Below are 57671 nucleotides of genomic sequence, written 5' to 3' on the forward strand. Positions count from 1 at the left end.
ATCTGGGTGAGGAAGCCGATGCCGCGGGGGCGGGCCCAGGCGTCGACGGCGGCCTGCAACTCTCGTGCCCGTTCCACGTCGCCGCGCATCGCCGCCAGCAGCCCCAGATACGCCCGCGTGTGATGGGCGAGCAGCGCGTAGCCGTGGGACGACGTCAGCTCCAGGTCGCGCCGGCCGGTGCGCTCGGCCTCGTCCCACTCGCCGACCGCCATCTGGTCGAGCATCACCAGGTGCAGCATGGTCATGCTGTTGCGGACGAAGCCCGTCTCGGCCTCGCGGTCGACGATGCGCTGGAGGTGCGGCCGGTACCGGCTGAGGGTGTCCACGTGGTACGCGGCGACCGACAGCCGGGTGATGTCCCAGGGCTCCATGACCGGCAGGTCGGCGAAGGCGCGTTCCACCCGCTCCGCCACACCGGCACCGTGCCGGACCACGTCCCCCCACGCGTCCCGGTAGATCAGGGAACGCGGGTGAACCGCGTCGCCCAGGGAGCCGAGCAGGGCGCGGGTCTCCGCCCACTGGGCGGGGTCGCCCGCGTACTGGTCGACCGCGAGCAGCAGGTTGACCAGCCGGGTGAGCACCTCGGACGCCTCGCCCGGCGCACGCACGCGCAGCTCCGTGATCGCCGCCACCACCTGACGGTGCGAGTGCCGTACGTTCCCGTCCTCGAAGAACGCCAGATAGGCCGAGGTGACCACGGAAGCGGGGGACTCGTCCGCGCCCACCACGTGATCGGAGCGGATGAGGCGCTGCGCCTGTTCGAAGAGACCCGCGTGCCCGGCGGCGAAGGCCGCGTCACCGAGTCTGCGGGACCGGTCCTCGCGGTTCTCGCTCAGCTCCGCGGCCCGGGTCAGCCAGGCCACGGCGGCGACGGCGCTGCCGCGCCGGGTCGCGGAGTCGGCCGCCGCCTCCAGCGCGGCCGCCACCTCCTCGTCCGGGTCGACGGCCGAGGCGGCCAGGTGCGTGGCGCTCCTCTCGACGTCGTCGCGGTGCACACGCGCGAGGACGGCGTGTGCGGCCCGGCGCTCATTGGGCGTCGCCGTCTGGACCACGGTGGTGCGCACCAGCGGGTGCCGGAACACGAAGTCGCCGCTGACCGGGTCGATGCTCAGCAGGCCCGCTGCCAGCGCCTCCTCGGCGTCGCGCATGCGGTAGCGCCTCGCTCCGGGCGCGGGCACGGTCCCCGGTGTCGCTCCGACACCGTCGAGAGCGCCGCGCAGCAGCTCCTGGCGCACGTCGTCGCGCAGGCCCTTGATCCGGGTGCCGTACACGTGCTGCAGACGCCGGGGCACCGGCAGCGGCACCGAGGCATCGGCTGGGCCGGGGAGCCGCGCGGCCCCGCCTCCGGTGCGGTCGCCTCCGGTGCGGTCGCCGTAGATGGGGGCGGAGAGTTCGAGCAGCGCCAGGGGGTTGCCCCGGGCCTGGTCCAGCACCAGCCGGCGGACGTGCGGGTCCAGACCGGGGCGGTGCTCGTCGAGCAGTCGCCGCGCGGCCTCGTCGGGGAGGGACCTGACCGGCAGCTCGGGCAGGGCGGCGGTGTCGACACCAGAGGCCACGTCCGAGCGCAGCCCGACGACGAACTTCACCGGGCTTCCGGTGAGCCGGCGCCCCACGAACCCGATCACCGCCGCACTGGAGGCGTCCAGCCACTGGCCGTCGTCCAGGAGCAGCAGCAGCGGCCTCGCCGAGGAGGCCAGGGACAGCAGGTCGAGGACGGCGATGCCGAGCGACATCACCGACGGCGGCTTTCCGTCACTGCGCCCGAAGACGGTGGCGAACACGTCACGGTGCACCTGGTCGAGGCGGTCGACGGCGGGAAGCAGGGGGTGGACCAGCTGGTGCAGGCCCGCGAACGGCAGCCCGGACTCCGCCTCGGCCCCCGCGGCCCGGACCACCTGGTGTCCCGCGCCCGAGGCCAGCCGGGCGACGTGGTCGAGCAGGGCGCTCTTGCCCACCCCGGTCTCCCCTCGCAGAACGAGGGCCTGCCTCTCCGCGGTCGTCACGAAAGCGGACAGCTGCCGCAGCTCGTCGTCCCGGCCGATCATCGTTACGAGCGACTCCACGGCGCCCCACTCCCTTTCCCACCGGACCCGCCTCGTGCGTTCACCTTCCGAGCCTATGTGTGCGGGGTCGTGCTCTCGCGGTGGGAGCACGCAAATACGTGGCCGGACGTCGTGTGAACGAGTGTGACGGGATTCTGTGAGCGACTGTGCGGGGGTGACGGCGGAGCGGTGGAGCGACGCGGGGCGCCGTAGTGCTTCTCCTCACTTCTCCGCCTCAGGACGCTCCGACGCCGTGCAGAAACGTGTCGACCACCACGTCGGCGGCCTTCCCCGGCGCCAGGTGCCGCTGCCGGTGCGCCACCAGGTTCACCAGCTCGGGCAGCAGCGGCCCCGCCCAGCCCTCCGGCTGGTCGCGGCGCAGGAGCCCTTCCTCGGTGGCCCGGCGCAGAAAGGCGTCGACCTCGGCGATACAGGCGTCCCGGCGCCGGCGGATGGCGTCGTCGGTGAGCATGCGGGCGAGGTCGACGGGCCAGGTGCGGTTGACGGCGATGATGTTCTCGACGTAGCGGTGCAGGGCGACGGCGACGGGTGCCTCGCGGAGCCGGGCGTCCTCGATGGCCCGCTCGATGGCGGTGACGCGCGATTCGTAGATGGCGGCGAGGAGTTCCTCGCGGCAGGTGAAGCGCCGGTAGACGGTGCGCCGGTCCACGCCCGCCTCGGCGGCGATGCTCGCGATGCTCGCGCCCGGGTCGGCGGCGAGCATCCGGGCTCCGGTGGTCAGAACGGTTTCCAGGTTGCGTGCAGCGTCAGCTCTCATCCCCTAAGAGTATCTCTGCTGAGGCGGATCTCGACTATCTCGCCATTCTTATGTGCAGATAACTCAGGGAAGTGCTACATTGAAGTGGCAGTTGGGGACGAGAGGTCCGCACCAACCGGAGCACGGAAGAGAGAGAGCGCATGATCACCTACGACCGGCTTTTCATCGGAGGATCCTGGGTCGAGCCGAGCGACCCGGAGCTGCTCGACGTCCTCTCGCCGCACGACCGGTCGGTGGTCGCCCGCGCCGCCCAGGCGCGGCCGGCGGACATCGACCGCGCGGTCGCCGCGGCACGGAAGTCCTTCGACGAGGGCGGGTGGCGGCTGACCCCGCCGGCGGAGCGGATCGCGGTCCTGCGGCGCTTCAACGCGCTGCGCGAGGAGAACGCGGAGAAGATCGCACACCTGATCTCGCTGGAGAACGGATCGGCCGGGTGGTTCACCCGCGCCGGACAGCCCGGCCTGACCCGGCAGGCGAACGCCTACCTGAAGGCCGCGGAGGAGTTCGGCTGGGAGGAGACGCTCGTCCCCTCCGACCCGGCGTCCCCGGTGCGCAGCGTGGTGCGCCGCGAGGCGGTCGGCGTCGTGGCCGCGGTGATCCCCTGGAACTCACCGTTCTCCTCGGCCACCTCCAAGATCATCCCGGCTCTGGTCGCGGGCAACTCGGTGATCCTCAAGGTCTCCCCGGAGAACTCGCTGAGCATGGGGTTCCTGGCCGAACTGCTGGAGCGGGTGGGTCTGCCCGAGGGCGTGATCAGCGTCCTGCCCGCGGACCGGGAGACCAGCGAGTACCTGGTCTCGCACCAGGACGTCGACAAGATCGCCTTCACCGGCTCGACGCGGGCCGGCCGTCGCATCGCCTCGATCGCGGGTGAGCAGCTCAAGCGGGTCAGCCTGGAGCTGGGCGGCAAGTCCGCAGCCATCATCCTGCCGGACGCCGACATCGAGAAGGCGGTCGCGGGCCTGAAGTTCGGCTCCCTGCTCAACAACGGCGAGTCGTGCATCGCCCAGACCCGCATCCTGGCCCCTCGCAGCCGGTACGAGGAGGTCGTGACCGCGCTGAAGGAGCTGGTGGAGTCGCTGAAGGTCGGCGACCCCAACGACCCCGACACCTTCATCGGCCCGATGATCCGGCCCGACCAGCAGCAGCGGGTGCGCGACTACATCCAGCTCGGCATCGAGGAGGGCGCCCGCCTGGTCACCGGCGGCCCGCAGATCCCCGAGGGCCTGGAGAAGGGCAACTACGTCACGCCCACCGTCTTCGCCGACGTCGACAACTCCATGCGGATCGCGCAGGAGGAGATCTTCGGCCCGGTCCTGGTGGTCATCGCCTACGACGACGAGGACGACGCCGTCCGCATCGCCAACGACTCCGAGTACGGCCTCTCCGGCGGCGTCTGGTCCTCCGACGAGGGGCACGCCCTGGCGGTCGCCCGCCGTGTCCGCACCGGCACCATCACGGTCAACGGCGCCTCCGTCGCCTTCGACGGCCCCTTCGGCGGCTTCAAGGCCAGCGGCATCGGCCGCGAGTACGGCGCGGTCGGCCTCGGCACCTACACCGAGTACAAGACCATCACCGTCTGACCCCGGTCGTACGACCCCGTCGCCGGCGAGCACCGCCGACGGACGAACCCGGAACCACGGAAAACGACGCACAGCACCGCCGACGGCGGCAGGTGGCCCCGACCACCTGCCGCCGGCGCGGCGTTCCCGGGCTGTGCGGACAGGGCCCGGAGGCAATCGGCCGCCGCGCGGGTCCGCTGGGAACCGAGTCCTCCTCGTCGGTGGGCACGTGTTCCGACGGGCCCGGCCGGACCGGACCCGTCGCTCACGCGCGCGACGCGGGTCAGGCCGGCGGCAGCACCTGGCGGCCCCGGTACGTTCCGCAGTGCCGGCAGGCGGCGTGCGGCGGCGTCGGCAGACCGCACGCCGGGTTGGCGCACTTCACGAGCAGCGGCCGAGCCGCCTTCCAGTGTGCTCGGCGGTGACGTGTCCGGGCGCGGGACTTCTTGTGCATCATGGGCGGTGATCCGATTCCGTGTGTCATCGCTCCGACCGGCAGGGCACACAGGAGTCCGACGGGGCGCGCACACGTTCCCCAGGTGTCCTGATCGGACAGGTTGTCCCGGGGCAGCGCGAGGGTTCGTCGGAGCAGGGGCCGGTGAAGGTCAGAGCCGCTGGGCGCGGGCGCAGCGGGCCCGCTGGACGTGGGCAACGTGAGCACGTGTCCGCCACGCCGGGTCCTGAAGGGGGTTTCCGGCCGTCCGGCACCCGTGAGGGGATCCCGCGAAGCGGGCGAGGTGTGCGGGGCGGCTGGGCCTGGGCCGGCGCCGAAGGGCGGTGGGCTCAGGCTAGGCTCTGTCGACTTCGATCAGCACGCCCAGGAGGCTAGCAACTGCCGGGCCGGGCCGCAAAACACCCCGGGCCTCTGTTCAGCGGAAACACACCCTCCGCCCCGGCAGCGCGCAGAGCGGACCCGGCCGTCTCGGACGCCGGAAGCCCATCACCGGAAACCGGCACATCCATACATGTCCGGCAGGCGTGCTATGTCAGGCGACAGTTTGTCCATACACGCTGTATGGTTTTCCGTAGGATGTCTTGGCGAAGCGACACGTGTGCGACGTCCCGCCAAGCGCTACCACTCCTCCGAAGGCAGGGCACTGCTATGACACTGACCACCACTCCGTTCGGAATGCGCGCCACCGCCGCGGAGGTGCTCGACGGAGTCGATCTGACCGGGCGCCGGATGATCGTCACCGGAGGGGCCTCCGGTCTCGGTGCCGAGACGGTGCGCGCGCTCGCCGGGGCGGGAGCGCAGGTGACCGTCGCCACCCGGAACCCCGCTGCCGCCGAGCCGCTGGTCAAGGAGTTCCCCGGCACGCGGGCCGTCGCACTCGACCTCGCCGACCCGGCCTCCGTCCGTGCCTTCTGCGACGACTGGAGCGGTCCGGTCGACGCCCTCATCGCCAACGCCGGCGTGATGATGCTCCCGGCCCGGCAGGTCAACGCGCAGGGCTGGGAGATGCAGCTCGCCATCAACTACCTCGGCCACTTCGCCCTGGCCGTCGGCCTGCGCCCGGCCCTCGCGGCGGCCGGGAAGCCGCGCGTGGTCGTGGTCAGCTCCGGCGCCCAGCTGCGCGCGGGCTTCGACTTCGAGGACCCGCAGTTCGAACGGCGCCCCTACGACCCGTTCGTCGCCTACGCGCAGTCGAAGACCGCCGACGTGCTGCTCGCCGTCGGCATCAGCCGTCGGTGGGCCGAACACGGCATCGCCGCCAACGCCTGCGCCCCGGGGTTCATCCACACCAAGCTGCAGCGCCACCTCGACCAGGCGACCATGCAGGCCTTCGGTGCCATGGACGCGGAGGGCGGCCTCGTCACCCCCGACTACTACAAGACCCCGGCCCAGGGCGCCGCCACCACGGTGCTGCTGGCCGCGTCACCGCTGCTCGAAGGTGTGAGCGGGAGCTACTTCGAGGACAACCAGGAGTCGGAGGTCGTCGACGGGGGCCCCGAGGTGATGGCGGGCGTCGCCAAGTGGTCGGTCGACCCGGCCGCCGCGGACCGGCTGTGGGAGTACGCCCTTCCCGCGGTGCGCTGACCCGCCGCCCCCCGTCCCACGTGCGGGGCCGAACCGCACGGCCACACGTCGATACGACGGCCACACGTCGATACGAAGGAACGAGATGAACGACCGTACGCGAAGCCCCCAGTTCCTCCTGGTGCACGGGGCGTGGCACGGAGCCTGGTGCTGGCGCGGGCTCCAGGACGTCCTCGCCGACCGGGGCTGGACCAGCCACACGGTCGACCTGCCGAGCGTCGTCCCCGAGGGGTCCGCCGGGAAGCTCCCCGGTCTGCTGGACGACGCCCGCGTGATCCGCGAGAAGATCGACGCCGTCCAGGCCCCCCTGGTGGTCGTCGGGCACTCCTACGGGGGTGCTCCGATCACCCAGGCGACCCCGGGAGCCGCCAACGTGTGCCACATCGTGTACGTGTCCGCCTTCGCGCTGGACCAAGGGGAGAGCCTGATGACGTGCTTCGGCGGTGAGCAGCCGGACCCCGCCACGGTGCAGGGGGTCGTCCCCGTCCGGGAGGACCCGGCGGAGACGCTCTACCACGACGTGCCCGAGCAGGAGAGGGAGGCCGCTCTGGCGCGGCTGCGGCCCCAGACCGCGCTCTCCTTCGCCGAGCCGGTGGACCGCGCCGGATGGAAGACGCTTCCCTCCAGCTACGTCCTGTGCGAGGACGACCGCAGCCTCCCCCCGTCCTACCAGGAGCCGTTCGCCGAGCGGACGGGTGCCACGTACCGCCTCCCCAGCGGCCACACGCCGCTGCTCTCCATGCCCGGCAAGCTGGCCGATCTCCTCGAACGGATCGCGCACGGCGTTCCGGCATAGGGTGCTGGAGCGGCCTGCGAGCCGCGGAACCGCAGCATGACCGGAAGGTGCCCGATGAGACCCGTGACCCGACGCCAGACCGACCACCATGCCGCGCGGTCGGCCGCGACCCGGGCGCAGGTGGTGTCGGCCCTGGAGCGGCTGCTCGACTCCGGTGAGGCGTTCTCCGAGATCAGCGTCCAGCGGATCCTGGAGGAGGCGGGCGTGTCCCGGGCCACGTTCTACGCGCACTTCCACGGCAAGTCGGACGTCCTGGTGCGGCTCACCGACGAGCTGCGGGAGTCGCTGCTGGCCCTGGCACGGCAGTGGGACCCGGGCGCCGGGGACGGGGCCGACCGGTTCGCCCGGTTCTTCGAGGAGGTCATCTCGATCCACCGCGCCCACCAGGGTGTGCTCACCGCGGTCCGCGAGGCGGCGGCCTACGACTCCGCGATCGGCGATTTCTACACCGCCGACCTCGAAGGTTTCGACGAGACGGTGCTGAGGACGCTGCTGTCCGAACAGGCCGCCGGGTCGGCGCCGGCCGACCTCGACGCCGTCGCCGCGAGCCGGATCATCGTCTGGGGAGGTGCCCAGGCGATCGCGCACCACATCCGTGTCGACGACGGCAGTGGTGACACCGCCTTCGCCCGCGAGCTGGCCCAGATCTGGTGGCACGGCGCCTACCGGCGCCCCGCCGGCCAGTAGACCGTGCCGCGGACACCTCGGTCACACGTGTTCCCGGCAACTCCACGGCACCACCGTGCCGTTGGGCTCCTTGACAGCGAGGTCCGACGCGCAGATGCTCGTTACCAGTTCAGGCGGTGACGCACGTGTGTGTGTCTCGCGCGCTCGGGACCGGACACGAGGAAGCGACATGATCAGCAGGCGGAGACTGACCCAGGCCATGACGGCGGCGGCGACGGCGGGGGCCGCCGGTCTCGGCGGGGCCGGCCGGGCGTCGGCGGACACGGGCACGGCGGCCGCCGAGGCGTCGGCCGGACCGGCCGCACACGCTCTCGGGCCGGTGCGCACCGCCCGCACCGACGTCCTGGACATCGCCTACCACGCGGTGGGCCCGGCCCTGGGTAAGCCGGTGATCCTCCTGCACGGCTGGCCCTTCAGTCCCGTCGGCTCCTACGCCGAGGTGGCCCCCGCGCTCGCCCGGCGCGGATACCGCTGCTACATCCCCTACCTGCGCGGCCACGGAGAGACCCGGTTCCTGCGCGAGGACACCTTCCGCTCCGGTGAGCAGGCCGCCCTCGGCGCGGACCTCGTCGCCTTCATGGACGCGCTGCGCATCCCGCGGGCCCTGTACGCCGGGTACGACTGGGGCGGACGGGCCGCCGACGTGGCCGCCGCGCTGTGGCCGCGGCGCTGCACCGGCCTGGTCTCCGTGAACGGCTACCTCATCCAGAACCTCGCCGTCGCCGAGGAGCCGCTGACGCCCTCGGTCGAGTCGGGTTACTGGTACTTCTTCTACTTCCTCACCGAGCGGGGGCGTAAGGGACTCCTGCGCAACCGGGAGGATCTCGCCCGCGTCGTCTGGCACCGCAACTCGCCGGCATGGCAGTTCACCGAGGCGGAGTTCGCGCAGGCGGCCGAGCTGTGGAGCAACCCCGACTACGTCGACGTGGTGATCCACAGCTACCGGCACCGCCTGGCCGCCGCGCCGGGCGACCCCCGGTACGCCGGACTGGAGCGCAGGCTGCTGGACCAGCCGACGATCACCGTCCCCACGGTCACCCTGGACGGGCAGGCCGACGGCGTCGTCCCGGCGACCGACGGAAGCGGGTACGCCGCCCACTTCACGGGCCCCTGGGCGCACCACGTGGTCCCCGGCGCCGGACACAACCTGCCCCAGGAGCGGCCCGAGGCGTTCATCGCCGCGGTCCTGGAGGCCGACGCCATGAGGTGACCGGTGACACATGCGTCACCGGCTTGACGGGTGACGCACAGTGGGGCACGCTGGTGAGTGTCCTCGGCGGAAGTGAGGACACCATCCACGGTCGACGAAGTGGAGCACGGTCATGAACAAGGAATCCACCAGCGACGCCGCCGCAGCGGCACTGCGGCACGCCCGCTTCGGGCACCTTCCCGAGCGCATCCGCCTCGAGGACATGACCCAGGGGGTGAAGGCCGAGGAAGGCGGCGGGGCGAACGCCTCGTACAACCCCGAGGGCTCGTGGCAGTACTTCTCGTGCCTCGCGCTGGACCTGGGACTGTAGATCCGGGCCCAGTCGGCGCCCCCGCGACGGTCGGCGCGTCACCGCGTCGCCCGCCGCGTCGGCACGTCCGGGAGCCACCGCGGCCACCGCGACGCCCCGGCGCCGCACACCCGCTCACCGCGCCCCGCCGGGCGCCACACACCCGTCCACCGCGACACCCCCCGGTCCGCACACCCAGCCCGTGTGACAGGTGACATACCGAGACGTCCAGGTCGCCAAGCGGACACACGGTACCGGACGATCCGATACGCTGTCGGGTCGTGTGTTGACACGGCGCGGACCGATGTACAGCACGGGGCAGGTCCCCTTTCATCGCAGCACTTGGAGACAGCAGCCCGATGAGCGCCCTGGACCACCAGGCCGGTTCCGCCGCAGGACCGCTGATCGGGCGGGACCGGGACCTGGAGTTCATACGGTCCCACCTCAACGGCTCCCCGGTCCACGGCGCGTCCCTGCTGCTGACGGGCGAGCCCGGCATGGGCAAGACCGCGGTCCTCGACACGGTGGCGGCCGAAGCCAGGCGCCAGGGCACCCGCGTGCTGCGGGCGAGCGGCGCGCAGTTCGAGGCGGACATCGGCTACGCCGGTCTCAACCAGCTGCTCGTGCCGCTCTTCGACTCCTTCGACCGGCTGGACAGCGGCCACCGCGACGCCCTCCGGGTCGCGGTCGGCATCGGCAGCGGCCCGCCCCCCAACCGTCTGCTGACGTCCACCGCGGCCCTGCTGCTGCTGCGCCTGACCGCCGAGGACACGCCGTTGCTGGTCGTCGTCGACGACCTGCCGTGGCTGGACCGGGCCACCTCCTCGGTACTGGGCTTCGTGGCACGGCGGCTCATCGGCAGCCGCATCAGCTTCCTGGCGGCCTCCCGCGTCACCTCCGACAGCTTCTTCGAGTCGAGCGGCCTCACCGAACACCGGCTCCGGCCGCTGGACGAAGCGGCGTCGGCCGAGTTGCTCACCCGCACACACCCCGGGATGTCCCTCGCGGTGCGGCGCCGGGTCGTGGCGGCGGCACACGGCAACCCCCTCGCGCTGCTGGAGCTGTCCGCGGCCCTGGAGGCCGAGCAGCGCACAGCACCGACGGCGGTGCCCTCCGTGCTGCCGCTGAGCGAGCGCCTGCAGACGCTGTTCGCCGCGCGCGTGGCCCATCTGCCGCAGCCCACCCGGGAGCTGCTGCTGACAGCGGCGCTGGAAGGCACGGGCCACCTGGCCGTGATCGAGGCCGCCGGAGCCGGCCGTGCCGTGATCGACGACCTGGAACCCGCGGAACGCGACGGGCTGATCGTGATCTCCGCCCCCTCCCGGCGGCTGTCCTTCCGGCACCCGCTGATCGGATCCGCGGTGGTGGCGCAGGCGACGGCAGCGGACCGCCGCCGGGCGCACCGGGCACTCGCCGCCGTCCTCACCGACCAGCCGGAACGCCGCGCCTGCCACCTCGGAGAAGCGGCCACCGGCCCGGACGAGACCGTCGCCGGCCTCCTGGAACAGGCCGCCCTGCTCCGCCTGGCACGCGGGGACGCGCTGGGCGCGGTCGCGGCGCTCACCCGCGCCGCGGGGCTCAGCCCGGCACCGGCCGACGAAGGCCGCCGGCTGGCCCAGGCCGCCTACATCGGCGCCGACGCCTGCGGCGAGCTGGCGGACGCCTCACGCCTGCTGGCCGGAGCCCGGCGGGCCGATCCCGGCGCCGGGGAGTCGTTGTACGCGGCGGCGACCTCCGCCCTCCTCCTGATCAACAAGGAGGGCGACATCGACACCGCGCACCGGCTGCTGGTCGGCGCGATCGAGTCGGGGGGACACGGCTGGGACGCGTCCGACGACGCCCTCGTCGAGGCCCTGTTCACCCTGACCACCCTGTGCTGGTACAGCGGCGACCCGCAGAAGTGGCGGCCCCTGTTCCGGGCGCTCGACCGGCTCGCACCCGCACCCCCCGAGTTGCTGCGGGTGTGCGCCCAGACCTTCGCAGACCCTGCTCGCACCGGGCACCGGGCACTGGAGGCGCTCGACGCACTGCTGGCGGACGTCGGCCAGGACCCGACCCGCGTCATCCGCGTCGGCACCTGCGCCGTCTACCCCGAGCGGCTGGCGGACGTGCGGGAGGCGTCCCAGCGCCTGGTCGACCAGGGCCGGGCCGGCACCGCACCCGTGCGCCGGCACCTGGCCGCACTGCTGCACCTGTGCCTGGACCACTACCAGACGGGCCGCTGGGACGAGGCCGTACGCCTGGCCGGTGAGGGCCTCGTCCTGTGCGAGCAGCACGGCTACCGCTCCTTCGCCTGCAAACTCCAGTACGTGCAGGCGCTGGTGGCCGCGGCACGGGGCGACGCGGAGACGAGCACGGCCCTGTCCGAGGAGATCGCCGGCTGGGCCGTCCCGCGCGGGGCCCACGGTGTGCACGCCCTCGCCTTCCACGCCAGGACGCTGACCGCCCTCGGATCCGGCGACTTCGAGGCCGCCTACCGGCAGGCCACCGCCCTCGGCCCGCCCGGAACCCTCGCCCCCTACCTGCCGCAGGCCCTGGCCGTCACCATGGACCTGGTGGAGGCGGCCGTCAGGACCGGGCGCCCCGCCGAGGCGGCCGCCCACGCGGCGGCCATGCGGGAGTCCGCGATGGCCGACCTGGCGCCGCGCCTCGGCGTGCTCGTGCTCGCCTGCGAGGCCCTGACCACGCCCGGCGACGACGCCTTCGCCCTGTTCGACGAGGCGCTCGGCCGGGCCGAACCCGGCGCCTGGCCGTTCGACGTCGCACGGATACGCCTGTTCCACGGCGAACGCCTTCGCCGCCGGCGCTTCACCAAGGAAGCCCGCGAGCAGCTGGCCCTGGCGTTGCGGACGTTCGAGGAGCTGGGCGCGGCCCCCTGGGTGTCCCGCGCCACGGCCGAACTGCGCCCCGGCGGCCAGGGCGCGTCGGCCGCCGCCCAGCCGGGGAAGGGCGCCCTGACGGCTCAGGAGTGGGAGATCGCCACACTGGCGGCGACGGGACTGACCAACAAGCAGATCGCCGAGAGGCTGTTCCTGTCGCATCGCACCATAGGCACGCACCTGTACCAGATCTACCCCAAGCTCGGCATCAGCTCCCGGGCCGCGCTGCGCGACGCCCTGGCCGCCCTCGACCTGAACGACGTCGGCTGACGTGCGCCGCACCGGGACGGCAGGGCTCACGCCGGGACGGTGAGGCGCACTGACCAAGACGGCGACCTGGTACCACGACGCCGCCCAGGCCTACGGCGACTGCGCGCTCCGGCTGCGCGAGGCGCAGGACACCTTCGACCGGGCCCGCGCCGCCGCGCCCCAGGCCGATCAGGCGCCGCAGCAGCTCGGTGAGAACCCGACGGACGAGCAGAAGGCCGAGGCCCGCAGGACCCAGGATGCCGTCGACGCGGGCAAAACCGAGCTGAACGCGGCCAGGTGATGTCAGCCTCGGCGACTTCCTCACCGGCCTGCTCGATTTCGTCGCGGGCGGGGCGCTGCTGAAGGCGGGCGGCGCCGCCTTCGGACGTCAACATACCCGGCAGCGAACTGCAGGAGGCCCAGGACATGCTGGGCTTCGTGCACGACTACACCGACATCGGGCACCACACCCTCGACTTCGACGCGGCGTTCGGCCCCGAGCTGTCGCACGGCTCCGCCCGGAACTTCGCTCAGCGGCGAGGAACTCGCCCGGACCCGGGCGAGGGCCCTCGCGACGACCGACGACCCGCGCCGGCGGGCCCGGATCAACGACATGTTCCGCCAGGGCCGCGCGGTGACCCGGGCGGCCCGCAGGCACGGAGCCCTGCTGGCCGCGGGCACCGCCACGCTCTACACCGACGGCCTCTTCATGGCCTACGGCATGGTGTTCGCCGTCACCACCCCGGCGGGCCAGGAGCTGACGCTGCCGGTGCTCTCCGCGCAGCTCGGCGTGCCCACGGCGACGGGTGCCGCCCCCAGGGACCGGGTCATCACCTCGGTCGACCTCCCCCCCGTGGGGAAGGCGGCCCGGGTCACCGGCACCGAGACCACCCGGCTGACCGGTGACATCGACGTCAGACTGCTGACGATGCACACCACGGTGCCCGTGCCCGGCAGCGCGGACGGGTTCCTCGTGGTCACCCTCGCCAGCCCCAACCTGCCGCTGAGGGAGGAGGTGTACGACCTCTTCGACGCCATCACGAGCACCTTCCGCTTCGTCACGGCCGACGGCCGGCAGGCCGGGGGGCGGGGGACACCGCGCTGACGTCCGGAACACCTACGCCGCCAGGTCACACTTGACGTGCATATGTTCCACCATAGGATGTGTGTCGGTGCAAACCGCAGGGCGGCTCGCGCGGGCACGTTCCGCCTGGTTGCCACGCGTTGAACACACGTGAGCGACCACTCAGCGAGGAGCGAGCTTTGCCCGAGAACAACCAGAGGCCGTTGACCACGGCCGCCGGGGCACCGGTTCCCGACAACCAGAACTCCCTGACGTCCGGTCCGCGTGGCCCGATGCTCCTCCAGGACGTGTGGTTCCTGGAGAAGCTCGCCCACTTCGACCGCGAGGTGATTCCCGAGCGCCGGATGCATGCCAAGGGCTCGGGCGCGTTCGGGACCTTCACGGTGACCCACGACATCACCCGCTACACGAGCGCGAAGATCTTCTCGGAAGTCGGCAGGACGACCGAGCTGTTCGCCCGCTTCTCCACCGTCGCGGGCGAGCGTGGCGCGGCCGACGCCGAGCGCGACATCCGCGGCTTCGCCCTCAAGTTCTACACGGACGAGGGCAACTGGGACCTGGTCGGGAACAACACCCCGGTGTTCTTCTTCCGCGACCCGCTGAAGTTCCCCGACCTCAACCACGCGGTGAAGCGCGACCCGCGCACCAACCTCCGGGACCCCGAGAACAACTGGGACTTCTGGACGCACCTCCCCGAAGCCCTGCACCAGGTCACCATCGTGATGTCCGACCGGGGCATCCCCGCCTCCTACCGGCACATGCACGGTTTCGGATCGCACACCTACAGCCTGGTCAACGCCGACGGCGAGCGGTTCTGGGTCAAGTTCCACCACCGCACCCAGCAGGGGATCAGGAACCTCACCGACGCCGAGGCCGAGGCCCTCATCGGCAAGGACCGCGAGTCCCACCAGCGTGACCTCTTCGACGCGATCGAGCGGGGCGACTTCCCCAAGTGGAAGCTGTTCATCCAGGTCATGCCGGAGGCCGACGCGGAGAGCTACCGCTTCCACCCCTTCGACCTCACCAAGGTCTGGTCGAAGAAGGACTACCCGTTGATCGAGGTCGGTGAGTGGGAGCTCAACCGCAACCCCGACAACTACTTCGCGGACGTCGAGCAGGCCGCCTTCAGCCCCGCGAACGTGGTTCCCGGCATCGGTTTCTCCCCCGACCGGATGCTGCAGGGCCGTCTCTTCTCCTACGGCGACGCCCAGCGCTACCGCCTCGGCGTGAACCACCACCAGATCCCGGTCAACGCCCCGAAGAACCCGGCGAACAGCTACCACCGCGACGGCGGCATGCGCGTCGACGGCAACCAGGGGGCGACGCCGGGCATCGAGCCCAACTCCTACGGGCGCTGGCAGGAACAGCCCGCCTACCGTGAGCCGAGCCAGGCCGTGGGCGCCGTCGCCGACCGGTTCGACTTCCGCGCGGACGACGACAACTACTTCGAGCAGCCCGGCGACCTGTTCCGCCTGATGAGCCCCGAACGGCGGCAGGCCCTCTTCGAGAACACGGCCCGTGCCATCAACGGCGCGTCCCAGCGGACCGTCGAACGGCACATCGCCCACTGCACCCAGGCCGACCCGGCCTACGGCGAGGGTGTCCGCAAGGCCATCGAGGCCCTGGCCGCCGGCGACCTCTGACACCCCGCCCCGCACGGCACCCGCCCGGCCCGGCGCGAGCACGGAACACGCTCGCGCCGGGCCGGCCCGTGAACGGAACCGCTGTGACCGCACGACCCGGAGAAGAGGCACATGACCAGCGGCGGACTGACCGCTGAGCAGACGCGACGCGTCATGGCCATCGCCATGGACCTGGCCCGGCAGGGCAGCACCGGACCACTGGTGGAGTTCGTGGAGCACGGGCTCCCGGTGGACACCGCCGACGCGGCCGGCAACACCCTCCTGATGCTCGCCGCCTATCACGGCCACGCCGACACCGTACGGGCCCTGATCGCGCTCGGCGCCGACCCCGACCTGCGCAACGCCCGCGACCAGTCACCCGTCGCCGGTGCCCTGTTCAAGGGCGCGGACGACGTCGTGGCGGTGCTGCGGCAGGCCGGCGCGGACCTGGACTCCGGCACGCCGACCGCACGGGCGGCCGCCGCCCTGTTCGGCCGCGCCCACCTGCTGGCGGACTGACGACCCCCGCCCCGGTGGGTCGCACCACCGGGGCGGGGGGCCGTGACACAGCGACCACCGGACAGGGTGTTACGCGCTGACCACCCGGTAGCTCAGCATCGCCCAGGGCAGGTTCTGCTGAGCCAGCGAGCCGGTGCCCCAGGGGTACCGGGCGGTGCAGTCGGGCCCGGAGTAGAGCAGGACGGCCGCGGAGCCGGAGACGACCTGCGTCGAAAGGGCCGGCTTCGACAACGTGTGACACGTGCCGATGTCGTTCAGGTCGACCGTGGTCACCGTCCCCGTGCCGTCGGGACCCGAGTAGAGGTACGCGCCTTCCTGCAGAGGGGGCCAGCCGGCCGCGTGCGCCGCTCCGGTGTTGAAGCCGATCAGAGCCGCGGTCACGGCCGCGGCGACCGCAGCGCTGCGGACTCTCGCCTTGGGGCTGAACATGCCACCAACCTTTCCGTGTCGTGGCGACGTCGTCGGAACGTGTCACCAGACTGTCTGGTTCACATGCAGGGACACGAGAATCTTGCAGCTTCAACCATGCGAGCGAAAGAGCGGAACTGGCCACACCGCCATATGACGTGTGTCGAAGAACCGACACATCATTTCGGCCGTCGATACGAGTCGTTCAGAAACCCGGCCGGGTCAGGCCGGTGCGTTTGACGGTGGCCAGGACCGGTGTGGTGTCGACGGAGGTGATCTGCCTCATGGCCCCTATGGTGTCGGTCAGGAAGCGGTAGAGCGCGTCCAGGTCGGTGGTGGTGACCATGACCAGGAGGTTGGCGGGTCCGGTGGTCGCGGCGGTGAAGCGCACGGCGGGTTCGCGGCTGAGCCGTTCGCCGGCGGCCTGGAGCGCGCTGGGCTCGACGGACAGCCACAGTTGGGCCTTGGTGCGCAGTCCGAGCAGGGCCAGGTCGGTCTCGGTGACCAGCCGTACCGTGCCGTCGTGCAGCAGTGCCTCCAGGCGGCGCCGGGCGGTGCGCGGTGTGGTGCCGGTCCGCTCGGCGAGCGTGGCGTAGTCGGCGCGGGCGTTCTCGGTCAGGGCCTGGATCAGGGCCAGGTCCGCGGCGGGCAGCGGGGCCGCCGGCGGGGAGCTCAGCGGGAACGGCCGTACTCCGAGGCGCGCGGCCTCTTCCTCGTCCAGCAGCCGGGCACCCCAGTTGAGGGAGGCGGGGAAGACCCGCAGCAGGGTGTGGGAGGTCCAGCCGTGGACGGCGTCGGTGGCCGGCAGGTCGCGCAGCAGGAGGCGGTTGCGTGCCTCGGGCCCGTCCAGGAACAGGATGGTGCTGATCTCGTCGCCGCCGCCGAGGATGTCGACCCACAGGGTGTCGGCACGGCGCGCCAGGGTGGAGGCGACCGTCCGGATGCGCTCGGGACGGCAGCGGATGCGCAGGGCCACGGGCACCAGGTGGGGGAAGCGGATCGGATTGCGCTCCACGGTGGCGCGCAGCGTGCCGTCGGCGTAGAGCGGACCGACGCGGCGGACCACGGTGCGTTCGGACAGTCCCAGGCACGCGGCGACGGCCCGCCAGGAGGCGCGTGGTGAAGCGATCAGCGCGGCGGCGATCCGCTGATCCGTCTCGTCGAGGATTTGTCGCACAGTCGGCACTTTAGCCCGTTCATTTGGCGCACAGCAGGGTTTTCGGTAGTCATTGCTGGCGTGGTATCGGCGGGGCGTCGAGGATGGATCACGCGGAGGCCGACGGCCCGCACACCATCCACCACCCGTCCACGGCGGCACACCCGGGACGGCCCGAACCGCGGAGGAAACCCCCGTGACAGCCCTCAACGTCCTCGCCCTGTCGGGGAGCCTGCGCCGCGGCTCCCTGAACACCGCCCTGCTGCGAGAGGCCGAACGCCTGTGCCCGCAGCACCACTTCGACCACTACGACGGGCTCGGCCGGCTGCCCCACTTCAACGAGGACCAGGAACACCCGGCGCCGTCCGAGGTCGTCGATCTGCGCCGGCGCGTCCGGGAGGCGGACGCGGTGCTGATCGCCTCGCCCGAATACAACGCCTCGATGCCCGGGGCGCTGAAGAACGCCCTGGACTGGCTGTCCCGCCCGGCCGGCGACGACGGACCGGCGCTCGCGCTGAAGCCGGTCGCCGTCATCGGGGCCTCTCCCGGTCCTTTCGGCACCGTCCGGGCCCAGCTGGCCCTGCGCCAGGTGCTGCACAAGATGAACGCCCACGTCGTGCAGCAACCCGAGTTCCTGCTGTTCCAGGCGCACCAGCAGCTCGGCGACGACGGCCGCCTCCCGGACGGCTCCCCGGCCCGGCAGCTGCTGTGCGCGGTGCTCGACGCCCTCGCCCGGCTCGCCACCGGCGAGCGGCAGCAGGCCCCGGCGGGCGGAGCCGTCCGCTGACCGCGGCGACCCGCACAAGGAGGGGAGACGACATGAACATCGGAACGCTGAACCGGCAGTCCGCCGTCCGGTCGCTCGTGCTGGGTGACGTACGTCTGACGTATGTCGTGGACGGTGCGATGGCCATGCTGCCGTCGGGTTTCTTCCCGGGTTTCGCCGCGGACTACTGGGACGCCCGTCCGGAGCTGCTCGACGAGGAGGGCCGGGTGCCCATGTCGGCGGGCGGCCTGCTGGTCGAACGCGACGGCCGCCGCCTGCTGATCGACGCCGGAATGGGGCCCGTGCGCGGGCCGGTCCACGTCTCCGGCGAACTGGTGGGACACAGCGACTGCGGTGCGCTGCCCCGGGTGCTCGCCGCGCTGGGGCACACGCCCGAGGACATCGAGGCGGTGGCCTTCACCCACCTGCACGTCGATCACACCGGCTGGGCGTTCACACCGGAGAAGACGTTCCCGAAGGCCCGCTACCTCGTCGCCGCCCGGGAGTGGGCCCCGCACGGCTGTGGCACGACCGTCCCGGGCGCTCCGGCAGCCGACGTCCTCGCACTCATGCGCGCGGCCCACACGTCCGTCGCCGACGGCGAGGAGATCTTTCCCGGGGTGCGCGCGCTCATCACTCCGGGCCATTCCCCGGGACACACCTCGTACGTCATATCCGCCGGGCGCGAGCGGCTGATCGTGCTCGGGGACGTGTTCCACACGCCGGCGCAGCTGGCCCACCCCGAGTGGCCCTCGCGGCCGGACGTGGACCAGGGCGGGGTGGTGGCCGCACGAAGGCGCCTGGCGGCGGAACTCGGGCGGCCGGGAACGCTCGGCTTCGCGTTCCACTTCGGCGACCAGGTGTTCGGACACCTGAGCGGCACCGACTGGACACCGGTCCCCGCCCGGGCGCTCCTCCCGACGCCGAGGACACTCTGACCGCTATCACCGCCTTGACTGGTGACGCATGGCCCTGCCATGATTGCGTCACCACCCCAACCGGTGACAGGACAGGTGTCCGGCCGGAGGTGCCCGCACACCACTCGTTCCAGATCGGGAGCAGCAGCCATGGCAGTCAGCTACACCGCCGTCGTCGACGTCGACGGAGAGGGCCGCAACGGCGGCCACGTCCGCTCCTCCGACGGCCTGCTCCAGACCAGCCTCGCCCTGCCCACGGAACTGGGCGGCGCCGGCACCGCGACCAACCCCGAACAGCTCCTGGCCGCCGGCTGGGCGGCCTGCTTCCTCGGCGCCCTGCGCCGCGCCGCCACCACCCGCAAGATCCGCCTGACCAGCACCACCATCACCGCCGAGATCACCCTCACCCACGGCGACGACGGCGAGTTCACCCTCTCCGCCGTCCTCAACCCCGTCCTCGGCGGCGTCGACCAGAGCACCGCCGAGGAACTCGCCCACGCCGCCCACCAGATCTGCCCGTACTCCAAGGCCACCCGCGACAACATCCCCGTCACCATCAACGCCACCGCCGCCTGACACCCACACACCCACCAGACCGCGGGTCCCGTGCCCCTTCCCCCGGCACGGGACCCGCATCCCCCTTCACCCCACACCGCGGACCGGACAGCGAGGGCAGGACATGACGGCCATGGCACACACCGACCTACGGCACACCGGCCACCGCCGTGCCCTCCTCCGCCGTGCCGCCGCCGCTCCCGGCGAGCGGCCGGCCCCGGCGGCACCGGGTTACACCGAGCCGGCCGGGCCGACCGGGACGCAGGTGTGGAACTGGACGGAGAGCGTCGTGCTCATGGGATGCGGCCCCGGGCCGTCCAGCCTTCTCTGACAGCGCGTGGCGCCCACCCCGCGGAACAGCGAAGGCCGGTCCGGTACGCGAGGTGCCGGACCGGCCCGCGGCACGGACCGGGCGGCCGGGCCGGAGGGGACGGGTCGTCACACGTCCCCGGCCGGTCCGGCGGCCGGCCATGCCGTGAAGGTCAGCGGTGCCAGGAGTGGCGCGGGAGCGCGGTCGCGACGGCCGAGGCCATCACACGCTCACCCGTGGCGTTCGGGTGCACCGGCGCCGCCGGAGTCTCGGGAGCGAAGGTCTCGATCCACCGCTCGCCGGCCGGCGCGCACAGGTCGTGGCCGACGGTGGGCGTGTACGTGTTCACGTACCGCGCCCCGCCCCTGCGGGCCTGGCGGGCCAGCATCGCGTTGAGTTCCTTCTCCTTGTCGCGGAGCCAGGCGAAGTCACCCATGGCGAGCGGCACGGTCTTGCTGGTGCAGCCCACGCCGTCGTCGGGGAAGAGGTCGGGGTAGCCGACCACCAGGACCCTGGCGTGCGGCGCACGCTTGTGGATGCCGCGCAGCACCTGGGCGACCTTGGGCCCGGTGCGGGCGATCGCGTCCGAGATCCGGTCCGCCCCGGTGCCCGCGAAGTGGGTCCGGCAGGGGGTGCCGGCCGGATCGGCCGCCGTCAGCTGGGCGCAGGTGCCCAGGACGGTCGAGAAGCCGATGTCGTTGCCACCGACCGTCACGGTGACCAGGTCGGTCCCGCGGTGGACGGCGTCGAGCTGGGCCGGCACGCCGTCGGCCCGGGGCGCCGTCATGTCGGCGGTGGTGGCACCCGAGCAGCTGACGTCGGTCAGCGTGGCGCTCTTGGACTGCGCGACCAGCGAGGGGTAGTTCTGGCTGGAGCGCAGGCAGGTGGCGTCGACCTGGGTGGGCACGAGCGGCGCGGAGGCGTACGAGTCGCCGAGAGCGACGTAGTCCGCCTCGCCCCGGCCCGCCGTCACCGTGCTTGCGGCGGCCGTCCCGGCGGGGGCGAGGGCGGCCCCGGCGGAGAGCAGTACCGCACCCACCGTGAGCGCGCGTCCCGCGCGGGTGGTGGGAAACAGTTTCCTCAAGGTCTGTCCTTCCGTGATCGGTGGAGGGGCTCTGCCCGGGGCGGTCCCCGGGCGAGCACCCACCCTTCACACGTATCGGAAGGTGCCCTGGTGTCGTGTGCTTCGGTAACGAATTGGGCAATGCGGTTCCGCGCCGGCGCACCTCGTCCGGCCGGCGCGCAGAGAACTCGGGCGAGGGCAGGGAAGCGCGGCCGGGCAGACGCGGCCGGGCCGTACGCGGGGTTCGACCCGTCCCGCGAGCACGGCGGTGCCCGGCTGGTGGACAGCCTGCCCGCGGGACGGGCGCTGACGTCAGGCGCCGGGCTCCAGCAGGGTGTACATGACCGAACGCTGCTGCTTGTGACGCCGGATGCGGCCCTTGGCGACCAGCGACTCAAGGGTGTTGCGCACCACCTGCGGGGTGGGGGCGCGGTCCGGGTGCTTCGCCATCAGCTCGTCCCGCAGCTCCTTCGCCGGCTGCGGCTCGTCGTGGTGGCCGAGCAGATCCGTGAGCAGGTCACCGAGCAGAGGCTGACGCGACTTCCCCTTCGCGCCCGCCTGCGCCGCGCCGCCCGCGGTGGCGGTCCTGGCCGGTGCCGGCCGCCGTGAGCCGCCTCCGCCCGGGGCGCGCTTCACCTTCCCGACGGCCGGCTCGTCCTGCAACTGCTCCGGCAGACGCGACGCGTCCGCGAAGCCCTCGTACCGCTCGGCGAGGTTCAAGATGTCGGCCAGGAGTGCCTCCTCCTGCTTCAGCACCTCGATCTTCGACGCCAGCTCCTGCTGCCGTCGGCGGTTCTCCTCCAGGTCCGATGCGGCTTGTTCCACGTACCGCGATCGGAGTGTGGCGGCTGACTGTGTGGTCACGACCATTCACTCCTCGATATAAATGACGTGTGCATGGTACCCACGCAGGGGGTCCCGTGCCGGAAAGTGTCGACGCCGGACGGTTCGCCCGGGCATGCTCACTGTTCACGATACGTGCTGATGTGCACTCGCGCGGAAGAGTGATGCCGACGTTTCCTACCCACATGAGCCGTCTTCCGAACGGAATACCTGGTAGATGTGCCGGTGAACCGTGCGCGGTAACACATTTCACGTCGGTCGTGCAGCGTTTCAGGGCCGATGGGGCAGGTCCCGCAGGGCGGTCCGCGCTTCGTCGCCCAGCGATATGTGTGCCAGGATGCATGTGACCGGGTGGCAGACGGATGAACTCCGCGCAGGGCTGCTCCGTTCATCCTCATGACAGGCTTCCGGCCGCCGGGCGACCGCTCGCCCTCACGAGGCGACGAGCTGGTGAGAGGAGGGGCCTTGCACATTCTCATCCCCGACGATCCCGTCTTCTTCGCGAAGTTCGAGAGCCTTGAGGAACCCCTTCTCCGGCACCTCCACCGACTGCACAGCGAGGGACTGCGGACCGACGACGAGGACGTCATCTCGGACGCCTACGACAGCTGGGTGCACGTGCTGGTGCAACTGCCGCTGTGGTTCGAGTGGTACGCCGCGAGCCAGTCCGCCGGCCCCGCACAGGGCGGCCGGGTCCAGGTCAGGTACGCGCTGTACGGTCCGGGCGGCGACCAGCTGACGAGCCTGTACCCGGTGGAGGTCACGGCGACCGACCTCGGCAATCTGCTCGCCTGTCTGGAGCTGTTCACGTCCACCGGGACACCCGCCCCGCCACCAGGGCGGGAGCCGGTCCTCCCCGACGGTCTCCGGCGCGTCCTGGACGTCCTGCTGCTGACGCCGTCGGACGGCCTGCTCAGCACCCTGCGGCAGGCGGTGGGCCCCGAGCCGGTCGTCTCGGTGACTCTGTCCGCCGAGCAGGAGACGGACTACCGGCACTTCTGCGAGGACATCGTCGCCATACTCAGCTCGGGCGACGCGTTCGCCTACCGCAACCACCGCGCCCTGTACTTCTGACGGTGGGCGCGGCTTCCGTCCGTCACGCGGGTCTGCGAGCCATGTGTATCCACCAGGTGTGCCGGGAGCGACGCAGGTGTCGCGCGTTCCGTGCGGGCCGGCAACCGTGAAGGGTGTTCATGCGTGTGGAAGGGTGCGGGGCCACCTTCGGGGACGGGAGTGAGATGAGGACGGCGGGGAGGGCCGACGCGACCTTCGAGGAGTTCGTGACGGCACGTGGGCCCAGACTTCTGCGGGTCGCCTGGCTCCTGACGGGTGACGCACACTTAGCGGAGGACCTCCTGCAGACGGTGCTGGCGAAGGTGTGGCCCAAGTGGCGCAGGGTCGGCGCGGAGAACCCGGAGGCGTACGTACGCAAGGCGCTGGTCAACACCCACCTGTCGTGGTGGCAGCGGCGCTGGCGGGGGGAGATACCGCACGAACACGGGCGGATGCCCGAGAGCGCGGGGACCGGTGACCCGTTCGACGCCGTGGACCTGGAGCAGTCACTCGCCCTGGTCGTCCGGAGGCTGCCCGCCCGGCAGCGGGCGGTGGTGGTCCTGCGGTACTTCGAGGAACTGAGCGTGGAGGAGACCGCGCAGGTGCTTGGCTGTCACCCCGGCACCGTGAAGAGCCAGGCGGCCAAGGCGCTGAGGACACTGCGGGCGGAACTGGAGACCGTGCCCGGGGTATGGAAGGGGATCAGTCATGGCCGCCGAGCCGGATGAGGAGCAGTGGAACGAGGTGGAGCGCGCGGTCCGCAGCCTCCTGGAGGCTGCGGTTCCGGCGCCCGGCCCCGCACCCGGGCGGATGGCCGGCATCCGGCGGAAGGCGCGGCGCCGGCGCCGGCGCAACGCGGCGGCGCTCGCGGCCGGCCTGACCGCCGTCGCCGTCCTCGCCCTCGTACTGCCGGGACTGCGCGACGCGGGTCCGCCGCACGGGACGGCGTCGACGGCGTCCCCCGTGTCGTCCCTGGTCGCCCCCGTGCGCGGCCCCGCCGCATCGGTGCGTCTGCTCGGGCCGGAGCGGGCGGTCGACGTCACTCTGCCGCGAGGGTGGTACGCCCTGTCCGTCGACGACGCCCGCGGAGGACCGGTCGCGTTCCTCGCGTCCCAGCCGCTGTCCCCGCCCGCCCGCGGCGCGTGTGTGAGCGACACGCGGGACGCCGTGGGCACCTGCCGGCCGCTGACGCGGCTGGCCGACGGGGAGGTGCTCATCGTCCTGCGGCCGGCCGGTGAGAGGGAGGAGTCGGCGGGCATGACCGCGTCGCCCGTGAAACCTTCGGCGGACGGCTGCGAAAGCGTGGGAGCGCAGGGCCGGTCGCGGCTGTGGAAGGCGGGACGTTCCGGGTCCGCGGATGTCGTCGTCCTGGAGATGTCCGAGTGCTCGCGCATCCCGGTCGCCACGGTGACGAGCGACGCCATGGCCGACCTGCTGAACAGCGTCAGACCGGCCGGCACCTGACCCGCGTGCCCGCGCCGCGCGAACGGCTCCCGGCGCGGCGTCCGCCGAGGCGTCGTCACCGCCTCGCGTACGCCGCGCGCCGGGGCACGGGGCCGGACGTCGCGCAGGACCCGACGTGCGGCCGGACCGGCGACCGGCCCGGCGCGTCCGCCCCGCGCAATGCCCGCCGGTCCGCCCCGGCCCCCGGCCGCGTCGCACGGCGAGCGTCCCCTGCTCCCGAGAAGCCGCTCTGCTGGGGGGCCTGTGGTGCAGCCTTGCTGGGGTTTCCGTGGGGCGTGTTCCTGCCGGGGTGCTCGTGCGGCAACTTTGCTGGGGTCCCTGTGGGGCGTGTCCCTGCCGGGGTCCCCGTGGAGCGTGCCCCCGCCGGAGTCCCGTCGACTGCGCCCCGCCGGGCCCCCGTCGAGCGTGCCCCCGCCGGGGCCACCGTGGAGCTGGAGCATGCCGCCGCCGGGCCCCCCGCGGAGCAGCCCAGGCCGGGGTCCCCGTGGAGCGTGTCCCCGTCACAGTCCCCGTCGAGTGCCCCCCGCCGGGGCCCCCGAGGAGCAGCCCCGCCGGGCCCCGTGGAGCGTGCCCCCGCCGGGCCCCGTGGAGCGTGCCCCCGCCGGGGTCACCGTGGAGCTGGAGCATGCCGCCGCCGGGGCCCCCGAGGAGCAGCCCCGCCGGGCCCCGTGGAGCGTGCCCCCGCCGGGGTCACCGTGGAGCTGGAGCATGCCTCCGCCGGGCCCCCCGCGGAGCAGCCCAGGCCGGGGTCCCCGTGGAGCGTGGCCCCGCCGCAGTCCCCGTCGAGTGCCCCCCGCCAGGGCCCCCGAGGAGCAGCCCCGCCGGCCCCCGTCGAGCGCGCCCCCGCCGGGGCCCCGCGTGGCATGGCAGGCCGGGCGCTACGCCGTGCCACCCCGCGGTGCCGTCTCGCGTACGAAGTCGAGGACCGCGTCCGCGAACCTTCCGGGTTCCTCGACGTGCCCCATGTGACCGCTGCCCTCCAGCACCAGCAGCCGCGAGTCGGGGATCAGTTCGTCCAGTTCCAGGCCCCAGCGCACTCCGCAGATCACGTCGTGACGGCCCACGATCACCAGGGCCGGCACCGTCAGCCCCTTGAGCGCGGCACGGTCGTCGACGACGTCCGGGGTGAGGTCCTCGTCCAGGCCGGAGATGTACGTGGCCCGGATCGCGTCCCGGAAGGGCACGTACTTCTCCTCGTTCCCCCAGTAGTCGGCGAAGTACGACGGCAGCACACCCCGGGCGACCGCCACGGTGTCCTCGTCACTGGACATGCCGGACATCGCACCGAACGCGGCCAGCACACCCGGCAGTCCCGGGTGGCCGGCGTGCTTCGCCACGAACGCCTCCACCATGCGGGCCGCCTCCGCGCCGTGCTCGGGCCCCGTGACGGGAGCGCCCTCGTAGAGCACGACACCGGCCAGCTGCCCGGACCGGTGCAGGGCGTGGTAGGCGGCCACGAAGGCGCCGTGCGAGTGCCCCAGCAGGTGCACCCGGGACACCCCCAGCCGGTTGATCAGCGTCTCGAGGAAGCTGCTGTAGCGCTCCCGGGTGTACCCGTGCGGGTGCGAGGGCAGACGGCTGTCCTCGGCGGTGCCGACGGGCTCGACGTACACCATGGTCAGGTGCTCCTCGAGGGCGGGCATCCGCATGTACTCCCAGTGGATGCCGGGGCCGCCCGAGTGGGCCACGCACACCGGACCGGCGCCGTGGACGTGGTAACGCTGCACCAGTCCGGCCAGCCGGTAGGTGTGGGTGCCGGGGGAGAGCGGGTCGGTGTCGGGGGTCGAGCCGTCGTGGTGCGTGTGGAACGCGGTCATCGGGGCCTCCATGAGCCGTGTGGACGCGGGTTGCACCGACACGACACCGCCGGAACCGGAAAGTTGGATCCGAACGAGGTGACCTGCGTCACACCTCCGTGAAGGTGTGGGCTCAGGCCGCCACGGGCTCGGGGAGCGCCTCGGGGTGGGGGCTGTGGTACAGGGAGACCCGGTCGACGCGGCCCGCGTCCAGCGTCATGATCCAGGCGACGCCCGGCGGGCAGTGGTCCGGGTCGTCCGCCGGGCTGATCAGCTCCATCTCCCACACGACGAGGGACCGGCCGGCCACGATGTGGCGGGGCCGCTGGCGCACCCCCGCCGAGAGGTCGAGGTCCATGCCCGACAGCAGCAGGTCGGCACCGCCGAGCCGTTCCCCGCCGACCAGCAGCGAGACCCCGGGGGAGTAGCGGTCCCTGACCACCTTGCCGAACTCGCCGCGCTCGGCGGCCGCCAGCGTGTCGTGTGCCTCCCGCCAGCTCTCCGCCGTACGGCGCAGCACGTCCTCGTGCCCGGAGTCCGCCGTGTCCGCGAGGGTCCGGGCCAGTGCGGCGCGGGCCTGGTGCAGGCGGCTGCGCACGGTACGCACCGGCACCGCACAGGCTCCGGCGATCTGCTGGTAGGAGGTGATCCCGGTGGAGAAGTAGCGCAGCACCACCGGCAGCCGCAGGGTCGGGGACAGCGACTCGACCGCCTCCCAGATCCAGTCCCGCAGTGCGTGGCTCTCCAGCACCTGCTCGGGAGTCCCGCCGTCCTGCGGCAGCGGCACCTCGTCCAGGGGTTCCGTCCGCCGGGAGGCCCGCAGCAGGCCGCGGCAGTGGTTGCGTACGACCATGCGCAGCCACGGTCCCACCGCTTCGGGATCGCGTACGTCCACGATCCGCCGCAGCGCCACCAGCGCCGCCTCCTGCATGACGTCGTCCACGTCCGGGCCCGGCCCCAGCAGGCTGAGTGCCACCGCGCGCATCCTCGGCCGGTGCCGCTCCAGCAGCAGCGCCAGGGCCGACACGTCGCCCGCCTGCGCGGCCCGGGTCAGGGCGGCGTCCTCCCACGTCCCGGTACTCTCCTGCGACCCGCCCATACCCGTCCTTCACACCGAGACACTGACACTTCTCTCGACTCTAACGCCCCGAAGAACAGGTGTCTCAGTGGGTCCGCGGCCCGCGGCACCCACCCGGCTCACGCGCATCCTTGCCCGCAGCGACACGTGTGACGACAGGGTCCGACATCGCCCGGTGGCCGTGTGGCGTGCGGAGAGGCTGGTCCTGTGACATGTCCGGGGAACCGACGACGGTCCCCGGGGACGGACGGGGGGTGGAGCGGCCGCCCCCACATCAGGGAAGAACGTGTGGACGGCCGCTCCCTTCCTGCGGCCGGGCCAGCCGATGAACACACCGGCCGCAGGAGTCCTCCTCTGGATCAACGGGCCGGAAACCGGCGCGGGTTCACTGATCGGCCGACTAAAATTCGCCCCGAGCGCTCCCCTCCCGTCGCTCTTGACCGTTGCCGGGGGCCCGGCCGTCGGCCGGCGCGCTGTCCCTGATCCCCGTGGTGACCGGAGTACCGGATGACGAACGACCCGACGACGGCGCCCGGCCGGAGCCCCCGCCCGGACGCCGGCAGGCTGCGGCGGCACGTGGAGTTCCTGGCCGCGGGCCCGCGCAGCCGGCGCCGGGCGCCGGACATGATGGAACGTGCCGAGGCGTACGTGCACGACGAACTGACCGCGGCGGGCTGGCTGGTGCGGCGGCAGCCGTTCGACGTGCGCTGGCAGGCCGGCGCCACCGACCGGCACGGACACCGGGCCCTCGCCCTCAAGCCCCGGCTCCACCGGCGGCTGCGCGGCGCGAACCTCATCGCCGAGCTGCCCGGTCGCGGTGCCGGGCCGGCCGTGGTGATCGGCGCGCACCTGGACAGCGTCAGCGGCAGCCCGGGCGCCGACGACAACGCCTCGGGGGTCGCGGTGGTCCTGGAGACGGCACGTCTGCTGGCCGCGTCGCCCGTCGCCCCGCGCGTCGTCCTGGCCGTGTTCGACATGGAGGAGCTGGGTCTCATCGGCTCCCGCCAGATCGCCCGGGAACTGGTCGGCGACGGCGGTGTGCGCGGGATGATCTGTCTGGAGTCGGTCGGCTACTTCGCCGACGACCCGGGGACGCAGCGTCTGCCCGCCGGCTTCGGGCGCGTCTTCCCCGAAGCGTCCGCCGCGACCCGTGACGAGGGCTACCGGGGCGACTTCACCCTGGTGGTGCACCGCCGTTCCTCGGCCGCCGCGGCCGAGGTGTGGAAGCGGGCCGCCGCGGCGGCCTCGCCGTCCGTCAGCGGCCTGCTGCTGCGCGACCCGCGTCCCGACGGGCTGCTCGGGCTGCTGATCGGGCTCGCCGTGCCTCCGGCCAACCACCTGGGGCGCAGCGATCACGCGCCGTTCTGGAACCGGGGTGTTCCCGCGCTCATGCTCACGGACACCGCGAACTTCCGGAACCCCCACTACCACCGGGGCACGGACGTGCCGGAGACGCTCGACTACGACCGGCTCGCCACCGTCACCGAGGCCACCGCGGTGACGGCCGTGTCGTGGGCGTCACCGTGACCGTCGTGCCGTCGGCGTCACCATGATCCTCGTGTCGCGGGCGTCACCATGTACCGCGGCCCTGGAACAGATCCGCGGTGCACGGTCCCAGCCGACCCCGGCCGGCTCGTGCCGGGCCCCTTTCCCGGCCTTCCCCCTCACACGCTCTGCTCGTCGCGGAGTTTGCCCAGGGCGTCGCGCAGGGCGGCCCGGGAGCTGATGCCCAGCTTGGGGAAGACGCGGTAGAGGTGGGAGCTGACCGTGCGCGGTGACAGGTGCATCCGCTGGCCGATCTCCTTGTTGGTCAGGCCGCCGGCGGCGAGGTCGGCGATACGGCGTTCCTGCCAGGTCAGCGCGGCGAGGTGGGCGGCGGAGGGGTGGGCGGGGGTGCCGGTGGTCCGCAGTTCGGCACGGGCCCGTTCGGTCCACGTGGTCGCGCCGAGGCGTTCGAACGCCTCCGCCGCCAGGGTCAGGGGCGGACGTGCGGCCTTGCGTCCCTGGGTGTGACGCAGCCGGATGCCGCGGGCGAGGCGGATCCGGGCCAGCTCGAAGGGGAAGCGGGTTCCGGCGGGCTGGTTCTCGGCCCGGTCGTAGAACTGTTCGGCCTCGGCGGGATCGGCGGCGGTCATGGCGAGGGCGCCGTAGGTGACGAGGGCCAGGCGGGGTGAGATCTCGGGCAGCCGCGCCCGCTGGGCGGCCAGGGCGTGCCCGCGGGCCTGCTCGGAGCGGCCGGTGTGCAGGGCGGCCTCGACGAGGTCGAGCAGGGTACGGGACGCCTGGTGGGAGTAGGGCTCGAAGGCGCCGGGCGGGGTGATGCCGATGGCGTGGAGGTAGGCGGCTTCGTAGTCGCCCTCGCTGAGGGCGGCGGTGGTGCCGATGGCGTCGGCGATCTGGGTGAGGAAGCCGACGCCGCGGGGGCGGGCCCAGGCGTCGACGGCGGCCTGGAGCTCCCGCGCCCGTTCCACCTCGCCGCGCATCGCCGCCAGCAGCCCCAGATACGCCTTGCTGTGATGGGCGAACAACGTGTGCTGCTGTGATGTCATCAGCTCCAGCCCGCGCTGCCCGGTGCGGTCCGCCTCGTCCCACTCGCCGACGGCGATCTGGTCCAGCATGATCAGGTGCAGCATGGTCATACCGGAGACCTGGGCCCCGGTCTCCAGCTCGCGGTCCACGATGCGCTGGAGGTGCGGCCGGTACTGACTGAGCGTGTCCACGTGGTAGGCGGCGACCGACAGCCTGCTGATGTCCCAGGGATCCAGCGTGCCGAGGTCCGCGAAGGCCCGCTCCACCCGCTCGTGCACGCCCGCTCCCCGGCGCACCACGTCGCCCCAGGCGTCCTGGTAGAGGCGCGAATGCGGGGACACCAGGTCGCCCAGCGAGTCGATGAGCCGGTGTGCCCGCTCCCAGGACGCCGCGTCGCTCGCGTACTGGTTGATGGCCAGCAGCAGGTTCACCAGCCGGGTCAGGACCTCGGCCGGCTCGGTCGCACCGCTGTCACGGACGCCCTCGATCGCCGCGAGCACCTGGTGCTGGGAGGAGCGGACGTCCCCGTCTTCGTAGAGCGCGACGTAGGCCGATGCCACCACCGAGGCGGGAGTATCGATTCTTCCCGCGGTCGAGTCGGAGCCGACGAGCTGCTGGGCCTGGTCGAGCCGGCCGGCGTGCCCGGCGATGAACGCGGCGTCGCCGAGTCTGCGGGAGCGCTCCTCGTGGTTCTCGCTCAGCTCCGCCGCCCGGGTCAGCCAGGCGACGGCGGCCCGCGCGCCGCCCCGTCGGGTGGCCGACTCGGCGGCCGTCTCCAGCGCGGCGGCGATCTCCTCGTCCGGGTCGACCGCCGAGGCCCCGAGGTGGTACGCGCGCCGTTCCACGTCGGCGCGGTGCACCTCCGCCAGGGACGCGTGCGCCGCGCGCCGCTCGTTCGGGGTGGCGATCTGCACGGCGGTCGACCGGACCAGGGGGTGCCGGAACACGAAGTCGCCGTTGAGCGGGTCGATGTCCAGCAGACCGCAGGCCGCGGCCTCGTCGGCGTCCCGCATGCGGTAGCGCGCGCCACGGGCACCGCCGGCCGTGGTGCCCGCCGCGACACCGTCCAGGGCGCCGCGCAGCAGCTCCGCGCGTACGGCGTCCCCGAGACCCTCGATACGTGCGCCGTAGACGTGCTGGAGCCGCAGGGGCAGCGGGACGCCGGTGTAGCCGAACGATTCCCCGGAGCCGTGGGCGGGGAGGTTGCCGCGCACATAGGGCGGCAGCTCCAGCAGGGCGAGCGGGTTGCCCTGGGCCTCGTCGAGGACCAGCCGGCGCAGTTGGGGGTCCAGGCCCGGGTGGCGCATGTCCAGCAGCTGCTCGGAGGCCTTCTCCGACAGCGTGGTCACCGGCACAGCGGGCAGCGCTGCGGTGTCGAAGCCGGAGGCGAGGTCGGCGCGCAGGCCGACCGCGAGCTTCACCGAGCTGCCGGTGAGCCGGCGGCCCACGAACCCGCACACCTCGATGCTGGAGGCGTCCAGCCACTGGCCGTCGTCCAGCACCAGCAGGAGCGGCTTCTGCGACGCCGCGAGCGAGAGCAGGTCGAGGACGGCGATGCCGAGGGTCATGACCGAGGGGGGCGGGCCCTCGCTCCGGCCGAAGACGACGTCGAACACCCCTCGGTGGCCGACGTCGAGCCGGTCGATGTAGGACAGCAGCGGGTACAGGAACTGGTGCAGCCCGGCGAAGGGCAGCTCCGACTCGGCCTCGACTCCGACGGCCCGGATCACGCGGTGCTTCTCGTCCGCGGCGAGGTCGGCGGCGTAGTCCAGCAGGGCGCTCTTGCCGACACCCGTGTCGCCCCGCAGGACGAGGGCCCGTCCCTCGGGGGCGGCCACGAAGGCGGAGAGCACCTCCTGCTCCTGTTCGCGGCCGACTATCGCTCCGATGCTCGGTTCCACCGTCCCCCACTCCCTCCAGCGCTGACCTCACACCCGGTGCGGATCGGCCCACCTGTGCGCACGGGTGCTCCGGGCGCAGTGCGAGGCTACGCCGCCGCCTCCGCTCCGTCGCGGCGACGGCCGCCCGGCCGGTACCGCACCGGCCGCCACCTTTCCACCCCACTCGGGACAGCAGCCTAAATGCCCGTGAGGTTTCCGTCACGCGGTATGGCTGAAATGTTTCTTGTGCTCCCTCTGTGCGGGTGGCTCCCGTCAGCGGGCGGACGAGCCGCTCCGGGCACGGGTGTGCGCGGTCCGCCGAGTGACATGTGTTGTCACCCGGGAGGCGACGCGGACCCGGCGGGCCCGGCGGCGCCTCGGCCGCCGGCGCGCCCCCCGAGGGCGGCGAAGCCGGCCGCACGCAGCCAGCGGCGCGGAGCGGGAAAGGGCAGTCCACGCGAGGGCACGGCGTCCGGCACCGGCGGCTCCCGGTCCGGCGCGCAGCCCAGGGCACGGATCTCGCCCACCTGGTCCAAGGGGCGCTCCGCCCAGGGTGTCCGGGAGGAGAGCGATGGTCCGGCCGGCAGCCGCTGCACGGCGAGTGCCCCGGCCGCGTCCTCGCCGGTGACCGGTTCACGTGTGCGTGTGAGTGAGCGCGTGCGTGAGGTGGGCCCTGTCAAGGACCGATTCCGTCGATATGTGAGACGGCCCCGCCGGAGTGAACGATTAGGTGTGTCCGACTCGTTCCGGTGACGTCAGGGTGTGTCCCTGTGCGTTCCGTCTGCCGGGACACGGATGGTCTCGGCGGGACGCTCCACATGTGCGCAGTGAGGTGTGATCAGCGTGGCGAGTGTCAATGTCCGGCCGGCGGACCTGGCGGACCTGCGTGGGTCCGTGCGCGGCCCCGTTCTGGAGCCGGGAGCCGCGGGGTACGAGGAGGAGTGCGCCACGTTCAACCTGACCTGCGCCCTCCGTCCGGCCGTGGTGGTCGGGGCGGCCGACGCCTCCGACGTGCGGGCCGCGGTCCGGTTCGCCGGGCGGCACGGCCTGCCCGTCGCGGTGAAGTCCGCGGCCCACCAGGTGGTCTCGTCGGCCGAGGGCGGCCTGCTGATCACGACGCGGCGGATGCGGGGCATCGTCGTCGACGAGCGGGAACGCCTCGTGCGGGTCGAGGCGGGTGTCCGGTGGGACGACGTGCTGCCGCGCACCGCCGAGCACGGCCTCGCCCCCCTCGTCGGCTCGGCGCCCGGCGTCGGCGTCGTCGGCTACACCCTGGGCGGCGGCCAGAGCCCGCTGCTGGGGCGGAGCCTGGGCTACGCGGCCGACCACGTCCGCCGGCTGACCATGGTCACCGCGGACGGGGAGCTGCGCGAGGTGACCCCGGTGAGCGAACCCGACCTGTTCTGGGCCGTGCGCGGCGGCAAGGGCAACTTCGGTGTCGTGACCGAGATCGAGTTCGAGGTGTTTCCGGTCTCCCGCTTCTACGGCGGCTGCATCTACTTCCCCGGTGAGCACCTGGCCCAGGTGCTCACCGCCTGGCGCGCCTGGCTGCCCACGGTGGGGGAGGACATGACCTCCTCCGTGGCCGTCCAGCGACTGCCCGACATCCCGGTGCTGCCCGAACCGCTGCGCGGCGCCTTCGTCGTCAGCCTGCGGATCGGCTACCTGGGCCCGGCCGCCGACGGCGCCGACCTGATCGCGCCGCTGCGCGCGGCCGCGCCGGCGCTGATCGACCTGGTGGGGGAGAAGCCCTACTCGGCCATCGGGGAGATCCACATGGACCCGGTGGACCCGATGCCGTACTGCGACCGCAGTGTCTGCCTGGACGAGTTCACCGAGGAAACGGAACGGGCACTGCTGGAACTGGTCGGCGCGGAGTCGGGGTGCACGCTGGCGAACGTGGAGATCCGGGCGCTCGGCGGTGCCTTCGACCGGGAGCCGGCCGTCCCTGATGCGGTGTCGAGCCGTGGCCTGCCGTACGTCCTCTTCGCCTTCGCGGTGGGGGCGCCGGGCCATGAGGACGCGCTGCGGGCCGACCTCGCCAAGCTGGTCGACGGGCTGCGGCCGTGGGCGGCGCGGCGGAACATGGTGAACTTCCTCTCCCCGGACGAGGCGACCGACGCCGAGGGGGTGCGCGAGGCGTACGGGCCGGAGCGGTTCGAGCGGCTCACCGCGGTGAAGAAGCAGTACGACCCGGACAACGTCTTCCGCTTCAACCACAACGTCCTCCCCGCCTGATCCCGCGGTGCCACAGGCGCCCTTCACCGGCCGTCCGGGCCGACCGGCGGCCGGTGCCGGCCCGGCCGGGTGAACCGGGGGCTCCCTCGCATACGTGTGGAAGATGATCAGGACACGTGTGAAGCGCACCTGTCTCCGCGTCCACCCGGGAAGTAGGACCCATGTCCGCTCCGCAGCCGACACCCGCCCCCCTCACCCGGCTGGTGGAGGAACTCCTCCAGCACGGCGGCCCGTTGCCCATCGTGGCCGCCGGTGACCCGGTGCTGCGCCGGACCGCCGAACCGTACGACGGCCAGCTCGACGACGCGCTGCTCGACCGGTTCACGGCCGCGCTGCGCGAGACGATGCTCGCGGCTCCGGGCGTCGGACTGGCCGCGCCCCAGGTCGGCGTGCCGTTGAGGATCGCCGTGCTGGAGGACGGGGCGCGCGGGCCGGGGGAAGCCCTGGAGGCGCGGGGCCGGACCCCGCAGCCCTTCCGGGTGCTGGTCAACCCCTCGTACGAACCCGAGGGCGAGGCCAGGGCCGCGTTCTTCGAGGGATGCCTGAGCGTGCCGGGCTGGCAGGCGGTGACGGCCCGGTACGCCCGGGTGCGGCTGCGCGGGCAGGACGAGCGCGGTCGCGCCGTCGACGAGGTCTTCACCGGCTGGCCCGCCCGCATCGTGCAGCACGAGACCGACCACCTGAACGGCACGCTCTACCTGGACGTGGCCGAACCGCGGTCGCTGTCCACCGCCGAGGCCGTCGCGCGGCACTGGTCGCAGCCCACCGCCGAGACGGCCGCCGAGGCGCTGGGATTCGAGCTGCCGTGACCGCCCGTCGGGCAGCGGTCGCACCCGGCCTCCCGCCGTCGAGCGGCTGACGGGCGGGGGACGTCCCCCCGGGGGGCGGCGGGCGGCGGCCGGCATGTCCGGCGGCCTCCGCGCCGGCGGGACTGCCCGGGGCGCGGTACGTCCGAGGAGGCGGAGAAGAGGAACAGGCGTGACACCGACGGTGCGGCAGCCCGCGTTGAAGAGCAGCAATCCGATCCTGTCCCGCCCGCAGTTCGGGCGCGGGGGCGGGCGCAAGACGGCGGTCCCGGAGGCGGGTGCCGGGCTTCCCGTGGCACCGGACCGGATCAGCCCCGGCACGGAGGTGGAAGCGGTGCCCTCGCCCGATCCCGCTCCGCCGCCGCTCGTCGTGGGCGACCTGATGACGATGGACGGTGTCCTGTCCCGGGCGGCGGCCGGGCTCGGGGTCACGACCCTCATGGCCGTCCTGTCGTGGACGCTGCTGCCGCTCGTCCCGGTCGGTGCGGCGGCGTCGTACGGCATCGCAGGCGGCGCCGGGCTGCTCGCCGCGGCGCTGGTACTCGTCCAGCGCCGCAGCAACACGGCCTCCCCGGCCCGGACGCTGACGTTCGCGGCGTCGCAGGGCGTGTTCCTCGGCGTGCTCTCGACGACGGTGTCCGGCCGGCTCTCGCCGGGTGTCTTCGTGCAGACCGTGCTGGGCACGATGGCGGCCGGTGCCGGTGTCCTCCTCGCCCACGCCCTGCACTGGCTGCGGGCGCATCGCCGGTTCCACGGCTTCACCGGAGCCGCGCTGCTGGCGGCGGCCCTGCTGGCGTGCGCCGACTGGCTCCTCCTCCCCCTCATCGGCACACAGGGGCTCGGACTGCGTCCGCCGGGACTCGGCGTGCTGACGGGCGTCGTGGGGGTGACCCTCGGGACGGTCTTCCTGGCGCTGCACCTCGGGCAGGTCGAGAACGGCATCGCCCACGGCACGTCCCGCGACCACTCCTGGACCGCCGCGTTCGGCATCACGCTGACCCTGGCCTGGCTGTACGTGGAGACCGTGCGGCTGTTCGCCCCCTTACCGGGAGACGAACTCCACTGGCCGGCGTGAGCGGGAGGGGACTCCGCCGGCCCGGGCCCGCGAGACCGCGCGCCTGCGGAGGAGTCAGAGCACCGCGTTGTCGGCGGCCCCCGGGAAGTCCGTGCTCAGGGCCAGCTCCCGGCCGGCCTCGAACTCGGCCCGCAGCTGTTCGAGCTTCACGCCGATCCGCCGCTGGGCGTCGCTGCCCAGGACGACCCAGTGGGCCGGCTGCGGGGCGTTGACGGCGTCGTAGACCGCCTCGGCGGCGCGCTGCGGGTCACCGGGGAACATGTCCGGCGTGAGGTTGCCCATCATCGCGCGGAAGGCGCCGGCCGTGGCGGCGTAGTCCTCGATGCTCTCGCCGGACACCTTCGTCCGGTTCTCGATGCCGGTGCGGAACGAACCCGGCTGGATGATCATCGCGTGCAGGCCGATCGGCTCGATCTCCTGCCACAGGGCCTCCGTGAAGCCCTCCAGCGCGAACTTGCTCGCGGAGTAGTAGCCGTTGGCGGGCAGGCTCGCGAGGCCGTCCATGGAGGAGACGTTGACGACGGTGCCGCTGCGCCGGCCGCGCATCCCGGGCAGGACCGCCCGGGTGAGGGCTACCGCGCCGAAGAAGTTGACCTCGAACAGCCTGCGGTAGTCGCTCTCGTCCTGCTCCTCCAGGGCGCCGACGAAATCGATCGCGGCGTTGTTGACGAGGACGTCGATGCCGCCGAAGCGCTCCTCGGCGGCACGGACCGCGGCTGCGCGGTCGGCGGCCTCGGTGACGTCCAGCTTGGCCGCCAGCGCGGTCTCCGGGTAGCGCGCGGCCAGTTCGGTGGTGGCCCGCGTGGAGCTGGCGGTCGCCACCACCTGGTCGCCGTGGGCCAGCACGTGTTCGGCCAGGGCCTTGCCGAGGCCGCTGGACGCGCCGGTGATGAGCCAGGTCTTGCGAGACATGAGTGATCTCCTTGGTAGGGGTGGGAAAAGGTGCCGTGGGGAGGAGGAGGGCGAGGGTCGGGGGTGCGGGGGAGACGTCCGGGGGCGTCTCGGCGGCGTGCCTACTCCCCGGCCGGGAAGTCCGCCGCGCGGCTGGCCGCGGCCCACTTGCGGGTCTCCGCGGCGCGGGCCTCGCCCGCTTCCAGGGCCATGGTCACCGCCTGGGCGCCGAGCAGGAGCCGGCGCGGCGGGTCGTCGTCGCGTACGGCGTCGATGAGCACCTTGGCGGCACGGACCGGGTCGCCGGGCTGGTTGCCGCTGTTCTCCGCCCGGTACTTGTTCATGGCGCCGACCGTCTCCTCGTAGTCGGGCCCCACGGCGTGCAGTTCCATCGAGGAGCCCTGCCAGTCCGTGCGGAAGGCACCGGGTTCCACGATGACGACCTTCACCCCGAACGGCGCGACCTCGCCCGCCAGGACCTCGGAGAAGCCCTCCACGGCGAACTTCGCGCTCTGGTAGGCACCCATGCCCGGAGTGCCGCCGACCCGGCCGCCCAGCGAGGAGAACTGCACGAACGTGCCCGAGCGCTGTGCGCGCAGCACCGGCAGGGCGGCCCGGGTGACGTTGACGACCCCGAAGAAGTTCGCCTCGAACTGGGCGCGGAAGTCGTCCTCCGCCATCTCCTCGATGGGGGCGCTGTTGGCGTACCCGGCGTTGTTCACCACCACGTCCAGGCCGCCGAAGGCGTCGACGCCCGCCCGCACCGCCTCCCGGGCGGCGACGGGGTCGGTGACGTCGAGGGCCACCGCGCGCACCTGCTCGCCGTGGCGGGAGACCAGGTCCGCGAGCTGCTCCGGACGCCGCGCCGTCGCCACCAGCCGGTCGCCGGCCGCCAGGACCGCCTCCGCCAGTGCGCGCCCGAACCCCCGGGACGCGCCCGTGATCAGCCATGTGTTCACCATGTTGTACCTCTGTCCGTTCTGCCGACGACGACGTGACTGTGCGAGTAGGGCATCCCGGGGCGAGGCGTGCGGGACCGCACAAGACGCCGGCACAGGGGGCGTCTCGCCCGACATACGTATCAACGGGACGTTTCCCAGTCTCGTCCCGCGGCCCGCGACGGACGACCGTCGTTTGACTGTCCGCCCCGGCGGCGGGGGCGGTCCCGGGTGCGCCTAAGTCACGGGCGCGGCCGCCGTCCGGCGGGGCCAGGCTCCGGCGGGGAAAACACACATGCCCGGGCCCACGCCGTCGACGGCGCGGGCCCGGGCACTTCGCGGGTTGCGGGTTGCGTTACGCGGGGACCACCCGGTAGCTCAGCATCGGGCGGGGAAGGTCGGTCTGGGTCAGCGTGCCGCTGCGCCATGCCGTGGCGCCGCCGCAGCCGGCCGAGGTGTACAGCTCCACGGAGGCCGAGCCGTTGGCGATCTGGATCGACCGCGCCGCCTGGGACAGCGTGTGGCACGTCCCGAGGTCGCCGAGGTCGACCTTCGTCACCGAGCCCGTCCCGGTGGTGCCCGAGTAGAGGTAGGCGCCTTCCTGCAGCGGAGGCCAGCCGGCGGCGTTCGCCGCGCCGGCACCGAGGCCGATCAGGGCCGCCGCCATGCCTGCGGCGACGGCAGTACTCCGTAGCTTCACCTGCGTCCTCATGGTGGACATGCGATCCTCCCATTCCTCGTGCGCCGGAGCCGTGGCGGCCTCGGCGCTCCCATTCGGTCGAATGCGGCCGACCGGTCCGGTCGAACGCGGCCGGCCCGCAAATCCTTGCACATTCAAACATGTAGGTGAGAGTGCGGATTCGGTCATCCGCACATGTGTGGCTGATAGCCTGCCCGCAGCGGGCGGCCCTGCGTGCCGAACTGACACCCGGCGAGCGGCAGTTGACCACCACCCGTCATCGACACGTGTTCCCCGACCCACGTCTGCCCACCGGAAGAGAAGAACCGTGACAGTTCTCGACGCGGCCCCTCTGGACGTCCTGGAGGCCTACCGGACCTGCGAGTTCGCCACCCTCGGACGCGACGGCACCCCAGCCGCCTGGCCGACGGCCGCACGCCGGAACGAGAACGGCACCCTGCTGCTGACCACCTCCCCCGCCTTCGCGCAGAAGGCACTGAACATCCGCCGCGACGGACGCGTCGGCCTGCTCTTCTCCGACCCCACGGGCAGCGGCCTCACCGACGCGCCGCAGATCTTCGTGGGCGGCAGGGCGGAGTGCCCCGACGAGATCATGACGGGTACCGAAGGCGCCGAGGACTACTGGCGGATGCTCTTCGAACGGCAGCCGCACAGCCGGTCGTACGTCTCCGCCCCCGCGCGGTGGACGATGGACTGGTACTACCTGCGACTGCTGATCACGGTGACGCCCGAGCAGGTCGCCGTCCGGCCTCCGCTCACCGTGCCCGGGCCGCGGGAGAGCCGGCCGGACGCCGGCCCGGGCCCGCTGCCGGGCGCCGAGCAGCTGTCCCGGTACGCCAGCGCCGTGCTGGCGGCCCGCGACGCGTCCGGAGCGCCCGTGCTCGCCCGTACCCGGCCGGCGCCCACCGACGGCGGCTACGTCGTGGACGTGCCCGCCGACTGCGCCGCGGTGCCCGGACCCGCCTCGCTGCTGGTGCACCGTCACGACGCGCTGCTGAACAACATGCACAACGCGCTGGTCCGCGGCCGGCTGGAGACAGCCGGTGACCGACTGCTGCTGGTTCCGGAGAAGGTCGTGGAACCGATGGGCTCCGGGCGCGCCGGTGACGCCCTGGGCGTGCTGCGCCGTACGAAGCGGGCCACCGACCGCTACCTCGAACGGCGCGCGCTGCCCCGGCCCAAGGTGCGCTGGGACGAGTTCCGCGCCCTGGCCGCCGCCGCTCGCCGGGGGAGCGGCGACTGAGATCGCCGGACCGTCGTGACGGTGTGACAGGCCCGCGCCCCCGGACGGCGGCCGGGACGCCGAACCGCGCCGGCACCGACTTCACGCCGGTCGCGCGGTCGGTGCCGGCGTCCTGGCAGGCGTAGATCAGGTCGAAGCCGCCGATCCACACACCCACCGCGCAGCCGAGGATCACCGCGTCCCGGTTCCAGGCGCCGGTCCCGGCCGGCCAGCCCTTGCTCCACCGAAGGTCGCAAGGTGGCGACAGGTGTAAGGATCGCGTCGGTCCGTCCGCGGCTGCCCATACCAGCCGTGTGTGCCCCCGGGGACACCCGCCTGCGACATGAGTCAGCGCCGTGCCCTCTTCACACCCGGGACCGCGGTCGCTGTAACGTGTGATCGCCGGCCCGCGTGCGGCGGGCAGGGGCCTTCACGCGTATGACCTGTCCGCGGCCCGGCGGGCGCGACCCGGGCAGCACCGCACCCGCTCGCGCGAACGCCCACTCCGACCGAGAACCGTCGAGAAACGGGGATGTCCCAGACATGTCGTCATCCGACCAGCGTGGACACGGAGGCCGGCACCGCAAGCCCGCGCCCAAGAGCCGGCTGCTCGCCGGGGCCGGCCCACGGCTGCCGCTGCCGGTGGTCGCCCTGGTGGCCACCTTCTCCGTCGGTGCCTGCGGCGGCCCGGGCGGGGCCACCGGCGCCACGGCGGCCCAGGGCGGCCAGGGCGCCGTCCGGGTGGACCGGACACCGGACGGGACCCCTTCCGCACGGCCGTCCGCCCCGGACGCCACCCCCGTGCGGGCGGCGCAGCACGCCGACGGTGCCCGCGGGGGCCTCGCCGCCCTTCCCGGTCTCGGACCCGGTACGGCCGCCCGTGTTTCCGCCGACGCACAGCAGGTCGTGCTGGTCACCGGCGAGGGCAAGGATTCCTCCCGCTCCCGGGTGGTGCTGTACCGGAAGACCGCGACCGGCTGGAAAGGCGGCGCCGTCTGGCAGGCCCACAACGCCCTCCACGGCTGGACCACGGACCACCACCTCGGTGATCTCCGCTCGCCCATCGGCGTGTTCACCCTCAGCGACGCCGGCGGTCTGCTGCCCGACCCGGGCACGAAACTGCCGTACACGCGCTCGGGCGGGTTCACGGTCGGCGGTACCGGCTTCGAGGGCGAATCCCTCGCCGGGTCCTTCGACTACGTCGTCGCCATCGACTACAACCGCGTGACCGGCAGGTCCCCGCTCGACTGGAGCCGCCCGCAGGGCGCGGACAGGGGCGGCGGAATATGGCTGCACGTCGACCACGGCGGCCCGACCCACGCGTGTGTGAGCCTGTTTGAGGCACATATGAGGCAACTGCTGCGCACCCTCGATCCCGCGCTGCACCCGGTGGTCGTCATGGGGGACGCCGCCTCGCTGGCACGGTGACCGCCGCGTCCACCGGCGGGACACGGACCCGCCCGTGGCCGGGAGGAACCGGCCACGGGCGGCATGTGCGCGGGCGCGACGGACGTCAGGTGACGGGCGGGAGGCTGGGGCCGGTGGTGCCGAGCTGCTCGGTGGACACCACCGGGGGCACCGGCCACGTCACGCCCTTCGGCGGCCAGCTCTGCCCGGTCGCCTTCAGGAAGCCGGCCGGCGGCTCGTACAGCGGCGGCTGGTTGCCGTCCGGGATCATCGACGCCCATGCGACGCCCTCGGTACGGTCCTTGAACTCCTGCTTCATCGCGTCCAGCCGCTCCGGCTGCTCGATCAGGTCGATCGCGGCCGCGGCCAGGTAGCGGGCGGCCGACAGCAGGGCTTGGTGCCCGATGTTGGTGGCCGCCGTCGCCGTGACACCCCAGTTGTGGTTCGGGATGCCGGGCGGGTAGGCCGCGGACAGCAGCACGGCGGTGGGCGCCTGCCAGCTGATGTCGGCGGTGTCGGTGGCCAGCCCGCCGGTGTACGCGGCCGCCGGGGGAGCGAGCGGGGTCAGCTCGGTCGGCATGCCCACCTCGGGCTTGCCCAGCGACTTCTGGATGCTCTTGGCCAGGGCGTGGTCGGCGTCGGTGAACCTGGGGGCGCCGATCTGCTGCATGTTGTCGTTGAGCAGTTCCGCGCCGGCCTTGTTGGCCAGCAGGTTCCACGTGGCGGAGTGGAACTTGTGCACCAGGCGGGTCTGGCTGGCCTGGGCGGCGGCCTTCCCGCACTCCACGATCTTGTCGTAGAGCACCCGGGCGCGGGCCGGGCTGCCCTCGCGGACGAAGAACCAGATGGAGCACATGTCCGGGGTCACGTTGGGCGCGCCGCCGCCGTTGATGATCGCGTAGTGGAACCGCCCGGACGGGGCGACGTTCTTCTCCCGCAGGTACTCCGACATCGTGGCCATCAGCAGCGCACCGTCCAGACCGCTCTTGTTGCCGAGCGGGGTGCCGCCGTGACCGGAGGCACCGAGGAAGGTGAAGGTGGCCGAGATCAGCGCGCTGGTGGTGTTCCAGAACGGCACCGTGATGTTGAACGGGTGCCAGTCCAGGAACGCGTCGAGTCCGTCGTACACGCCTTCCTTGACGGCGTACGCCTTGCCGACGAGCTGTTCCTCGCCCGCGCTGCCGAACAGCTTGACCCGGGCCTTCAGGCCGCCCGCCCGGATCGCCTGGGCGACGGCGATCGCGGCGGCGGTGCCGCCCGCGCCGAGGGTGTTGTGGGCGTCGCCGTGGCCGGCGCCGTAAGTGGGGCCGTAGGCGTCGTAGTTGTAGACGAGGGGGTCGTGGCTGCCCACACCCTTCTTCTGGGACAGGCCGGGCAGCGCGTCGTACTCGGCGTTGAAGCCGAGGACGGGGCCCTCCGTGCCGTAGGTGGCGACGAAGGCGGTCGGGAAGCCCCCCGCGCCCCACTCGACGGTGAAGCCGTTGTCCTTCAGCAGCCTGGCGTGGGCGAGGGAGGACTTCCACTCGCGCAGCGACAGCTCCGCGTGCTGCCACACCTCGTCGCTCAGCTTCTTGACCGCGCCCTCGTTGGCCGAGATCCAGTCGAGCGCCGTCTGCTTGGCGGCGGTGTTCTTCGCCAGCCCCTTGGGGGCACGGTACGAGGTCGGAGAGACACCGGTCTTCTCGTCGTACCCGAGCGTCGCGGCGAGCACCGGGTCGGCCTGGAGGAGGGTCGCGGTGGTCGCGGTGGCACCCAGCCCGAACATCTTCAGCAGGCGTCGGCGGCCGGGGTGGAAGTCGTCGTTCACGTCAGTCTTGTCCTCGCGGTGTGAGGGCAGAGCCGGGCCACCGGCTCCGTGACATGTGGTCGTGGCATGTCGCCGGACGATCATATGTGTCTAAGCGGAGAAACATCAGGCGTTCCCGGCTCCAACCCGGTTGTGTGTACGATGAGTTCGCAGCGGGACCCGGAGGCGGGCGGACCGTTCCGGAGCCGAGCCGGCAGGTGTGAACCTTCCGGGGTGCCTGATCCGTTGCCGTATGGGAAGCTCCGCCGCACGATCGAGGTGCGGCGGATCCGGCGGCCGTTCCCTCTCCCCCGGCGGAACGGCCGCCTCCCGCCGCGCGCGCCACCGCGCTGCACGTCCCCTGGACCCGCGATGGGCACCGCCGACACGACCGCGCGGCGGGCGGGCCGACCGCTCGTCCTCGCGTCCCCGGCGTCGCCCGGCGGCTACGCCCTGGAACACCGGCGCGACGGCAGCGCCGTCCTGTGTGACCGCGCCCAGGGGTGCGACCTGTGGCACGTCGGCGTCCCCGGGACGGCGCCGGGGCGGCTCACTCTGCTCCACGACGGGCCGCTGATGCCGAAGGCCTGGCCCGGAGTGCCCGTCTGGATCTCGGGCGCTCCGAGCCCCCGGGCGGTCGCCGCCATGATCACCGACCAAGGGCGCGCGCTGGAGCCGGGATCCGGTGACCGAGGCCGAGCTAAGCCGTCCACCGCCCTCCTGGCGGCCGGGGTACGGCCGGGCGGAGAGGACTTCGGCGGGGCGCACGCCGGCACGCCGGTGCCGTGTTCGGCATGTGGTCCGAGCAGAGGCCCGTTCGCGACCCGCCGGGGCGGAGAAACATATGTCGATCGGTCATGGCGAACGGGAATCGCGGGACACACAGGTGTGTTCGTCATGTGTGAGCAGGGCGGTGTGCCGTGGTGCCGCCGCCCGTCCCGACCGCACCGAAAGGCTGCCCCGCCATGAGCGCCCTGAGCCGAACCTCCGTGGACATCGCCACCGCCGACGGTACCGCCGACGCGTACCTCGTCCACCCCGACGACGGGACGGCACACCCGGGTGTGCTCGTGTACCAGGACGCGTTCGGGCTGCGCCCGCACCTGAAGGCGATGGCCGACCGGCTGGCGGCGTCCGGCTACGCGGTGCTCGTCCCGAACGTCTTCTACCGGCACGGCCCCGCCCCGGTCGTGGAACTGCCCGAGTTCATCGACATGGAGGCCCGCCCGGACATCGTGGAGAAGATCGTCCCGGTCATGGAGTCGCTCACGCCGGACCTGACCGAGCGCGACGCCGGGGCCTACCTGGCCTGGCTCGCGGACGCCCCCTCAGTCGCGGAGGGACCGGTGGGCGTCACCGGCTACTGCATGGGCGCCCGGCTCGCGCTGTACACGGCCGGCACCCATCCCGACCGGGTCGCCGCGGCGGCCGGCTTCCACGGGGGCTGGCTGGCGAGCGAGGCGCCCGACAGCCCGCACCTGCTCGCCGGCCGGGTCAGAGCCGAGCTGTACTTCGCGCACGCCGACGACGACCCGTCGATGCCCGAGGACCAGGTCAGGCGCCTTGAGCGGGCACTCACCGAGGCAGGCGTCAAGCACCGGTGCGAGGTCTACGAGGGCGCGCACCACGGCTACACCCAGTCCGACACCGCCGCCTACGACCCCGCTGCGGCCGAGCGCCACTGGACCGAGCTCCTCGCCCTGCTCGCCCGCACCCTCTGAGGGCGCGGAGCGCGGGTCATGTTCGGGATGCCGGTCCCTTCGGTCCCTGTGGCGGTGCACGGTCAGTGACTGATCAGGCCGGCGTTCACGGGCATGGCCGTACCGGTAACGTACCGTGACGCGTCGGACGCCAGGTACAGCACCGCGTTGCTGACGTCCGCGGGCTCGACGGTGTCGGCCCCGAAACCGTGGCGGAACGCGGACTCCCCGCAGGTGCCCGCCTGGACGTCCGCCACCGCGTGCAGCGTCTGCGGCATGCCCGTTCCGGACACGCCGGTCGGGCGGACCGCGTTGACGCGTACGCGCTCCTCGATCAGTTCCGCGGACAGCGAGCGCACCAGTCCGAAGACACCGTGCTGGGAGGCCGTGTACGCCTCCGCGCAGGGCAGGCCCTCGACGCTGGCGACCGAGCCGGTGACCACGACCGAACCGCCGCCGCGGGCCCGCAGATGGGGAATCGTGGCGACCACCGTGTTCCAGGTGCCCGTGAGGTTCACACCCAGCACGGCCTCCCACTGCTGCCCGTCAGTGTCGTCCCAGCGTCCGAACGCCGCCACACCCGCGTTGGCCACCACTATGTCCAGGCCCCCGAGCGCGGCGACCCCGGCCTGAACCGCCTCCGTGAGGGCCTGCCGGTCCCGGACGTCCACCTCGGCCGTCACGACCCGGCGACCCGCCTTCACCACCAGGTCCCCGGTGGTGCGCAGATCGTCGAGGGTGGCCATCGGGTAGTCGATGCCGGCGACCGGTGCGCAGATGTCCAGCGCGATGATGTCGGCACCCTCCTCGGCGAGACGGACGGCGTGGCTGCGGCCCAGTCCGCGTGCCGCGCCCGTAACCAGTGCGATCTTGTTCTCCACACGTCCCACTACCGTCTCCTCGAAGAAGATGTGTGTCCGCCGCCCAGGGGGCGAGGCCGTCCACCGAGCCGGTGCACGACCGGCGGGCCGGTCCGGCCGGCTTGGGGAGCCGGGGTTCCGGCCCGCTCACTAGGGACACGGAATCCGGGGGCGCCGGGGATCACATGTCCGTCGCGGGGCACGCGAGGCGGCGACCGGACGCCGTCCCGGCCATCAAGGCGTGGACTCCAGGGTGCCCGGGTCCTCTCGGCCGGGTCGGTACGGCGGGCGGTGTTCGCCCGCCGTCGCCGGCCGGAGGGGTCAGGGACCGACGGGGGCCTGCAGTGACTCCTCAGCTTCCGCGGACTGTGTGGGCACGGGCACGAAGGGCGGTTCGAGGCCCGGCGACAGGTCTTCCGGACGCTCGGCTTCGGCCGATGCCCGGGCCAGCGTTTCCCGCAACGCCTCGGTCCGCACGCGCATGGCGACCGGGCCGGCGGGGTTGAGGTAGAACTCGTGGCCGTCCGGGAGCCCGTCCAGCAGCTCGGCGACGGGCGCCGTACGCGCGGTCAGACGACCGACGCCCAGCATCTGGTCCGCGGCCGTGTAGACGGGTACCACCTCGGCGCCGTCCTGGGAGAGGGCGGTGACGAAGGACCCGTCCAGCGTGGTGAGGACGGCGACCTCCTCGGCGTCGACGAGGGCCCGCAGGACTGCTTCGACCGGCCCGTGTCCGGTGGCAGCCCACTGCATCGCCTGGTCGACCGGGTCCGTAGGTTCGGGCCAGCCCAGCGCCAGTGGCGACGGCCGGTACGCGTCGTTCGCGCGCCAGGCGACGATCAGCCCTCTGGAATCGGTCTGCCACTCACCGACGATTGCCCACGACGGCACGTCGTCCTCGTCCGCCCAGAAGGGATCGACCTCCGTGAGCCACTGGCCGCGCGCGAAACGGGCGGCGCTGATGATCTCCGGCGGCGGGATGGGCAGGGTGATGGAGTCGGAGTCGTCATGTGCGTCGTCGGTGGGTGCCGGATCCATGTTCCGCCCGGCAAGTGCGTGCTGTTCCGTCATGCGCAGTTCCTGTCACATAGAAAATGGATGGTGGCGATCGACTCGGTGCGGGATTGGCCCTACCTGTTCGGCAGCGCTCCTCCAAAGGCCGTGTACATGGCCATGATCTCCGGGTCCACACGTTGTCCCTTGACCAGACGCAGGAATACTTCCGCAACGAATTCCAGCGCGTTCTGCCCGGCGTATCCGGGCATCGCGGCACTGGTGGTGGCGCTGGCGGCGAGCCGTTGCGTCTCGGCGTCGATCCACTTCGCAGCACCCACTTCTTCGTAGAGAGCGAGGTTCCGGGTGAAGTGCAGAGCGTGACCGATCTCATGTATGAGGGCGTCCTCGCTCACGTGGCTTTTGGCGAGGATCATGATCGTCGACGGGGGCAGGAAGAGGGCCACCCGGCCGTCATGGAGAAGCGACGGTATGCCGTCGGTGTCGATCTTGTGTTCCTCCACCACCTTGTTCTCGTTGATGACGTAGTGCGTGTTGTTGTAGCGCGAGACGTGCACTTCCAGTTCAGGTACGTCAAACCTGGCGAGGATCCGCCGGACTGCCGCCGTGTATGTCTCCACCGCATGGCTCGTGAATGCGTTGCTGGAATCCGAGTGCACCGTGAACCGGGTGTTCCCGACCTTGTACCTGGTGGCACCCCGCCTCCGCGACGCGGCGTCCTGGTGGCTGTTCGGGTGCCTCTCCTGATACGCGAAGAACGATTGCAGCGCCGGATGGTGGTTCGCCAGGTAGCCTTGCTCATAACCCGACAAGGGGGCTGAGCGCTGTGTGACGGACCCCTTCCCCAGGGCCTCCGTCAGAAGTCGGTGGCGCTCCCTGTAGGTGTCTTCCCAGGTGTGGAAGTACTCCAGAACGACAGTGCCTTCCCTCCCCGTCGGGTGATTCCTGTAGCGCGGCGCCTCACTCCACGGCTTGGCGCTCTCGGGCTTCATGACCAAGTATTTGTGCAGGTCGGGTGCCATGACTGGCCCCGGGTTCTGTGTCGCCTGGTGCGACACCGCACGCGGAGGCTGCGGGTTCTGCCGCTGCGGACCGTCCGAGCGCCGCGGTGCCCTGTGCGGCACGGCCGTCTGATGGGGCGCCGGGTGACCGGGAGGCTGCGCGTACATCGCGCCCTGGGGGTGGACGTGTGTCGGGGCGTACACCTGCGGACCGCCCTGCGGCGGCGCGCTCACGAAGTAGGGCTGGGACGTGCCGTAGGGGTTCGTGAGGGGCGGATTGTGCCCGGTGCCCGGCCGTGTCCTCGATGAGCCACGGCCACGCGGCGGCTCCGCGTGGAATCCGGACGCCGAGGGCGGTCGTCCGGGCACGCCGCTTCCCCATGACGCCTGCTGGCGGGCCGGCTGGACGTGCACCGGGCCCTGCGCGTGGGAGGGATGCGCCTGCGGGCCACCGTGCCACGTCTGGCCCACACCCATCGCCTGGAACGGGCCGACAAGGCTGTTGACACTGACCTGGCTCGGGTTACGGCGGTGGCCTGTGGCCGGCGCGCCCGTCGGGTGGTGCTGAATGGTGCCGTAAGGGCTTTGCTGGTACTGGTGAGGCGCTGTGTCCGGGCGGGCCGCCGAAGACGACCGGTGCCGGGACGGGCCGGCGGCGTACGGTCCGGCCGCGGACGGCGGGCGCTGCGGCGTCGGGCCGGTCCAGGGCACCTGGTGCCCGGTGTACTGCGGGTGCATCGTGCCCTCGGCGAGGGGCAGGCTGTCTTTCCGCGCACCGTTACGGGAAACCGAACGCCTGAACGTGTCTCCGATGCGGCCGAAGATGCCGCGCGTCTTCGAGCGGCCCCGCTCCGACGCGCTCGCCACCGACACCTGGCTGCGGTGGCTTTCCCGGGTGTCCGAGCGCTCCATTCCGTACCCGACGTCGAGGTGCCCGACCGAGCTGTTCCGGCCCTGATGCTGATACACGGGTCCCGATGGCGTCTGGTTCCGCGTCCGCTGGTCCAGACGATCCCGCAAGCCCCTCACAGCACTGGTGTACTTGTTGCTCGACCGCCCTGCGAGTGAGTCCAAGTACGCGTCGATACTGTGATGGACGGCGTCGAGGGACCCGCGGTGGTGAACCCAGGCTTCCAGAGCGTCATAAACGCCGGCGAAGTGCCTGTTTCTCCGTGCTTCCGGCGGAGTGTTCGAGAGCCACCTCGTGAAATAGGCGTCGGACGCCGTCGCTTGGTGCGTGCTCATGGTCGCGGGATGCGTTCCGTGGACCGGCTGTGCCGAACCCTCCCCGGTCTCCTGAGGAAGGGGCGCGCGCTGGGATATGTCCCCTGTCTTCCGCTTCAGCAGCGGCATGCCGCCGCCCAGGCCGGGTCCCTCGTACGGCTGCACCTCGGGCAGTGGTTCGCCGTTCGTGATCTCGTACCAGTGAGCCTCTGCCTCGGACAACTCGTGACCGGCCCGCACGTAATCGTCGTACGCCTGTGCCATGCGTGTGCCGTCGACATCGGTGGACGTGCCCAGGTGCCGCCCGTGCTGTGCCTGTACCTCCTCCAGCACGGACTCCGCGTGGGCCAGGTTGCGCCGGGCTTCGGTGATCGCCGCGCCCGCGTCGATCACCGCCCCTTCGTCCCGGGTGTCGTCCTCCCCGTCGTGGGCACGTTCCTTGCCCTTGCCCGTCGGAGTCCTGGTGACGCCCTCCTCGCCCGGCGGCACCGGGTTGTTCGCGCTGTCCTCGGTCAGGCCGGTCCCGCCGGCATCGGCGGGGGTTTCGCGGACATGAGGCGACGTGAGGATGGAGAAGACCGAGTCGACGATGGCCGGGACGGTCGTCTCGCCGGAAGGCGGGACGCTGTCAGCGGGTGTGCGTGACGCTTCCGCACGAGGCTGGTCGCGCGGGTCGGGCGAGAGGCCAGTGGTGCCGGAGCGACGCGGCTGTTCGGGGGCGTCGACGGTGAGGGGCGCGCGATCGGCGAAGGTGCCGACCACCAGGTCCCGGACCTGGACAGTCGTGGCGTCGATGACGGCGATGTGCTGGTCCGGCCCCACGATGACGTCCACCATCAGCCCCGCGGAGGCACCCGGCCGCTGCTCGCCCGGCTCGTGGAAACCGTGTTCGGCGCCTTCGGGAGTGGTGGAGAACACCGTGAACGCGGTCGAGTCGACATCGTTGTGCCGGGGGAACTCCTCCTGGCCGACGGGGAGCAGGTTCACCGGCTCACCCTCGTATCCCGCCCGCGGAGCGGTCAGGGGCTGTACGCGATGGAGGACCAGTCCTCCGTTGAGGAACCTGGTGACCAGCCGAGCCACGTCGGGGCTGACAGCTCCGCCACTGATCTGGCTGTCGCTGATGTACACGGTTCCGCCGTCGGCGGTGTCGAAACGGTGGAACCCCCCCTCGCCGATCATCGGCTGGGTCACGTCGCCGAGGAGCACACCTTCGCTCACCGGCGTGGGCCGGGTGCCGGCTGTGTCATCACCGAGGCCGTCGACCGTGAGGGGCCCCGGGTCTTCCGTGAGCGGGTCGGCCGTCCGCCGGGTGTTCCGGAACTGTTGCCGCACCCAGTCGGAGAAGCGGGTGTCGAGTTCCTCCGGGTCGTGGCCGGTGGCACGGAGGATCTCCGTGGCAGTGGTGAGTTCCTGCTCGTGCTGTTCCAGGGCGGTGCCGGCCTGGTGGGCGTCGGGGCCGACGGCCATGCCGCGGTCGTCGCGCGGGGCGGTGTCGTGCTCGTCCCGGGCGATCTGGCGGGCGTGGTGGGCGCGTACGTACCGTGACCAGGCGTCCAGTCGTGTGGCGGGCTGGTCGGGGGAGGCGGGCTGCCAGTCGGGCAGACGGGTGCCGTGCTGGTCCAGTTCCAGTTCCGTGGCCCAGTGCCGGGGGTCGATGCGGAGGGCGTGCAGGAGGCTCTCGCCGTCGGCGGCGGACTCGTTGTCGAGGACGAGGTCGTCCGCCTCGCGTGCGATCTCGTCGGGGAACCGTCCGTCCCTGGCGACGTGTTCGCGCAGTTCGTTCTCCGTCAGCGGTGCGAGCTGCCGGTAGCGGCTCCAGCTGTCGTCGTAGCGGAAGCCGTAGCGGTGTCCGTGGACGGAGTCCCAGTACGCGGCGGAACGCAGGAGTTCGTGCAGCGAGTGGTGGCCCAGGACGAGGCTGTGTCCCAGCAGGCCCAGCCGCAGGCCGTCGAGATCGAAGTTCCGGCCGGTGTGTACCTGGAGCCGCCAGGCCATCTCCAGCAGCAGCGTCATCGAACCGGACGTACCCGTGGCGACGAGGGCTCCGGTGCCCTGACCCTGCGTGTGCAACGGCGCCTCCACCGGGAGATGACTGGTGTCGGCGGCCCTGAACCAGTGGAGGTGTTCCCGGCCCGACGCGTCGGACCTGACCGCCAGCGCGCGCTCGGCCTCGCTCAACGGAGGCACGACGTCTTCCGGGCGGAGCTGCGGCGAGTCGTCGTCGCGGTAGCGCCGCCAGGAACGCTCGTGCTGGATCTCGGGGAAGTCGGAGTAGCCGGGCAGAGGGATGTGCGACCGCAGCGCCTGGGCGTTGGACGCGTTGAAGAGCATGGTGGCCAGTTCCCGGATGTTGCCGGAACGGATCACCTCCCGCAGGACCCGTACGTCTCTTCCGACGCTGCCGGCCATGCTTCGCGAGGTCGATCCCAGCAGGGGAAGCCGGTCGGGGTTGTGTGCTTCGAGGACGTCCCAGACGGCCTTTGCCACCTCGCGGAGCGACCGCAGTGCCCTGGGATGCTGGACCAGATAGCGGCCGAGGTTGTTCTCGAACTCCGCGGACGCTTCCGCATACCGGATGGCGGCCAGATCCGTGGCCGCCTGCACCGGATTCGGGGAGGGAGCACCCGTCTGCGGGGCGGAACGCCCGGGAGGTTCGTATCCCCAGAAGGCGATGAGGGACTGTTCGATCTGGTGGGCCATTTCGTCCGCGGAGTTCCCGCCGTCGAAGATCCTCGCCGCGTCCCGCAGGATCACAGGCGGGAATCCCTGCTCCAGCAGGAGCCTGGGCAGCACGACTCTGATGTTGATCCACTCGTTGCCGGTCGTGAACGGGTGGATCACCATGAGCGAGCGCACCGTACGGGCGATGGTGCTCAGAATCGCGTGGTCATCGCCGCTGTCAAGCGTTTCGAGGGTCCGGTAGTGCCTGCTGAAGACGGCATCGATCAGAGCGGGGGCTTCGCGGACGTCGTACGCGTTGTGCATGACCGCGCCCCCGTGTGGGGAGCTGCTGACGACGGTGAGGGGAGGGTTCTGCTTGTCGAGATCGCTCCTGCCGTCCATGGCCACGACGAGCTTCCGCCCCAGGAACTGTTCGTCGAAGAGTTCCGCGCTGAGGTGTGCCGAACCGATGGGGAAGGCGGAGCGGGAATCACCCGACCACCGGGTCGCGCCGCCCATGTGCTTCGTGAGGAGCTTGTGGAGACGCTCGTATCCTCGCGCGTCCATGTGCTGCGTGAGGGCGGACGTGTCGTCCAGGGCCTCTCGGTACACCGCGGTGATGCCACGCAGGTAGCCGGGGTGCCTGCGTTCGTAGTACGCCCCGGGATCGCCGCCGGTGGTCGCGTCGTTCTGCGCGGCATGCGTCGCGGCACCGTGGTCGCTCCGGTCGATGAAGAACGTCCACCAGTCCTTCTCCGGGGCGAAGCCGGAGAGTGCGTCCAGCGCCTGCTCGGTGTCCGCAGTTTCGTCCTCGGTCCGTGCGGGCTCGGGGGAGGGCGCGGTGGGGGGAACCGGGTGACCGGCCCGGCCGTCATCCGCCTCCTCGTGTCCGGCGGGTTCCGAGGGCGGACGCGAGGCGGGGCCGAGTCGTTCCTCCAGGAGGCCGTTGAGGCGTTCAGCGATGGTTTCCACCGAGAAGCTGCCTTGGAAGAGGACGTGGAAATCCTCGTGGTAGACGGGTGGATAGCCGTGTTGGAGGAGGAGTTTGGGAAGGACGAGGCGGATGTTGAGGCGGCTGTTCGCGTCGGTGAAGGGGTGGATCACCATCAAGGCGCGGATGGTTCGGGCGATGGCCTTGAGGTGGGCGGTCCGGTTGTCCCCGGCGCTTGCGATCTCCTGGTAGTACCGGTCGTAGATGGCGTCGACCAGCCGTGGTGCCTTGGCGGGTGCGTGGTTCGTGTTGAGTACGCCGAAGCCCTTGGCGTAGGTGGTGATGGGCTCGCTGTCGAGGTCGGGTGCGTAGGGTGCGACCAGCCGCTGGCCCAGCAGTTCTTCCTCGAGGATGTCAGGGCTCAGGTCGGCGTACCGGACGATCCGGCCTCTGTCGTCGCGCGTCTCGTTCCGCAACGGGAAGCTGGTCTTGTTCTCCGACCAGGTGAACTTGCCCTGGATGCCGCCGGTGAGGATGCCGTGGATCCTGCGGTGTTCGGTCGCGTCCATGCGCCTGGCGAGGGATTCCTGGTTGTCCAGGACGTCGCGGTAGGCGCGGATCATGTTCTTCTGGTAGCCGGGGGAGCCCTTGATGGCGGGGGTGCCCGCGTCGAAGTACAGGCCGGGGTCCCGGTGGAGTTCCGGACGGTAGCCGGCGTGCTGCACCGCGTCGCTGTGCACGGACGGGTCGATGTAGAGCCGCCACCAGTCCTTCTCCGGCGTGTGCTCGGACAGCAGCTTCGGCTTTGTCTCTCCGGGGACGTCGGAGGGAGGCGGCTCCTCCTCGCCGCTGGTCATGGCCCTGGCGATCTCGTGGGCGATCTCCGCTGCGGTGTGGTCGCCGTGGAACATGGTCTGGAGTTCCACTGATGTGACGGGCATGAACCCCTGCTCAAGCAGCAGTTTGGGCAGAACCACATGTTCGTTGAGCGTGTCGGGTTCCTGGGCGAGCCGGAGAACGGTGAGTGCGCGGGTGGTGCGGGCGATGGTCGTCAGGACTCCCATCTCGTCCGCCGGGTCGGTGGCCGCGATGTCCTGGTAGTGACGGGTGAAGACCGCGTCGATCAGGCGCGGGATCTCGTCGCGTCGGTAGTTGGCGACGAGGAAGGTTCCTTTGTCGTTGCTGACGACCCGTACGACGGAGTCGTCCGTCCCGGCGGGGTCCGCGTCCCTGCTGATCAGTGGCCGGCCCAGCAGCGTCTCTTCCAAGAGGTCGGAGCTCACGTGTCCCGACTCGGGGGCGGGGCCGCCCCAGCCCTGCTGCGACCACGGGATCTGATCGTCGCCGTCCAGGCCCTTGACCAGGGTGTACAGCCGGGCGTACTGCCCGGAGTCCAGGGGCGTGGCCATGGCCCGGGGGTCGTCGAGGATCGTGTGGTAGACGTCCAGCATCCGCTGCTTGTGGCCGGGCGAGTACCTCTCGTAGTAGTCGCCCGGGTCACCCCGGTGGCCGGCGTCGCGCCACTCGCTCTCCACCGTCGCCTGATGCGACGCGGGGACGTAGATCTCCCACCAGTTCCGCTCGGCGACCATCTCCGACAGGAGCGCCGGGCCCCCCGGTTCCTCACCGGTGTCCGACGGCACCGGCGCGGTGGCCGCCGCGGTCCCGTCGTCCTGCTGCCGCGCACCGTGCGGGGGTGCGTCCGGATCCGCTGCGGCCGCCTCATCCGGGTTCGGTTCATCGCGGAGGGCGTCGGCGCCGACGTGGTCCGGACGAGCACCGCCGGCCGTCCTGACGGGAACACCGGTGGCTTCCACGGCGATGATCTGGCCGGCCTTTTCGCGGGTGGTCATGCGCTGCCATACGGCCTGGTCGAAGTGTGCCGCCGCCTGCCGCAGGGACTCCCCGAAGTCGCTGTCGGAGACATCACCGTGCCGGACGCCGCGCTTCGCCGCGTACTCCATTTTCAGATCGGTACGCGGATCGAGGGAACCACGCGTCGCGGGCCCGGTCGCGGCGTCTGCTCCGTCCGGTGTGCGCAGGGGGGTGTCCTGGTCCGCCGGGCCTGAGGCACGCGGCGGCACTTCGGAGACCCGGGCCGCGGACCCGTCACCGTGGCTCGTGCCGGTGGGGTCGTCGAGGGTGAGGTAGGTCTTGATGACGCCCTTGAGTATCTGGTAGCCGCCGGCGTCCTGGGCGTGCACGCGCAGGGGGCGGTTGACTTCGAAGTTCTGCGGGGTCTGCTCCAGGATCTTGTAGGAGCCGTGTTCCGCGAGTCCGTCGAACGCCTCCAGTTCGAACGCGTCGCCGAGGGCGGAACCCTTGCCGGCGAGCGCGGTGTCCGCGTCGAGAGAGGGCGTGTCCGCGTTGTTGCCCCACTCGATGCGCTTGCTGGAGTTGTAGTACCAGTCGCGGGGACGGAGCAGCCAACTGCGCGGGGCCTGGATCGAGTCCATGATCCCGTCGACGCGGTGGGCGAACGCCTGCTGGTGCATCGCCAGGGCTTTGACCCTGCCGTCGAAACCGCGCTCGGCCAGGTAGGCACCCAGGTAGTGCTGCGCGGAGAACAACGAACGGCCGCTTTGGGTGTAGTCGATGAGCACGATGTCCTTGCCCGCTTCGAGATGCGGTCGGACGAACTCGTCGAAGTGCGCGGCGAGCATCCGGCGTTGATCGTCGCTGAGCGGCGGACGGCCTTTGAAAGCGTTCCGGAAGATCGACCGTTCGCCGTCCGCCGGAGCAGGGAGGAAGTCGGACAGCGGGATCGACTGGGCCGGGTGGCCGGTCGCCTGGAGGGCGGCGATGATCGCCGCGGGGCTGCGGCCCAGCCCCAGGTAGAAGTGCCCCTCGGGCGGATACTTCGCCGTGATCAGGGCCGACGTCTCGACGACGGCGTCGATCACCGTGTCCTGACTTTCCTGAAGCTGCCGGTAGGCGGCCAGCCTCAGGTCCCTGAGCAACTGCCCCGCGTCGTGTTCCTGGTAGACGACCTCGCCGTCGCGGACTCCATACAGGTGGTCGTCGACCGCGTCGCGTACCGGGCCCGGGGGAACGTACAGCCCCGCTTCCTTCAGCCAGTCCCTGACCCTCCTCGGTGTCAGACCGGCCTTCTGGCCGTCGAGCACACGGAAGACACTCGTCGAAGGCTCGTACGGACGCCACGAGAACGTGATCATCGAACTGCCGTCGGGGCGGGTGACCCGGCTGGGCGCCAGCCGCTCGCTCGGAATTCTCCACGGCACCGCCTCGGCACCGGAAGACGTCCCGGTCGTGGCCGGCCGGGTACTGCCGCTGGGCACCTGCGCGGGCGCTGTCCCGTCGCCGGGCGTGGGCCTGGACGACGAGCCCGTCGCCGGCGCGTCCGACGGAGCGGGACCGCCGCCTTCCACCGGTTGTCCGGGACCGGCGCCGGGACCCTTGGGCACCGCCGGGGGAAGGTCCAGCTCGTCGCGCCGGGCACGGGCGTGACCGTCGGCCAGGGCGGCGGCCGTCACGGGGTCGTTCCGGTGCTGGGCCAGGATGCCGGCCACCTCGGTCAGCACCGTGTAGGCGGCGGGGTGAGTGTCGGCCAGCCCCCCGCCGATCCGCGGCGGCATGTCGATCACGGAACCGACGATCCCGGACGCCCGCGTGACGATATGGCGGTACGAGTCGCCCAGTTCCTCCTGCAACCGCTCGTGAGCCTGGTCCGCCTGTTCCGGCGACAGCAACCGCACACCGTCGTCCGTCTCCGGCCCCTCGGACGGGACCTCACGGCCCTTGCCCTTGTCCGCCGACCGCGTGTCCGGCCCCTGCTGGGTGCCCTGTTCGGCCGGGTCCGGCTCACGGGACGGCGAGTGCGTCTCCAGCCCCTGGAGCCAGGCGGAGAAGCGCCCGTCGAGTTCTCCGGGGTCATGTCCCGTGCTGCGCAACGCCTCCTCGGCGGAGGCGAGTTGCCGGGTGTGTTCCTCCACCTGTGCGGTCGCTTGCCGCCGTTCCCGCTCGCCGTGGCCGTCCGGGCCGGCCTCGGTGACGGTGTCCTGCCCGGGGGGACGCAGGAGGTTCCTCTGTTCGACGGCGATGTCCAGGGCGTTCTGCGCCCGCAGGTACTGCGACCAGGCGTCCAGACGTGTGGCCGGCCTGTCGGCGGACTCCGGATGCCATCCGGGCAGAGGGTTGCCGTGCCCGTCGCGTTCGAGTTCGGCGGCCCACCGCCGGGGGTCGATCCCGAGCGCGTGCAGGATCGTCTTGCCGTCGGCGACGGACGCGTCGTCCAGGCGGGAGTCGCGTACGCCCAGGGCGATCTCGTCGGGGAACAGCCCGTTCTCGGCGACGTGCTCGCGCAGTTCGGTCTCGGTCAGCGGCGCCAGATGCCGGTACCGGTTCCACGCGTTCTCGTAGCGGAGCCCGAGATGACCGTCGTGCGCCCTGTCCCACAGCTCCGCCGACCGCATCAGCTCATGCAGCGTGTGATGGCCCGCCTGAAGGTTGTGGCCGATCAGTCCGAGCCGCACCTCGTCCAGGTCGAAGTTCTGGCCGGTCACTTCCTGCAGACGCCACACCGTCTCCAGGACCAGCGCCAGGGAACCGGAGGTGCCGGTGGCGACCAGGGCTCCGGTGCCCTGCCCCGCCTGGTGCAACGGGCTGTCCAGTGGCAGCTGCTGCCTGTCACTGGCCGCCGACCACAGCAGGTACTCCCGCCCGGCGGCGTCGGTCCGCACCGACATCGCCCGCTCGGCCTCGCTGAGCGGAGGCACCACGTCCTCGGGACGCGTCGGCGGCCGTTGGCCGAAGTGGGGCTGCCGCCAGATGCGTTCCTCCTGGATCTCCGGGAAGTCGCCGTAGCCGGGTGCCTTGATCAAGGGAGCCAGAGCCGAATGGGAGGTGGCGTTGTACAGAAGCGTGGACAATTCGCGGAGGTTGCCGGAACTGACCACGCTTCGCAGGGTGTCGACATCGACTCCGACACCGCCGACCGCGGAGTCGGAAAGCGAGCCCAGCATGTAAAGTTTACCCGGATTGTTCTCCTGGAGAACATCCCATACCGCCTGGGCGGCCTTCCGGGTCGCTTCCAGCGCCTGGGGGCGCTCCATCAGGTACCGGCCGAGCCGCTTTTCGAACGAGGCCGCCGCCGTGGCGTACTCGATGGCAGCCAGGTCGCTTTCCGGCGCCGGATCATCCGCTGCTTCCTCATGTGTGGCCAGCTCCGGGTCCAGCCGAAACGCCGGACCGCCGAGCTTCTCCGTGATGAGGCCGTCGATGATGTCGGTGATCTTCTCCAGTGAATATCCACCCTGGAAGATCTGATGGAAGGCGGATGAATATACGGGCGGCAAGCCGTTTTCGAGCAGGAGTTTGGGCAGGATCACGCGCATGTTGAGCCTGCTGTTCGCGTCGGTGAACGCGTGGATCACCATAAGGGTGCGGACGGCGCGCCCGATGGCGGTGACAACCGCGCGCCGGTCGCCGGGAGCCGCTTCGCCGACTTCCTTGTAGTAGCGGTCGTAGACGGCGTCGACCAGGCGGGGTGCGCCGCCCTCCTCGTGTCTGGTCATCATGAGACCGCTGGTGAAGGAGGTGATCGGCTGTTCGCCGTGGACGTTGTAGTTCTTGGCCACGGGGCGGCCCAGCAATCTCTCCGAGAGCAGGTCTGGGCTCAGTT

Annotated in this window: 41 protein-coding genes and 1 pseudogene (1 of these 42 running past the window's edge); 24 read left to right on the forward strand and 18 right to left on the reverse strand. The window is 72.0% G+C overall.

What is annotated here, in order from left to right:
* Together AB0947_RS28830 and AB0947_RS28835 are read right to left on the reverse strand one after the other, a co-directional pair.
* Window positions 1–2045: ATP-binding protein (locus AB0947_RS28830; RefSeq protein ID WP_366753398.1), on the reverse strand; the 2045-nt coding region annotated here is incomplete at its 3' end.
* Window positions 2046–2277: 232 nt separating this feature from the next.
* Window positions 2278–2766 carry a TetR family transcriptional regulator gene (locus AB0947_RS28835; protein ID WP_366753399.1) on the reverse strand — a complete coding sequence of 163 codons (489 nt, stop codon included), beginning with the start codon at window positions 2764–2766 and terminating at the stop codon, window positions 2278–2280.
* Between the two features lie 194 nt (window positions 2767–2960).
* Here AB0947_RS28835 and AB0947_RS28840 point away from each other — a divergent pair, with 194 nt between their 5' ends.
* Complete coding sequence (locus tag AB0947_RS28840; RefSeq protein WP_366753260.1) at window positions 2961–4403, forward strand: aldehyde dehydrogenase; 1443 nt, start codon at window positions 2961–2963, stop codon at window positions 4401–4403.
* A 262-nt stretch (window positions 4404–4665) separates the two neighbouring features.
* Here the strand turns inward: AB0947_RS28840 and rpmF are convergent, their stop codons facing one another.
* Complete coding sequence (gene rpmF / locus AB0947_RS28845; protein WP_225812071.1) at window positions 4666–4839, reverse strand: 50S ribosomal protein L32; 174 nt, start codon at window positions 4837–4839, stop codon at window positions 4666–4668.
* Between the two features lie 645 nt (window positions 4840–5484).
* Here rpmF and AB0947_RS28850 point away from each other — a divergent pair.
* From AB0947_RS28850 to AB0947_RS28890, 9 genes are all read left to right on the forward strand, one after another.
* A complete protein-coding gene (locus AB0947_RS28850) occupies window positions 5485–6420 on the forward strand; it encodes an SDR family NAD(P)-dependent oxidoreductase (protein ID WP_366753261.1) in 936 nt (311 codons plus the stop codon).
* A gap of 85 nt (window positions 6421–6505) precedes the next feature.
* Window positions 6506–7216 (forward strand): alpha/beta hydrolase, encoded by a 711-nt coding sequence (locus AB0947_RS28855; RefSeq protein ID WP_366753262.1) that lies wholly within the window; start codon window positions 6506–6508, stop codon window positions 7214–7216.
* A 54-nt stretch (window positions 7217–7270) separates the two neighbouring features.
* Window positions 7271–7903 (forward strand): TetR/AcrR family transcriptional regulator, encoded by a 633-nt coding sequence (locus tag AB0947_RS28860; RefSeq protein ID WP_366753263.1) that lies wholly within the window; start codon window positions 7271–7273, stop codon window positions 7901–7903.
* Window positions 7904–8072: 169 nt separating this feature from the next.
* Window positions 8073–9113: an alpha/beta hydrolase gene (locus AB0947_RS28865; RefSeq protein ID WP_366753265.1), complete on the forward strand. Its 1041-nt coding sequence runs from the start codon at window positions 8073–8075 to the stop codon at window positions 9111–9113.
* A 112-nt stretch (window positions 9114–9225) separates the two neighbouring features.
* Entirely contained in the window at window positions 9226–9423 is a 198-nt protein-coding gene (locus tag AB0947_RS28870) for a hypothetical protein (RefSeq protein WP_366753266.1), read from the forward strand.
* Between the two features lie 338 nt (window positions 9424–9761).
* The gene (locus AB0947_RS28875; protein ID WP_366753267.1) at window positions 9762–12551 is read left to right on the forward strand and encodes an AAA family ATPase; all 2790 of its coding nucleotides are present in this window, start codon (window positions 9762–9764) and stop codon (window positions 12549–12551) included.
* Between the two features lie 592 nt (window positions 12552–13143).
* Window positions 13144–13635, forward strand: a complete 492-nt coding sequence (locus tag AB0947_RS28880) for a hypothetical protein (RefSeq protein WP_366753268.1) — start codon at window positions 13144–13146, stop codon at window positions 13633–13635.
* A gap of 158 nt (window positions 13636–13793) precedes the next feature.
* The gene (locus tag AB0947_RS28885; protein ID WP_366753269.1) at window positions 13794–15257 is read left to right on the forward strand and encodes a catalase; all 1464 of its coding nucleotides are present in this window, start codon (window positions 13794–13796) and stop codon (window positions 15255–15257) included.
* Between the two features lie 111 nt (window positions 15258–15368).
* On the forward strand, window positions 15369–15755 hold the full coding sequence (locus tag AB0947_RS28890; RefSeq protein ID WP_366753270.1) for an ankyrin repeat domain-containing protein: 387 nt from the start codon (window positions 15369–15371) through the stop codon (window positions 15753–15755).
* A 69-nt stretch (window positions 15756–15824) separates the two neighbouring features.
* Here AB0947_RS28890 and AB0947_RS28895 read toward each other — a convergent pair whose 3' ends face one another.
* Together AB0947_RS28895 and AB0947_RS28900 are read right to left on the reverse strand one after the other, a co-directional pair.
* Window positions 15825–16184, reverse strand: a complete 360-nt coding sequence (locus AB0947_RS28895) for a hypothetical protein (RefSeq protein ID WP_366753271.1) — start codon at window positions 16182–16184, stop codon at window positions 15825–15827.
* Window positions 16185–16368: 184 nt separating this feature from the next.
* Window positions 16369–17340, reverse strand: coding sequence for an Lrp/AsnC family transcriptional regulator (locus tag AB0947_RS28900; protein WP_366753272.1), 972 nt, complete (start codon window positions 17338–17340; stop codon window positions 16369–16371).
* 175 nt (window positions 17341–17515) lie between these two features.
* Between AB0947_RS28900 and AB0947_RS28905 the strand changes: the two genes are divergently transcribed.
* The 4 genes from AB0947_RS28905 to AB0947_RS28920 all read left to right on the forward strand — a co-directional run bounded on the left by AB0947_RS28905 (window position 17516) and on the right by AB0947_RS28920 (window position 19888).
* The gene (locus tag AB0947_RS28905; RefSeq protein WP_366753273.1) at window positions 17516–18106 is read left to right on the forward strand and encodes an NADPH-dependent FMN reductase; all 591 of its coding nucleotides are present in this window, start codon (window positions 17516–17518) and stop codon (window positions 18104–18106) included.
* Window positions 18107–18138: 32 nt separating this feature from the next.
* The gene (locus tag AB0947_RS28910) at window positions 18139–19023 is read left to right on the forward strand and encodes an MBL fold metallo-hydrolase (protein WP_366753274.1); all 885 of its coding nucleotides are present in this window, start codon (window positions 18139–18141) and stop codon (window positions 19021–19023) included.
* A gap of 129 nt (window positions 19024–19152) precedes the next feature.
* Entirely contained in the window at window positions 19153–19578 is a 426-nt protein-coding gene (locus AB0947_RS28915; protein ID WP_366753275.1) for an organic hydroperoxide resistance protein, read from the forward strand.
* Between the two features lie 112 nt (window positions 19579–19690).
* Window positions 19691–19888, forward strand: a complete 198-nt coding sequence (locus AB0947_RS28920) for a hypothetical protein (RefSeq protein ID WP_366753276.1) — start codon at window positions 19691–19693, stop codon at window positions 19886–19888.
* A gap of 151 nt (window positions 19889–20039) precedes the next feature.
* Here the strand turns inward: AB0947_RS28920 and AB0947_RS28925 are convergent, their stop codons facing one another.
* Entirely contained in the window at window positions 20040–20906 is an 867-nt protein-coding gene (locus tag AB0947_RS28925; protein WP_366753400.1) for an SGNH/GDSL hydrolase family protein, read from the reverse strand.
* Between the two features lie 336 nt (window positions 20907–21242).
* Window positions 21243–21794: a hypothetical protein gene (locus tag AB0947_RS28930; RefSeq protein ID WP_366753277.1), complete on the reverse strand. Its 552-nt coding sequence runs from the start codon at window positions 21792–21794 to the stop codon at window positions 21243–21245.
* A 444-nt stretch (window positions 21795–22238) separates the two neighbouring features.
* On the opposite strand from AB0947_RS28930, the gene AB0947_RS28935 reads away from it, so the two are divergent.
* From AB0947_RS28935 to AB0947_RS28945, 3 genes are all read left to right on the forward strand, one after another.
* Window positions 22239–22847 (forward strand): hypothetical protein, encoded by a 609-nt coding sequence (locus AB0947_RS28935; protein ID WP_366753278.1) that lies wholly within the window; start codon window positions 22239–22241, stop codon window positions 22845–22847.
* A gap of 164 nt (window positions 22848–23011) precedes the next feature.
* The gene (locus tag AB0947_RS28940; RefSeq protein ID WP_366753279.1) at window positions 23012–23554 is read left to right on the forward strand and encodes a SigE family RNA polymerase sigma factor; all 543 of its coding nucleotides are present in this window, start codon (window positions 23012–23014) and stop codon (window positions 23552–23554) included.
* Window positions 23535–24290, forward strand: a complete 756-nt coding sequence (locus tag AB0947_RS28945; protein WP_366753280.1) for a hypothetical protein — start codon at window positions 23535–23537, stop codon at window positions 24288–24290. Before AB0947_RS28940 ends, AB0947_RS28945 begins: the two co-directional genes overlap by 20 nt.
* Window positions 24291–25168: 878 nt before the next feature.
* On the opposite strand, the gene AB0947_RS28950 is transcribed toward AB0947_RS28945, so the two are convergent.
* Together AB0947_RS28950 and AB0947_RS28955 are read right to left on the reverse strand one after the other, a co-directional pair.
* Window positions 25169–26107 (reverse strand): alpha/beta hydrolase, encoded by a 939-nt coding sequence (locus AB0947_RS28950; protein ID WP_366753281.1) that lies wholly within the window; start codon window positions 26105–26107, stop codon window positions 25169–25171.
* A gap of 112 nt (window positions 26108–26219) precedes the next feature.
* The gene (locus tag AB0947_RS28955) at window positions 26220–27185 is read right to left on the reverse strand and encodes a sigma-70 family RNA polymerase sigma factor (protein ID WP_366753282.1); all 966 of its coding nucleotides are present in this window, start codon (window positions 27183–27185) and stop codon (window positions 26220–26222) included.
* Between the two features lie 486 nt (window positions 27186–27671).
* Between AB0947_RS28955 and AB0947_RS28960 the strand changes: the two genes are divergently transcribed.
* Window positions 27672–28691 (forward strand): M28 family peptidase, encoded by a 1020-nt coding sequence (locus AB0947_RS28960; protein WP_366753283.1) that lies wholly within the window; start codon window positions 27672–27674, stop codon window positions 28689–28691.
* A gap of 137 nt (window positions 28692–28828) precedes the next feature.
* On the opposite strand, the gene AB0947_RS28965 is transcribed toward AB0947_RS28960, so the two are convergent.
* On the reverse strand, window positions 28829–31594 hold the full coding sequence (locus AB0947_RS28965) for an AAA family ATPase (protein WP_366753284.1): 2766 nt from the start codon (window positions 31592–31594) through the stop codon (window positions 28829–28831).
* Window positions 31595–32416: 822 nt separating this feature from the next.
* On the opposite strand from AB0947_RS28965, the gene AB0947_RS28970 reads away from it, so the two are divergent.
* From AB0947_RS28970 to AB0947_RS28980, 3 genes are all read left to right on the forward strand, one after another.
* Window positions 32417–33811: an FAD-binding oxidoreductase gene (locus tag AB0947_RS28970; protein WP_366753285.1), complete on the forward strand. Its 1395-nt coding sequence runs from the start codon at window positions 32417–32419 to the stop codon at window positions 33809–33811.
* 161 nt (window positions 33812–33972) lie between these two features.
* Complete coding sequence (locus tag AB0947_RS28975) at window positions 33973–34620, forward strand: peptide deformylase (RefSeq protein ID WP_366753286.1); 648 nt, start codon at window positions 33973–33975, stop codon at window positions 34618–34620.
* A gap of 169 nt (window positions 34621–34789) precedes the next feature.
* Entirely contained in the window at window positions 34790–35692 is a 903-nt protein-coding gene (locus AB0947_RS28980) for a Bax inhibitor-1/YccA family protein (protein WP_366753287.1), read from the forward strand.
* A 54-nt stretch (window positions 35693–35746) separates the two neighbouring features.
* Here AB0947_RS28980 and AB0947_RS28985 read toward each other — a convergent pair whose 3' ends face one another.
* From AB0947_RS28985 to AB0947_RS28995, 3 genes are all read right to left on the reverse strand, one after another.
* The gene (locus AB0947_RS28985; protein WP_366753288.1) at window positions 35747–36604 is read right to left on the reverse strand and encodes an oxidoreductase; all 858 of its coding nucleotides are present in this window, start codon (window positions 36602–36604) and stop codon (window positions 35747–35749) included.
* A gap of 101 nt (window positions 36605–36705) precedes the next feature.
* Window positions 36706–37545 carry an oxidoreductase gene (locus AB0947_RS28990; protein WP_366753289.1) on the reverse strand — a complete coding sequence of 280 codons (840 nt, stop codon included), beginning with the start codon at window positions 37543–37545 and terminating at the stop codon, window positions 36706–36708.
* 331 nt (window positions 37546–37876) lie between these two features.
* Window positions 37877–38242: a hypothetical protein gene (locus AB0947_RS28995; protein ID WP_366753290.1), complete on the reverse strand. Its 366-nt coding sequence runs from the start codon at window positions 38240–38242 to the stop codon at window positions 37877–37879.
* Window positions 38243–38528: 286 nt separating this feature from the next.
* On the opposite strand from AB0947_RS28995, the gene AB0947_RS29000 reads away from it, so the two are divergent.
* Entirely contained in the window at window positions 38529–39464 is a 936-nt protein-coding gene (locus AB0947_RS29000; protein WP_366753291.1) for a pyridoxamine 5'-phosphate oxidase family protein, read from the forward strand.
* Between the two features lie 11 nt (window positions 39465–39475).
* Here AB0947_RS29000 and AB0947_RS29005 read toward each other — a convergent pair.
* Window positions 39476–39678 (reverse strand): annotated as a pseudogene (locus tag AB0947_RS29005) (UbiA family prenyltransferase); the annotation flags it as partial.
* 308 nt (window positions 39679–39986) lie between these two features.
* Between AB0947_RS29005 and AB0947_RS29010 the strand changes: the two are divergent.
* On the forward strand, window positions 39987–40871 hold the full coding sequence (locus AB0947_RS29010; RefSeq protein ID WP_366753292.1) for a L,D-transpeptidase family protein: 885 nt from the start codon (window positions 39987–39989) through the stop codon (window positions 40869–40871).
* An 85-nt stretch (window positions 40872–40956) separates the two neighbouring features.
* On the opposite strand, the gene AB0947_RS29015 is transcribed toward AB0947_RS29010, so the two are convergent.
* Window positions 40957–42657 carry an amidohydrolase gene (locus tag AB0947_RS29015; protein WP_366753293.1) on the reverse strand — a complete coding sequence of 567 codons (1701 nt, stop codon included), beginning with the start codon at window positions 42655–42657 and terminating at the stop codon, window positions 40957–40959.
* 944 nt (window positions 42658–43601) lie between these two features.
* Here AB0947_RS29015 and AB0947_RS29020 point away from each other — a divergent pair.
* Complete coding sequence (locus AB0947_RS29020) at window positions 43602–44357, forward strand: dienelactone hydrolase family protein (RefSeq protein WP_366753294.1); 756 nt, start codon at window positions 43602–43604, stop codon at window positions 44355–44357.
* A 62-nt stretch (window positions 44358–44419) separates the two neighbouring features.
* Here AB0947_RS29020 and AB0947_RS29025 read toward each other — a convergent pair whose 3' ends face one another.
* The 3 genes from AB0947_RS29025 to AB0947_RS29035 form a co-directional block, all read right to left on the reverse strand.
* Window positions 44420–45226 (reverse strand): mycofactocin-coupled SDR family oxidoreductase, encoded by an 807-nt coding sequence (locus AB0947_RS29025; protein WP_366753295.1) that lies wholly within the window; start codon window positions 45224–45226, stop codon window positions 44420–44422.
* Window positions 45227–45517: 291 nt separating this feature from the next.
* Window positions 45518–46267 (reverse strand): type VII secretion system-associated protein, encoded by a 750-nt coding sequence (locus AB0947_RS29030; protein WP_366753296.1) that lies wholly within the window; start codon window positions 46265–46267, stop codon window positions 45518–45520.
* A gap of 59 nt (window positions 46268–46326) precedes the next feature.
* Window positions 46327–57671: the 3' portion of a hypothetical protein gene (locus AB0947_RS29035; protein ID WP_366753297.1), read on the reverse strand. It continues 7306 nt past the right edge of the window; only the last 11345 of its 18651 coding nucleotides appear in the window; its start codon lies beyond the right edge, outside the window; its stop codon occupies window positions 46327–46329.

The sequence above is a fragment of the Streptomyces sp. NPDC047841 genome (assembly GCF_040704085.1).
GTDB classification, from domain to species: Bacteria; Actinomycetota; Actinomycetes; order Streptomycetales; family Streptomycetaceae; genus Streptomyces; species Streptomyces argyrophylli.

Excerpts from the sequence above, each read along its gene's own strand:
- AB0947_RS28835 (WP_366753399.1), bottom strand. The coding sequence starts at position 2,766 with ATGCTCGCCGCCGACCCGGGCGCGAGCATCGCGAGCATCGCCGCCGAG.
- AB0947_RS28840 (WP_366753260.1), top strand. The coding sequence starts at position 2,961 with ATGATCACCTACGACCGGCTTTTCATCGGAGGATCCTGGGTCGAGCCG.
- rpmF (WP_225812071.1), bottom strand. The coding sequence starts at position 4,839 with ATGATGCACAAGAAGTCCCGCGCCCGGACACGTCACCGCCGAGCACAC.
- AB0947_RS28850 (WP_366753261.1), top strand. The coding sequence starts at position 5,485 with ATGACACTGACCACCACTCCGTTCGGAATGCGCGCCACCGCCGCGGAG.
- AB0947_RS28855 (WP_366753262.1), top strand. The coding sequence starts at position 6,506 with ATGAACGACCGTACGCGAAGCCCCCAGTTCCTCCTGGTGCACGGGGCG.
- AB0947_RS28860 (WP_366753263.1), top strand. The coding sequence starts at position 7,271 with ATGAGACCCGTGACCCGACGCCAGACCGACCACCATGCCGCGCGGTCG.
- AB0947_RS28865 (WP_366753265.1), top strand. The coding sequence starts at position 8,073 with ATGATCAGCAGGCGGAGACTGACCCAGGCCATGACGGCGGCGGCGACG.
- AB0947_RS28870 (WP_366753266.1), top strand. The coding sequence starts at position 9,226 with ATGAACAAGGAATCCACCAGCGACGCCGCCGCAGCGGCACTGCGGCAC.
- AB0947_RS28875 (WP_366753267.1), top strand. The coding sequence starts at position 9,762 with ATGAGCGCCCTGGACCACCAGGCCGGTTCCGCCGCAGGACCGCTGATC.
- AB0947_RS28880 (WP_366753268.1), top strand. The coding sequence starts at position 13,144 with ATGTTCCGCCAGGGCCGCGCGGTGACCCGGGCGGCCCGCAGGCACGGA.
- AB0947_RS28890 (WP_366753270.1), top strand. The coding sequence starts at position 15,369 with ATGACCAGCGGCGGACTGACCGCTGAGCAGACGCGACGCGTCATGGCC.
- AB0947_RS28895 (WP_366753271.1), bottom strand. The coding sequence starts at position 16,184 with ATGTTCAGCCCCAAGGCGAGAGTCCGCAGCGCTGCGGTCGCCGCGGCC.
- AB0947_RS28910 (WP_366753274.1), top strand. The coding sequence starts at position 18,139 with ATGAACATCGGAACGCTGAACCGGCAGTCCGCCGTCCGGTCGCTCGTG.
- AB0947_RS28915 (WP_366753275.1), top strand. The coding sequence starts at position 19,153 with ATGGCAGTCAGCTACACCGCCGTCGTCGACGTCGACGGAGAGGGCCGC.
- AB0947_RS28920 (WP_366753276.1), top strand. The coding sequence starts at position 19,691 with ATGGCACACACCGACCTACGGCACACCGGCCACCGCCGTGCCCTCCTC.
- AB0947_RS28940 (WP_366753279.1), top strand. The coding sequence starts at position 23,012 with ATGAGGACGGCGGGGAGGGCCGACGCGACCTTCGAGGAGTTCGTGACG.
- AB0947_RS28945 (WP_366753280.1), top strand. The coding sequence starts at position 23,535 with ATGGCCGCCGAGCCGGATGAGGAGCAGTGGAACGAGGTGGAGCGCGCG.
- AB0947_RS28950 (WP_366753281.1), bottom strand. The coding sequence starts at position 26,107 with ATGACCGCGTTCCACACGCACCACGACGGCTCGACCCCCGACACCGAC.
- AB0947_RS28955 (WP_366753282.1), bottom strand. The coding sequence starts at position 27,185 with ATGGGCGGGTCGCAGGAGAGTACCGGGACGTGGGAGGACGCCGCCCTG.
- AB0947_RS28960 (WP_366753283.1), top strand. The coding sequence starts at position 27,672 with ATGACGAACGACCCGACGACGGCGCCCGGCCGGAGCCCCCGCCCGGAC.
- AB0947_RS28975 (WP_366753286.1), top strand. The coding sequence starts at position 33,973 with ATGTCCGCTCCGCAGCCGACACCCGCCCCCCTCACCCGGCTGGTGGAG.
- AB0947_RS28985 (WP_366753288.1), bottom strand. The coding sequence starts at position 36,604 with ATGTCTCGCAAGACCTGGCTCATCACCGGCGCGTCCAGCGGCCTCGGC.
- AB0947_RS28990 (WP_366753289.1), bottom strand. The coding sequence starts at position 37,545 with ATGGTGAACACATGGCTGATCACGGGCGCGTCCCGGGGGTTCGGGCGC.
- AB0947_RS28995 (WP_366753290.1), bottom strand. The coding sequence starts at position 38,242 with ATGTCCACCATGAGGACGCAGGTGAAGCTACGGAGTACTGCCGTCGCC.
- AB0947_RS29010 (WP_366753292.1), top strand. The coding sequence starts at position 39,987 with ATGTCGTCATCCGACCAGCGTGGACACGGAGGCCGGCACCGCAAGCCC.
- AB0947_RS29020 (WP_366753294.1), top strand. The coding sequence starts at position 43,602 with ATGAGCGCCCTGAGCCGAACCTCCGTGGACATCGCCACCGCCGACGGT.
- AB0947_RS29030 (WP_366753296.1), bottom strand. The coding sequence starts at position 46,267 with ATGACGGAACAGCACGCACTTGCCGGGCGGAACATGGATCCGGCACCC.